Consider the following 57,046-nt stretch of genomic DNA (forward strand, 5'->3'; position numbering starts at 1 on the left):
AGGCCGGATGTGGAAGCAAGGACTGAAGACTTGTGGAGCTGACCGGTACTAACTGCCGATAACTTCAACACCCTCACAACAAACGATTGTTTTGTGTTTCTGCGTGTTCGCGTCCACTGTGCGGTTCCCGAGTCACGGGCACCACCCCACCGTCGTTGTTCGACGGAGTTTGGGGGTTGCCTGGTTCTCGATAGTGTTTCGGTGGTCATAGCATGGGGGAAACGCCCGGTCCCATTCCGAACCCGGAAGCTTAGCCTCATAGCGCCGATGGTACTGCCCTGGAGACGGGGTGGGAGAGTAGGACGCCGCCGGACAACCATTCCGTCAGGGGATGGACCCACGCACCCACAACGGGTGCACAGGGTCCATCCCCTGACGCTTTTCCGTACCCGGAAGCAGGGCCGGCTTTCACGTCATGGAAGACTGGTTCCGCCGTACGACAGCACGGCGGGACGAGCGGGACGTGGGAGGTCGGCATGGCAGAAGCCGGTGTGCAGTCGGTCGAGCGGGCGCTCGACCTGCTGGAGATCCTGGCGGAGCTCGGCGACGATGCCGGGCTGAGTGAGCTCTCGGAGCGTTCGGGGCTGCCGCTGCCGACGATCCATCGCCTCCTGCGCACGCTCGTCGCCCGCGGTTACGCCCGCCGGCTCCCGTCGCGCCGGTACGCCCTCGGTGCGCGCACCATGGGACTCGGCGAGGCGGCCGGGCGACAGCTCGGCGCCGGCGCGCGGCGGCACCTGGCCCGGCTCGCGCGCGAGCTGGGGGAGACAGCGAACCTGGCCATGCTCGACGGCGAGATGGCGGTGTACGTGGCCCAGGCGGCGTCGTCGCACTCGATGCGGATGTTCACCGAGGTGGGCCGACGCGTGCACCTGCACAGCACCGGCGTGGGCAAGGCGCTCCTGGGGGAGCTGCCCGACGGTGCGGTGCGGGACGTCGTGGGGCGGGCCGGGCTCCCGCCCGCGACCGACCGGACCATCACCGACGTCGACGCGCTCCTGGCGGCGACCGCCGAGGCGCGCGAGCGCGGGTACGCCGTCGACGACGGCGAGCAGGAGGTGGGCGTGCGGTGCTTCGCTGTGGTCGTGCCCGGAGTGCCCGTGCCGACGGCGCTGTCCGTCTCCGGGCCCGCGGCGCGCGTGACCTTCGAACTCGGCGAGCGTGCGGTGCCGCTGCTGCACGAGGTGGCTCGCGACGTCGCGCGCGAGCTGTCGGGGAGCTGACGGCCGCGGAGGCGTTGACCCGGTTCAGCTGACAACCTAGGGTTTCCACTAGGAAGTATTTGGTTTCCGCATCGTGGAAGATGCGACCATCCGCTCGACCGAGGGAGCGACAGTGGACACACCGGACGGCCTCACCATCACCGGCGACATCGCCCCGCGCGCGGAGGAGGTGCTCACGCCGCAGGCGCTGGGTCTGGTCGTCGCGCTGCACCGCGCCCTCGACGACCGGCGGCTCGAGCTGCTGGAGGCGCGGGCGCGCCGGGTCGCGGACCTCGCGGCCGGCGGCACGCTGGACTTCCTGCCCGAGACCCGGCACATCCGGGAGGACCCGACGTGGCGGGTGGCGCCGCCGGCACCCGGGCTCGAGGACCGGCGCTGCGAGATCACCGGCCCCACGGACCGCAAGATGACCGTCAACGCCCTGAACTCGGGGGCGAAGGCGTGGCTCGCGGACCACGAGGACGCCAACACCCCGCAGTGGAGCGCCGTCGTCGGCGGGCAGCTCAACCTGCTCGACGCGATCAACCGCACCATCGACTTCACGGGTGACAACGGCAAACGGTACGAGCTGCGGCCGGACGAGGAGCTGGCCACCATCATCGTGCGGCCGCGGGGCTGGCACCTGCCCGAGAAGCACGTGCTGGTGGACGGCCGGCCGACGTCGGGCAGCCTGGTGGACTTCGCGCTGTACCTGGCCACCGCGGGCCTGCGCCAGATCGAGAAGGGCCAGGGGCCCTACTTCTACCTGCCCAAGATGGAGTCGCACCTGGAGGCGCGGCTCTGGAACGACGCGTTCGTGCTGGCGCAGGACTTCCTCGGCATCCCCCGGGGCACCATCCGGGCCACCGTGCTCATCGAGACCTACCCGGCGGCGTTCGAGATGGAGGAGATCCTCTACGAGCTGCGGGAGCACAGCGCGGGCCTGAACGCCGGACGCTGGGACTTCATGTTCTCCGTGATCAAGTCGTTCCGGACGCGCGGCACCGAGTTCATGCTGCCCGACCGCAACGCCGTGACGATGACCGTACCGTTCATGCGCGCCTACACCGAGCTGCTGGTCAAGACGTGCCACACCCGCGGGGCGCACGCCATCGGCGGCATGGCCGCGTTCATCCCGAGCCGCGACGAGGCGGCCAACGAGGCCGCCTTCGCCAAGGTGCGCGACGACAAGACCCGCGAGGCGAACGACGGCTTCGACGGGTCGTGGGTGGCCCACCCGGGCATGGTGGACCTCTGCACGGAGGTGTTCACGTCGGTGCTGGGCGACCGGCCGAACCAGATCGACCGCACCCGCGAGGAGGTGCGGGTGACCGCCGCACAGCTGCTCGACGTCGCCTCCACGCCGGGGGAGGTGACCGAGGCGGGCCTGCGGAACAACATCTCGGTGGGCATCCAGTACCTCCGGGCCTGGCTGGGCGGGCTCGGTGCCGTGGCGATCTTCAACCTCATGGAGGACGCCGCGACGGCGGAGATCTCCCGCTCCCAGGTGTGGCAGTGGCTGCACAACGACGTCACGCTCGCCGACACGGGCCACCGGGTCACGCGCGAGCTGATCGACCGGCTGGTCGAGGAGGAGGTCGCGAAGCTCCCGGGAGACCCTGCGGACTACGAGGAGGCGCGGCAGACGTTCCTGGAGGTGGCGGTCGCCGACGACTACGCCGACTTCCTGACCCTCCCGGCCTACGCGCGCATGCCCTGACCAGCGTCGAGTGCTGAGTGCTGCGGGCGACGAGGAGGTTGTCATGGGCGAGAGCGGGGTCGGGCGGCTCGGGCGGGTCATCGGCGAGCTGATGGGGACGCTGGGCACGGGGCAGGTGATCACCGACCGGCAGCGACGCCGGACCTACGAGTGCGACGGCCTGTCCGCGTACCGGGTGGTCCCGGGGGTCGTGGTGCTCGCCCGGACGGCGGCCGACGTCGTCACCACGGTGCGGGCCTGCGCGCGGCACGGCGTGCCGTTCGTCGCGCGCGGGTCGGGCACCGGCCTGTCGGGTGGTGCGCTGCCACACGCGGAGGGTGTGCTCGTGGTCCTGTCGCAGCTGCGGGCCGTCCGCGAGGCGGACGTCGACAACCAGCGCGCCGTGGTCGAGCCCGGGGTGATCAACCTGCAGCTCACGGCCGCGACCAGCCCCGACGGGTACTACTTCGCGCCGGATCCCTCCAGCCAGTCGGTGTGCTCGATCGGCGGCAACGTCGCCGAGAACTCGGGCGGGGCGCACTGCCTCAAGTACGGGTTCACCACCAACCACGTGACGGGCCTCGACCTGGTCACGCCCGGCGGGGAGCAGGTGGAGATCGGCGGCAAGGCGCCCGACCCGCCGGGGTACGACCTGCTCGGCGCGCTCGTCGGCAGCGAGGGCACGCTCGGCGTCGTCACCGCGGCCACGGTGCGGCTCACCCGGCTGCCGCAGGAGGTGCGCACGCTGCTCGCGGCGTTCCGCACCATGGACGACGCCGGGGCCGCCACCTCCGCGATCATCGCCGCGGGCGTGATCCCCGCGGCGATCGAGATGATGGACGCGCTCGCGATCGAGGCCGCGGAGGCGGCCGTGCACTGCGGCTACCCGGCGGGCGCCGGCGCGGTGCTCGTGATCGAGCTGGACGGTCCGGCGCCGGACGTCGCGGGGGAGTTCGACGACGTCGTGCGGCTGTGCGAGACCGCCGGGGCGTTCGAGGTGCGCGTCGCGGCCGACGACGCCGAGCGCGCCCTCATCTGGAAGGGCCGCAAGTCCGCGTTCGCCGCGGTCGGCCGGATCAGCCCCGACTACATCGTGCAGGACGGCGTGATCCCGCGGACCGCGCTGCCGCAGGTGCTGCGGCAGATCGCCGAGCTCGGCGAGCGCGCGGGCGTGCGGGTCGCCAACGTCTTCCACGCCGGCGACGGCAACCTGCACCCGCTGGTGCTGTTCGACGGCGGGGTACCGGGCGCCGTCGACCGGGCGGAGGAGGTGGCCGGCGGGATCCTCGACCTGTGCCTCGAGCACGGCGGGTCCATCACGGGCGAGCACGGCGTGGGCGCCGACAAGGCCAAGCACATGCCGCGCATGTTCACGCCCGACGACCTCGACACCATGCAGGCGGTCCGCTGCGCGTTCGACCCCGAGGGCATCGCGAACCCCGGCAAGGTGTTCCCGACGCCGCGGCTGTGCGGGGAACGGCCCGGCCGGCACCGCGGCGCCCACCCGCTGGCGGAGTCCGGTGTGGCGGAGGTCTTCTGATGACCGACGCGGACCGGCTCGCGGACGCGCTGCGGCCACACGGCGGCGAGGTCCGCACGGCGGGCCCGGCGGACGCCGTCGACGGGGTGCCCGCCACGGTGGTGGCGCGGCCGGTGACCACCGACGGCGTGGCCGCCGTGCTGCGGGAGGCCACCGCCCAGGGCCTGGTCACCGTGGCGCGCGGCGGCGCGACCGCCCTGGACTGGGGCGCGCCGCCGGAACGGGTGGACCTGCTGCTCGACACGACCGGGCTCGACCGGCTCGTGGAGCACGGTGCGGGTGACCTGGTGGTCGTGGCCGAGGCCGGCCTGCCGGTCGCGGAGCTGCTCGGGCACGTCGCCGGGGCGGCGCAGGAGCTGGTCGTCGACCTGCCGCCGGACCGGCTCGCGGGCGGCTCCACGGTGGGCGGCGCCCTGTCGACAGGGGCGTCCGGCCCGCGGCGCCTGCAGCGCGGCGCCCTGCGGGACCTCGTGCTCGGCGCCACCGTGGTGCTCGCCGACGGCACGGTCGCCACCGCCGGGGGCACGGTGGTCAAGAACGTCGCGGGGTACGACCTGGCGAAGCTGCTGACCGGCGCGTACGGCACGCTCGGCGTGGTCGTGCGGGCCGCGTTCCGGCTGCACCCCGTGCGGCCCGACCGCGCGTTCGGCGTCGCGGCGGGCCCGGCTGCGGACGTCGCCGCCCGGGCCCGCTCCGTCGTCGCCTCGCAGCTCGCACCCGCCGCGGTCGAGATCGACCGGCCCGCGGGGAGCGACGTCGCCGAGGTGGCGGTGCTGCTGGAGGGGGCGGGGGCCGCCGTCGGGCGGCGGGCCGCGGAGGCGGCCGGGCTGCTGGACGGCCGGGTCCAGGACGAGCCGCCCGCGTGGTGGGGTGCGCTGCCGGGCGGACCGGGCACCCTGGCCAAGGCGACCGCCACGCTCACCGGGGTGGCGGACCTGCTCGCGGCCGCCCGCGCCGCCGAGCAGCGCCACGGCGCGGGAGTGGCGCTGCGCGGCACGGCGGCCGGGGTGCTGCACGCCCTGGTGACGGGGACGCCCGGGGCGACCGCGGGCGCCGTCGGGCGGCTGCGGGGTGCCGCGCCCAGCCCACGGGAGGGCACGGTGACCGTGCTGCGGGCGTCGCGCGAGGTGCGCGCCGCCCTGGACGTGTGGGGTCCCGTGGGCGGGCTCGACCTGATGCGGGCGGTCAAGCGGCAGCTCGACCCGGGGCGGAACCTGGCACCCGGCCGATTCGTGGGAGGCATCTGATGACCGACGAGAAGCCGGACCTGCTGGGCTCGTTGAACGGGGGCTCCTCCGACGGACAGGGCGCGTTCGACGCGCACCACCCGCCCGCGCGCGAGCTCGTGGACGACTGCGTGCACTGCGGGTTCTGCCTCCCGGCCTGCCCGACGTACTCGCTGTGGGGCGAGGAGATGGACTCGCCGCGCGGGCGGATCTACCTCATGAAGGAGGGGCTCGAGGGCGAGCCGATGACGCCGTCCCTGGTGCAGCACGTGGACGCGTGCCTCGGCTGCATGGCGTGCGTGACGGCGTGCCCGTCGGGCGTGCGGTACGACCGGCTGGTCGAGGCGACCCGGCAGCAGGTGGAGCGGCGCGGGGCGGAGCACCGGACGTGGGGGCAGCGGGTGCTCCGGTCGGCGGTCTTCGCGCTGTTCCCGCGGCCCGAGCGGCTGCGGCGCGTGCTGCCGCTCCTGGCGCTGTACCAGCGCTCGGGCCTGTCCCGGCTGGTGCGTCCCGTGCTGGAGCGGGTCTCGCCGACGCTCGCGACGATGGAGGCGATAGCCCCGCCGGTGGCCCGCCGGGAGACCGTGCCCGCGCTCGTCCCGGCGGTCGGTGAGCGGCGCGCGACGGTCGGCCTGCTGCTGGGCTGCGTGCAGCGCGAGCTCTTCCCCGGCGTCAACGCCGCGACCGCGCGGGTGCTCGCGGCAGAGGGGTGCGACGTCGTCGTGCCGCCGGAGCAGGGCTGCTGCGGGGCGCTGTCGGTGCACGCCGGGCGCGAGGCCGAGGGTCTCGAGTACGCGCGGGCGCTGATCGACGCGTTCTCGGACGCGGGGGTCGAGCGGATCGTCGCCAACTCCGCCGGGTGCGGCTCGACGATGAAGGAGTACGCGGACCTGCTGGCCGACGACCCCGCGTACGCGGGGCGGGCCGCGCGGTTCGCGGAGCGCACACGGGACGTGTCGGAGGTGCTGGCGGAGCTCGGGCCGGTCGCGACGCGGCACGCGCTGCCGCTGACGGTGGCGTACCACGACGCCTGTCACCTGCGGCACGCGCAAGGCGTGCGGGCGCAGCCGCGCGCGGTGCTCACGACCATCCCGGGGCTCGTGGTGAAGGAGATCGCGGACGGCGACATGTGCTGCGGCTCGGCGGGCGTCTACAACCTCACGAACCCGGGCCCGGCGCGCGAGCTGGGGGACCGCAAGGCGGCGAACGTGGCGGCGACGGACGCGGAGCTGCTGGTCACGTCCAACCCGGGTTGCCTGATGCAGATCACCGACGCGCTGCGCCGGCAGGGACGCGAGATCCCGACGGCACACATGGTGCTCGTCCTGGACGCGTCCCTGCGCGGGGCGGGGGCGGAGTCGCTCACCGGGTGAACCGGGGGCTCCCGCGGGCCCGGGTGAACTGCTACGTTTGTCGGTACGTGGAGTGATAGTTCCGACATGCGAAATATCCAGCGCACCCTACCCGGCAGCGTGGCCGGTCTGGAGTCACCATGGACAACCTCGGCGTCCTCGCCCTGCTCGCTCTCCTCCCCATCCTCGTGGTCGGCACCCTGCTGCTCGGCCTCCGCTGGCCCGCCCGGACGGCGATGCCCGTCGGGCTGGCGGTCGTGGTCGGCGTCGCCCTGCTCACCTGGCGGATGTCGCCGGTCGCCGTGGGCGCGTCCGTGGTGCAGGGCCTGCTCATCGCGCTCGGCCTGCTCTGGATCATCTTCGGCGCGCTGCTCCTGCTGGAGACCCTGACCAAGAGCGGCGCGCTGCAGACCATCCGCGCCGGCTTCACCACCATCAGCCCCGACCGGCGCGTCCAGGTGATCATCGTCGCCTGGCTGTTCGGCTCCTTCATCGAGGGGGCTGCCGGGTTCGGCACGCCGGCCGCCGTCGTCGCGCCGCTGCTGCTCGCGCTCGGGTTCCCCGCGGCGGCCGCGGTGATGGCCGGGCTCATCATCCAGTCCACGCCGGTGAGCTTCGGCGCCGTCGGCACCCCGATGCTGACCGGCCTCGGGACCGGGCTCGCCGACACCTCCGGGGCGCTGGCGCCCGAGGTCCAGGCGCGGGCCGACGCGCTGGGCCTGGACCACCTGGGCTTCGTCGCGCACACGGCGACCCAGGTGGCGACGATCCACGCGATCGTCGGCATCCTCGTGCCGCTCATCCTGGTCACCCTGATGTGCGGGTTCTACGGCGAAAAGCGGTCGTTCCGCGCGGGCCTGGCCGTGGCGCCGTTCGCCGTCTACGGGGCGCTCGCGATGATCGTGCCGTACGTGACCGTCGCCTACCTGCTGGGGCCGGAGTTCCCGTCGCTGCTCGGCGGGTTCCTCGGGCTGCTGCTGGTGATGTACACGTCGTCGAAGGGCTTCCTCATGCCCTCGGACGTGTGGGACTTCCCGCCGCGCGAGCGGTGGAGCGACCGCTGGACGGGCACCGTGGACCCGACGCGGGAGGCGGCCACGCTGACCCGCAGCATGTCGATGGCGCGGGCCTGGTCGCCGTACGTGATCGTGGCGGCGCTGCTGCTCCTGACCCGGAACGTGCCGGCGATCAAGGAGTTCCTCACCGGGCCGGCCGTGATCCAGGTGCCGGACATCTTCGGCACCGGGATCAGCCAGAACCTGGACCTGCTGTACTCGCCCGGCGCGATCTTCCTGCTCGTCTGCCTGGCCACGTACGTGCTGCACGGGATGAGCCGGTCGCAGATCGCGGCCTCGTGGCGGGTGGCCGGCGGGCAGCTCGGCGGCGCGGCCTTCGCGCTGCTGTGCGCGGTGCCGCTGGTGCGGATCTTCATCAACTCCGGGCCCGACTTCAACGCGGCCGGTCTTGACTCGATGCCCATCACGCTCGCGCGGGCCGCGGCCGACCTCGCCGGTCAGGGCTGGCCCGTCGTGTCACCGTTCATCGGTGCTCTCGGCGCGTTCGTGGCGGGGTCCAACACGGTGTCCAACATGATGTTCGCGCTGTTCCAGTTCAACACCGGCCTGGGCATCGGCGCGGCGTCGCCCGAGACCGTGGCCGCGCTGCAGGCCGTGGGCGGGGCGGCCGGCAACATGGTGGCCGTGCACAACGTGGTCGCCGCGGCCGCGACCGTGGGGCTGCTGGGTCGCGAGGGAGACCTCATCCGCAAGACCATCCTGCCGATGACGTACTACTGCCTCGCGGCCGGCGGCATCGGGTACCTGTGGATCTTCGGGTTCGCGCTCAACGCGGGTCTCGTGGTGCTGCTGGTCGTGGTCCTCGCGCTGGTGGTCACGGGCGTGCGCATGGTGCGCACGCCGGACGCCTGGAACCCGGAGGTGGTCCGGGTGTGAGGTACGGGTGCGTTGCGGTGGCGTGCGCGGACCGGGGTGCCCGGCCGCGCACGTCACAGCCGCCCGACCCCCGGTGACACCCGCGCGCGTGGGAGAATGTGCGGGCATCTGTCATCGAAGGGAACACTGTGAACGAAACGCCCCGCGACCAGGGGAACGACCGCGAGCGAGACCGCCGCGGCGAACGCAGGAGCGGCAGCCGCGACCAGGGCCGTGGCCAGGGCCAGGGTCGCGAGGAGCGTGGCGGACGCCGGTACGACGGCCCCCGGCGGTACGACGACGACCGCCCCCGCCGGACGTTCGACCGCGACGACCGCCCGCGTCGTGACGACCGCGGAGGCGACCGGCCGTACCGGCGCGACGACCGGGACGACCGCCGGGGCGGCGACGCACAGGACCGCCCGCGCCGGCCGTACGGCGAGCGGCGCGACGGCGGCGGCTACCGCGGCGGTCGCGACGAGCGTGCGGGAGACCGCCCGGCCCGTCGGTACGACGACCGGCCGCACCGCTCTGGTCAGGACGACCGGGGTGCCGGGCGTCCCGCACGGCGCGACGACGACCGTCCGCGCCGCCCGTACGGGGAGCGGGACGACCGTCCGCAGCGATTCTCCGGGAACCGTGACGACAGGCCGCGCCGGTCGTTCGAGGACCGTGGGGACCGCCCGCGCCGGGACGACCGTGGTGGTGACCGCCCGTTCCGTCGCGACGACCGCCCGCAGCGTTCCTACGGCGACCGGGACGACCGGTCGCAGCGGTTCGGTAACCGCGACGACCGTCCGCAGCGGTCGTTCGACGACCGTGACGACCGTCCGCGCCGACCGTACGGCGACCGGGACGACCGTCCGCGGCGTTCGTTCGGCGACCGCGACGAGCGCCCGCGCCGGTCGTTCGACGACCGCGGGGACCGTCCGCGCCGGGACGACCGTGGTGGTGACCGCCCGTTCCGTCGGGACGAGCGGCCGCAGCGGTCGTTCGACGACCGTGGCAGCCGGCCGCAGCGCTCCGGCGACCGGGACGACCGTCCGCAGCGTCCGTACGGGAACCGGGACGACCGTCCGCAGCGTCCCTACGGGAGCCGCGACGACCGTCCGCAGCGGTCGTTCGGCAACCGGGACGACCGCGGAGGCGACCGACCGTTCCGCCGCGACGACCGTCCCCGCCGGGACGTCGAGGACCGCGGCGACCGGCCGCGCCGCGGCTTCGACCGCGACGACCGTCCGCAGCGTTCTTCCGGGTACCGGGACGAGCGGCCGCGCCGTGACGACCGCCGTGACGATCAGCGCACCGACCACCGTGGTGACCGCCGCGGCGACGACCGCCGTTTCGACCGCGGTGGCGACCGCCCGGCGCGCGACCGCGACGAGCGCGCGCCCCAGGTGCCGGAGCCGGAGATCGCCGAGGACGCGTCGTTCGGTCAGCTCGACCGAGAGGCGCGCTCGCGCCTGCGCGGCCTGAGCAAGGACCACGCCGAGCGGGTCGGCCTGCACCTCGTGATGGCCGGCCGGCTGCTCGACGTCGACCCGGAGCTCGCCTACGAGCACGCCCAGGCGGCGGTGCGGCACGCGGGCCGGATCGACATCGTCCGCGAGGCCGCAGGACTGGCCGCCTACCGCACGAACCGGTTCGCGGAGGCGCTGCGCGAGCTGCGTACCGTCCGCCGGCTCAACGGCTCCTCGGAGCACCTGCCGATCATGGCCGACGCCGAGCGCGGCCTCGGCCGGCCCGAGCGCGCACTGGCGCTCGCCGCCTCGGAGGAGGCCGCGTCGCTCGACGCGACCGGACGCGTCGAGCTCGCGATCGTGGCGAGCGGTGCCCGCTCCGACCTGGGCGAGCACGACGCCGCGCTGGCAGTGCTCGACAAGGTCGCGCCCGCGGACGCCCCCGGCGATCTCGGGCTCCGCGTGCTCCAGGCGCGCGCCGTGGCGCTCGAGGCGGCCGGCCGGGACGACGAGGCCGCCGCCCTGCTCGCGACGGTCGACCCCGAGGCGCTGGAACGTGCCATCGGTGCGACCCCGCCCGATGAGGACATCACGGTCTTCGACGTCGAGGAGGACGCGGCGCTCGCCGAGGAGGAGTACGCCGCGGACCACCCGGAGGAGCTCGCGTCGGCCGACGACGAGCTGGACGAGGACGACGAGTCCGAGCTGGACGAGGACGGCGCGGAGGGCGCCGTCGCCCCGGACGAGGCCTCCGCGGGTTCGGCCGGCTCGGGGGACTCCGCCGATTCTGCTGACTCCGCCGACTCTGCCGATTCGGCCGACTCCGGCGATTCGGCCGACTCCGGCGACTCGGCGGACTCCGCCGGTTCGCCGGACGAGGACGACGACCTCGACGAGGACGTGGCGCCCGACGAGGACGCCGCCCGCTCCGGCGAGACCGAGGCCGTGCCCGAGGAGGACGTCGCCTCCGACGAGGACGCTGCCGGCACCGCCGTGGCCGACGACCTGGACGAACCACAGGCGGACGCCGTCGACGAGCCGAGCGACCCGGAGTCGGACGAGGACGTTGCCGAGGGAGCGACCGAGGACGCCGGGAGCGCCGCGGGCGACCGGTCCGGCGTCGGGCAGGAGCGGGCGTGACGGGAGCGGCAGGGCTGCTGGCGAGCGACGTCCCGCTCGCCACGGCCTACGACCTGGCGCTCGTCGACCTGGACGGGGTGGCCTACAAGGGGCACCTGCCGATCGAGCACGCGTCGGCCAGCCTGACGGCGGCGCGCTCGGGCGGGATGCGGCTCGTGTTCGTCACGAACAACGCGTCGCGCGAGCCCGAGGACGTCGCGGGGCAGCTCACGGGCCTGGACATCCCGACGGACCCGGCGGAGGTGATGACCGCGGCGCAGGCGTGCGCCGCGCTGCTCACCACCCGCCTGGACCCGGGGGCGAAGGTGCTGGTCGTGGGCGGCAAGGGGCTGGTCACGGCGGTGCGGGCCGCGGGCTTCACGGTGGTGACGTCGGCCGACGACGAGCCGGACGCCGTCGCGCAGGGCTATGCGCCCGAGGTGGGCTGGACCCAGCTCGCCGAGGCCGCCTACGCCGTGAACCGCGGGGCGTGGCACGTGGCGAGCAACCTGGACCTGTCGCTGCCGACGGCGCGGGGGTTCGCCCCGGGCAACGGTGCGCTGGTCGGTGCGGTGCGCTCGGCGACGGGTGTCGTGCCCGACAGTGCGGGCAAGCCGTCGCCGACCATGTACCGGCTCGCGGTCGAGCGGGCCGAGGCCGGCCGGCCGCTGGTGATCGGCGACCGGCTCGACACGGACCTGGCAGGTGCCCGGGGCGGCGGCTACCCGGGGCTGCACGTGCTCACGGGCGTCTCGACGGCCCGCGACGCGGTGCTCGCCGTGCCGGGGGAGCGTCCTTCGTACCTGGGCGCGGACCTGCGGGCGCTGCTCGAGCCGCACGCGGCGCCCGCTCTCGCGGACGGCTGGTACGTCTGCGGGACGGCGGCCGCCCGCGTGAGCGACGGTGAGCTGCGGCTCGACGGCGCCGGGATCGACCTGGTCCGGGCCGCGTGCGCCGCCGCCTGGGCCGCGGTCGACGCGGACGAGACCCTGGACCCGACGACGGTCCCGGAGCTCACCGCCTGAGCCGGGCCGGGCCCCGGCGCCAGTTCGGTCGGTTGCCTCGAGATCGGTCGTTCGAGCGACCGATCTCGAGGCAACCGACCGAAACCAGCGGGATCGACCGCAGGACTGGCGGACTTCTCCCCGGTTCTGTCGGAGGGGGCGGGTACGGTGTCAACCAGCGGCCGGCAGCACAAGGTCAGCAGCAGGAGCACGACGAGCACAGTGGAGCGTTGACGCACTATGGACGAGTTCTACGCGACCGAGGAGACGCCGGCCCCGGCCGACTCCGCGGAAGGGGTCCGTCGTGCCCTCGACGGGCTGGACGGGCTCGACGACCTGCCGCCGGCCGAGCACGTGGCCCGGTTCGAGGCGGTGCACGACGCCTTGCGGGCGCACCTGAGCGGTGACGCCTGACGGTGGTGACCACGACAGCGGGCGCGCGGGTGGACGCGGAGCTGGTGCGTCGCGGCCTGGCCCGGTCGCGCCGGCATGCCGCCGAGCTCGTCGCGTCGGGCCGGGTCATGGTCGCGGGCCGGGTGGTGACCAAGCCCTCGGCCGGTGTGGCCGACGGCGCCGACGTGTCGGTCTCGCCCGGACCGGACCCGGAGCACGAGTTCGCGTCCCGCGCCGCCCTGAAGCTGGCCGGCGCGCTCGACGCGCTGGCCCGGGTGCCGGGCGGGCCGCGGGTGGAGGGCTCGTTCTGCGCCGACCTCGGCGCGTCCACCGGCGGGTTCACCGACGTGCTGCTGCGCCGCGGCGCCGACCACGTCGTCGCGATCGACGTGGGGCACGACCAGCTCGTGCCCGCGCTGCGCGCGGACGACCGGGTGACGGTGGTCGAGGGCTTCAACGTGCGCGACCTGACGCCCGCCGACCTCGTCCGGCCCCCGGACCTCGTGGTCGCCGACCTCTCGTTCATCTCCCTGACGGTGGTGCTGCCGGCGGTCGCGACCGTCGTGCGCCCTGGCGCGCAGGCGCTGCTCATGGTCAAGCCGCAGTTCGAGGTGGGGCGCGAGCGGCTCGGCAGCGGCGGCGTGGTGCGTGACCCGGCGCTCCAGGCCGCGGCGGTGCGCACCGTGGCCGAGGCCGCGGGGCGTGCGGGTCTGCGGACGCGCGCGGTGGTGCCGAGCCCGCTGCCCGGGCCCAGCGGCAACCGCGAGTTCTTCCTCTGGCTGGTGGCGGGCGAGGCTGGGACCAGCCAGGAGGCCGGGAACGGGGAGCAGGCAGTGGCCGGCGCCGTAGCGGCGGCGGTGGCGTGGGACCCGTCCGGCGGCGAGCCCGCCGCCCGGCCCGGGCACCCGCCCGAGCCGCCGGCCGTCGTCGTCGGTGCAGGTGCAGGTGCAGGTGCAGGAGCGGGACGTGACGCCCTGGGGGCGTCCGAGCGAGAGGAGCGGGAGCCGTGACGAGGCGTGTGCTGATCGTGACCCATGGCGGCCGCCCGCAGGCGGTCGCGGCGCTGGCCGAGGCCCTGCGCGAGCTGAAGACGGCGGGGTTCGAGTACACGCTGCACGACGACGCGCTGGCCGAGGAGTTCGGCGACCACATGGCGGCCAAGCGGGTCGCCGAGGGCGTGCACAACGCCGAGGTCGTGATGGTGCTGGGCGGTGACGGCACCATCCTGCGCGCCGCGGAGCTGACGCGTGGCACGGACGTGCCGCTGCTCGGCGTGAACCTCGGGCACGTGGGCTTCCTGGCGGAGTCGGAGCGCGAGGACCTGCGCGCCGCCGTGCAGCGCCTCGCGGCCCGGGACTACGAGGTCGAGGAGCGCGCGACGGTCGACGTGACCGTGCACCTGCCCGGCACGGCCGAGCCCGTGGTGGGCTGGGCGCTGAACGAGGCCACCGTGGAGAAGGCGTCGCGCGACCGCATGCTGGAGGTGGCGATCGGCGTCGACGGCCGGCCGCTGCTGTCCTTCGGGTGCGACGGCGTGGTGATGTCGACGGCCACGGGGTCCACGGCGCACGCCTTCTCGGGCGGCGGTCCGGTGATCTGGCCCGACGTCGACGCCGTGCTCATGGTGCCGCTGTCGGCGCACGCGCTGTTCGCCCGGCCGCTCGTGATCGGTCCGCGTTCGCGGTACACGGTGGACGTGCTGCCGCAGTCGACGGTCGAGGGCGTGCTCACGTGCGACGGCCGTCGCGAGATCCGGCTGCCCCGCGGTTCTCGCGTGGTGGTGCGCCAGGGCGGTACGGTGCGGCTCGCACGGTTGTCGACCGCGCCGTTCGCCGACCGTCTCGTGTCGAAGTTCAACCTGCCCGTCTCGGGCTGGCGCGATCGTGTCGGTTCGGCGCACGCCGAGGCGCAGGATGTACGGTCTGACCCGACATCGGATTCGAACACGGGATCGAACACGGGACCGGACAACCCCGCAGAGACCTAAGCAGACCTAAGGAGTCAGGTGCTCGAGGAGATCGCTATCGAGAACCTGGGCGTCATCCGCTCGGCCCGGGTACCCCTGTCGGACGGCCTGACCGTCATCACGGGTGAGACGGGCGCGGGCAAGACGATGGTGCTCACGGGGCTCAACCTGCTCATGGGCGCCAAGGCGGACCCGCAGTCGGTGCGCCCGGGTGCGGCGTCGGCCGCCGTCGAGGGCCGCGTACGGGTCTCCGGCCGTGACGCGGTGCTGGAGCGGGTCGACGAGGCGGGCGGCGAGGTGGAGGACGACGGCACCGTCGTCATCCTGCGCACCATCGCCGACGGCCGCTCGCGCGCGCACCTGGGCGGCCGCGCCGTGCCGCAGGGCGTGCTCGCCGAGATCGCCGAGGACCTCTTCACGGTGCACGGCCAGGCGGACCAGCTCCGGCTGCGCACGGCGGCCAAGCAGCGGGACGCGCTGGACACGTTCGTGGGCCCGGCCCACCAGCGGGTGCTGGCGTCCTACCGCGCGGCGTGGACCGAGCGTGGCGGCCTGCTGGCCGAGATCGCCGACCTGGAGGCGCGCGGCGCCGAACGGGCGCGCGAGGTCGAGCTGCTCCGCATCGGCCTGGAGGAGATCGAGCGCGTGGACCCGCAGTCCGGCGAGGACGCCGAGCTGCAGGCGCTGATCGAGCGGCTGTCGAACGCCGAGGGCCTGCGCACGGCGGCCACCGAGGCGCACGAGGCCGTGGCGGGCGAGGACGCGGACGGGGCGCGGGAGAACGCGATCGCCCTCGTGGAGCGGGCGCGGCGCGCCCTGGAGTCCGCCGCGCACTCCGACGCGGCGCTCGGCGCCCTGGCCACCCGGTTCGCCGAGGTGGGCTACCTGCTGTCCGACGTGGCGACCGACGTGGCCGCCTACGTCGACGACCTGCAGGCCGACCCCGCGGGGCTGGAGACGGCCCACAACCGCATGGCGGAGCTGAACGCCCTGACCCGCTCCTACGGCGAGACCATCGACGAGGTGCTGCAGTGGGCCAGCGACGCCGGCCTGCGCCTGCTCGACCTGGACGACGGCGGCGACCGCCTCACCTCGATGCGCGCCCGCGTGGCGGAGCTGGACGGCGAGCTGGCCCGGCTGGCGGAGATCCTGACCGCCGAGCGCACGCGCGGGGCGACCGAGCTGGCCGAGGCCGTCACCCACGAGCTGCACGGCCTCGCGATGGGCGGCGCCCACCTGGTGGTCTCGGTGCAGCCGCTGGAGGAGCCCGGCCCGTTCGGCGCCGACCAGGTGACGTTCCTGCTCGTGCCGCACCCGGGCGCACCCGAGCGGCCGCTCGGCAAGGGCGCGTCCGGCGGTGAGCTCTCGCGCGTGATGCTCGCGCTGGAGGTGGCGCTGGCGACGTCGGGCGGCGCCGCCGCGGAGCGGACCGCGGACACCCCGCGCAGCACCTTCGTGTTCGACGAGGTGGACGCGGGCGTCGGCGGCCGGGCGGCCGTCGAGGTGGGTCGCCGGCTGGCGCAGCTCGGCCGGAGCACGCAGGTGGTCGTGGTGACGCACCTGGCGCAGGTCGCCGCGTTCGCGGACGCGCACCTGGTGGTCACCAAGAGCTCCGACGGCGACGGCGGCGACGCCGCAGATGACGGAATGATCACGGTTACGGGCGTGCGGGAGGTCACCGCCGACGCCCGCGTGCGGGAGCTGGCGCGCATGCTGTCCGGCCAGGACGACTCGGAGACGGCGCGTACCCATGCGCTGGAGCTCCTCGAGTCCTCGGTCGTGGGACGATAGTCCGGATGAAGCTGATCTCCCGACCCGACAAGCGCGCCGACAAGGGCGCCTCCAAGAGCGGCGACGACCCCGGCACGGCCTCGTCCGAGGCGGCCGTGCACGGACCTGCCCGGATCGGAGCCCGCACGAAGGAGCTCACGTCCCGGCTCAACGCGGGCGACGTCGCGGTGATCGACCACGTGGACATCGACCGTGTCGCCGCCGACGCGCTCGTGGCCGCGGCGCCCGTCGCCGTCCTGAACGCCGCCCCCTCGATCTCGGGCCGGTACCCCAACACGGGCCCCGGCATCCTGGTCGAGGCCGGGATCGTGCTGGTGGACGACCTCGGTCCGTCGGTCATGGCCATCGAGGAGCACGCGGACATCGAGATCCGGGGCGGCGACGTCGTCGTCGGCGGCGAGGTCGTGGCCTGCGGCACGTACCAGACGGAACGGACCGTGGCCGCGAGCATGACGGCCGCCCGCGAGGGGCTGTCGGCCGAGATCGAGCGGTTCGCCGAGAACACCATGACCTACCTGCGCCGGGAGCGGGACCTCCTGCTCGACGGCGTGGGCGTGCCCGACATCCGCACGCCCATCGAGGGCCGGCACGTGCTGATCGTGGTGCGCGGGTACCACTACCGGGAGGACCTCGCGCTGCTGCGGTCCTACATCCGGGAGAACCGGCCCGTCCTGATCGGGGTGGACGGCGGCGCCGACGCGATCCTCGACGCGGGCTGGCAGCCCGACATGATCGTGGGCGACATGGACTCCGTGTCCGACCGCGCCCTGGCCTGCGGCGCCGAGATCGTGGTGCACGCCTACCGCGACGGCAAGGCGCCGGGCCTGGAGCGCGTGCGCTCGCTCGGCGTGGACCCCGTGGTCTTCCCGGCGACGGGCACCAGCGAGGACATCACGATGCTCCTGGCGGACGACAAGGGTGCCGAGCTCATCGTCGCCGTCGGCACGCACGCCACGCTCGTCGAGTTCCTCGACAAGGGCCGCGCGGGCATGGCCTCGACGTTCCTCACCCGGCTGCGCGTCGGGGGCAAGCTCGTGGATGCCAAGGGCGTCTCGCGCCTGTACCGTACGCGGATCTCCAACATCCAGCTCACGCTGCTGTCGGGGGCAGGGGTCGCGGCGGTGCTCGCGGCGCTCGCCTCGACGTCGGCGGGCCAGACCTCCTTCGGCCTGATCGGCGCACGTTTCGACGATCTCGTGTCCTGGATCAGCCACCTCTTCGGCGGCTGAGGCGGACCGGAGCTCGCTCCTGACCGCCTGCCGCCCCGACCTCTGCCGGGCGCCGACTGCCCGGAACATGCCTAAGGACCTCTCCGTACCGTGATCGACTTCCGATACCACCTCGTCTCGCTCATCTCCGTCTTCCTGGCCCTGGCGGTCGGCATCATCCTCGGTGCCGGACCCCTGCAGGGGGCGATCGGGGAGACCCTGACCGAGCAGGTGGACGCGCTGCGCGCCGAGCGCACCGACCTGCGCACCGAGCTGGACGCCACGCAGACCGCCCTGGACGGCGACGAGCGCTTCATCGAGGCGGTGAGCACGCAGCTCGTGCCCGGTTCGCTCGAGGGCGACCGGATCGCGGTCGTGGAGCTCGGCGACGTCTCCGACGACGTGCGCGACGGCGTGCGGGCACAGCTCGACGCCGCCGGCGCCGCCGTGGTGTCCACCTCGACGCTCACCGAGGCGTGGACGGACCCGGACGAGGAGTCGTCCCGCGAGACCGTGGCCGACGGCCTGCGCGCCAACCTCGGTGACAACGCCCCCGAGGAGGAGGACGCGGGCGCCACGCTCGGCACGGCCCTGGCGCTCGCGCTCACCGGCAGCGAGGGTGGCGAGGGCGACGCCGGCGGCACGCAGCGCAGCGCCCAGGCGGTCGACCTCGAGGCACAGCTCGAGCGCTTCGGGTTCGTCGAGGCGGGCGAGGAGCAGACCGAGGCCGCGCAGGCGGTGCTGCTGCTGGTGGGCCCGGCCGGACAGCCGCAGCAGACGGCCGACGGGTCCACCGAGGAGGCCGAGCCCGCCCCGGACACCTGGACCGCCGTGACGCGCGCGGTGCAGCAGGTCTCGGGCGCCGCGGTGCTCGCCGGACCGACCGAGGACCCGGGCGACGCGGTGCAGGCCGTGCGCGACGACGAGGCCATCGCGGCCGAGGTCAGCACCGTGAGCGGCCTCAGCCGGCTCACGGGCCGCATCACCGTGCCGCTCGCGATCGCCGCGCGGCTGGACGGCGTGGTGGGCCAGTACGGGCTCGAGGACGACGCGACGGCGGTGCTCCCGCCCGCCGCTCCCTAGCACCACCGCAGTCACCGCGGCCGGCGGGCCGCGACCGTCAGACAACCGAAACCGACCGAGGGGTAGTCATGGGGGCAGGCAGGTTCATCGTGGCCGGCGTCGTCGCCGCAGCCGCGACGGTGCTCACGCGCCGCACGCTCGACGAGAAGGTGGCCGCCGGAGGTCTCGGCGGGGCCTCGACCTGGACACGCACCAACCATCGCGGCGAGCCGATCAGCCTGCTGGAGGGGCCTGCCGTCACGGCCGGGCTCGTCGCAGGCGCCGCCGTGAGCGGCGGGACCGCTCCGGGGGCGAAGGCGTTCGCCACGGCGGCCGCGGGGGCCTTCGGCCTGGTCGACGACCTCACCGAGGACACGTCCGAGCGCACCAAGGGCTTCCGCGGTCACCTCGGCGCGCTCCGGCAGGGCCGCCTGACGACCGGCGGGCTGAAGATCCTCGGCATCTCCGGGTCGGCGCTCCTGGCCTCGGCCGCGGGCACGCCCCGGACGGCGCGCACGGCCTTCGGGCACCTGGTCGACATCGGCCTGAACGGTGCGCTGATCGGCGGCACCGCCAACCTCGTCAACCTGTTCGACCTGCGCCCCGGTCGCGCCCTCAAGGCCGGCGTGGTCGCGAGCCTGCCCGCCGTCGCGGGCGGGGCGGGCGCCACGGGCGCCGTGCTCGGGGCCGCGGCCGGCGCCGCGCCCGGCGACCTGGGGGAGCGGGACATGCTCGGCGACGGCGGCGCCAACGCGCTGGGCGCCCTCGTGGGCAGCCGGGTCGCGTTCGGCGCGCCCCGCGCCGTCCGGTGGGCGGCCCTGGCCGGCATCGTCGGCCTCATGGCGGCCTCGGAGAAGGTGAGCTTCTCCAAGGTCATCGCGGGCAACGAGTGGCTCAACCGGGTCGACATGCTGGGCCGGCGGCCTGCGGACGCACCGGCCACCGCGGCCCCCGCCTCCGACGCCGGCACCGGCGTCCGCTCGACCGCCGCCTCCGACCCCCTGGCCTCCCCGGGCGCGTGAGCAGGTTCTCCACGCTGGCGAGCGCCGCGCTGCTCGTCACGGTCGTCACGCTCGCCAGCCGCATCGTCGGCTTCGGCCGCTGGCTCGCACAGGGCGCATGGCTCGGGTCCGACGGCGTCGGGACGGTCTTCAACTCCGCGAACCAGCTGCCGAACCTGCTGTTCGAGGTCGCGGCGGGCGGTGCCCTCGCGGGCGCCGTCGTGCCGCTGCTGGCCGGCCCGCTGGGCCGCGCCCTGGTGGCCTCGGGCGCGGAGGGGACGCAGGACGCCGCGGCCGCGCGGGAGCAGGCCTCCCGGAGCGCGTCGGCGCTGCTGGGCTGGACGCTCGTCGTGCTCGTACCGCTGGCGGGCCTCATGGCGCTGCTGGCCCGCCCGGTCATCGGGCTGACGGGGCTCGACGACCCCGTGCACGTGGACGTCGCGACGAGCTTCCTGCGCGTCTTCGCGGTGCAGGTTCCGCTGTACGGGCTGGCCGTGGTGCTGGGCGGCATCCTGCAGGCGCACAAGCGGTTCTTCTGGCCCACGTTCGCGCCGCTGGTCTCCAGCCTCGTGGTCATCGTGGTCTACGCGGTGTTCGGCGGCCTGGCGCACGGCGACCAGCGGGAGGTGGCCGCGCTCTCGGGGCAGGCGCTCACCTGGCTGGCGTGGGGCACCACCGTGGGCGTGCTGTTCCTGGCGCTGCCGCTGGTGGTGCCGGTGTGGCGCACGGGGCTGCGCCTGCGGCCCACGCTGCGCTTCCCGGCCGGCGAGGGGTCCCGGGCCGCGCGCCTGGCGTTCGCGGGGGTGGGCGCTCTGGTGGCGCAGCAGCTTTCGGTCTTCCTCACGCTGCGCGCGGCCAACGCCGCGGGCGGCGACGGCACGCTGTCGGTGTACCTCTACGCGCAGCAGGTGTACCTGCTGCCGTACGCGGTGCTCGCGTTCCCCATCGCGACGAGCGCCTTCCCGCACTTCGCGGAGCACGCCTCGGCCGGGCGCCTGGACGAGCTGCGCGCCCTGGTGGCCCGCACGACCCGCACGCTGCTGCTCGTGACGTCGCTGGGCGTGGCCGCGCTGGTCGCGGCCGCGCCGTTCGTGGAGCGCGTCTTCGACCTCATCGTGCTCGGCGACGCGCCGGGGATGGCGGCCGGCCTGGTCGCGCTCGCCCCCGGTCTGGTCGGGTTCGCGCTCATCCTGCACCTGTCCCGCGCCCTGTACGCCGTGGACCACGGGCGGGCCGCCGTCGTCGCGACGGCGAGCGGGTGGGGCGTCGCGGCGCTCGGGGCCGCGCTGACGCCGCTGCTGTTCGCGGGCCGGTCGCAGGGCGGTGGCTGCAACGCGCTGCTGTGCGCGCCCGACCTGCTGCGCACCGAGGTCATGGCCGTGCTGGGCGCCGTGGGCACGGCGGGCATGGTCGTGGCGGGGTTGGGGCTCCTGCTGGCCGTGCGCAGGCACCTGGGGCCCGACGCGCTGAGCGGCGTGTGGCGCGCGCTGGGCGCGCTGGTGGTCGCAACGTCCGTGGGGTCGGCCGCCGGTCTGTACCTCACGTCCCTCGGGTCCGCCGGGCGCGGCTGGTTCTCGGCCGATGCGTCCACCGGTCGCCCCGAGGTCGAGCTCGACGGTGTCGCGTTCGCCACGAATCTCGGCCTCGGCCTCGGTGTCGGGCTGCTCGCCGCGCTGGTCGCGCTGGCGGTGGCGGTGCTGCTGGACCGCGACCTGCGGGGCTCCGCCCGGGCGGCGGCCAGGAAGTTCTCCCGCAGGGGCTGACTTAGCGAGCGTTCGGGCACGGACAGGAGCACACTCGACGGGACCGAACCGACGACGCCCACCTGGTGGGCACGTGTGCCGACGGTTACACCACCGGCACGCCATACCTCGGATAGGATGGAGTTCCGTGGTCGAACACCGAAGCAGTCTCCAGTCCCGTCATCGGTCCGGCGCCTCGACGCCGACCAAGCACATCTTCGTCACCGGTGGTGTGGCGTCCTCTCTCGGCAAGGGGCTGACGGCGTCGTCACTCGGCCGCCTTCTCCGCTCGCGTGGCCTCAGCGTCACCATGCAGAAGCTGGATCCCTACCTCAACGTGGATCCCGGCACCATGAACCCGTTCCAGCACGGTGAGGTCTTCGTCACCGAGGACGGCGCGGAGACCGACCTGGACATCGGCCACTACGAGCGGTTCCTGGACGTCGAGCTGCCCGCGTCGTCCAACGTGACGACCGGCCAGGTGTACTCCCGCGTCATCGCCAAGGAGCGGCGCGGCGAGTACCTGGGCGACACCGTGCAGGTGATCCCGCACATCACCGACGAGATCAAGTTCCGCATGCGCGAGCAGGCCTCGGACGACGTCGACGTCATCATCACCGAGATCGGTGGCACCGTCGGCGACATCGAGTCGCAGCCGTTCCTGGAGTCCGCCCGCCAGGTGCGCCACGAGCTCGGCCGCGACAACGTGTTCTTCCTGCACGTCTCCCTCGTGCCGTACATCGGTCCGTCGGGTGAGCTGAAGACGAAGCCGACGCAGCACTCCGTGGCCGCGCTGCGCTCCATCGGCATCCAGCCGGACGCCATCGTGCTGCGCTCCGACCGCGTGGTGCCCGAGGGCATCAAGCGCAAGATCGCGCTCATGTGCGACGTCGACAACGAGGCGGTCATCAACTGCGCCGACGCGCCGTCGATCTACGACATCCCGCGCGTCATCCACGCCGAGGGCCTGGACGCCTACGTGGTGCGCCGCCTCGGCATGCCGTTCCACGACGTCGACTGGGACGGCTGGAGCCGCCTGCTGGAGCGCGTGCACGAGCCCGAGCACAACGTCGAGGTCGCGCTGGTCGGCAAGTACATCGATCTGCCCGACGCCTACCTGTCCGTGACCGAGGCGCTGCGCGCGGGTGGCTTCGCCAACGACGCGAAGGTGGCGATCCGCTGGGTCGCGGCCGACGACTGCCAGACGCCCGAGGGGGCCCAGGCCTCGCTGGAGGGTGTCGACGCCGTGCTGGTCCCCGGTGGCTTCGGCGTGCGCGGCATCGACGGCAAGGTCGGCGCACTGCGCTGGTCGCGCGAGAACCTCGTGCCCACGCTCGGCATCTGCCTGGGTCTGCAGTCCATGGTGATCGAGTACGCGCGCAACGTGCTGGGCTGGGCGGACGCGTCGTCCACCGAGTTCCACCCGGACAGCAGCCACCCCGTCGTCGCCACCATGGCCGAGCAGAAGTCGATCGTCGAGGGTGAGGGCGACCTGGGCGGCACGATGCGCCTGGGCGCCTACGAGGCGTCGCTGACGGCCGGCTCCGTGGTCGCCAAGGCGTACGGCAGCGAGAAGGTCACCGAGCGGCACCGCCACCGGTACGAGGTCAACAACGCCTTCCGTGGCGAGCTGGAGGAGGCGGGCCTGCTGATCTCCGGCACGTCGCCCGACTCGTCGCTCGTCGAGTTCGTGGAGCTGCCTGCCGAGACGCACCCGTACTTCGTCTCGACGCAGGCGCACCCCGAGTTCAAGTCGCGGCCGACGCGCGCGCACCCGCTGTTCGCGGGCCTGATCGCCGCGGCGCTCGAGAAGCAGTCCGCATGAGCACCGACACCGGCCCCGACGTCGGCTCGGAGCTCAGCGCGGACGAGGTCGCCGACGTCATCGACCCCCGCCCCGCGCGGCGGCTCGACGTGCCGTTCCAGGGCTTCGTGGTCGACATGGTCTCCGACGAGGTCGACCTCGGCGAGGCGGGCGGCATCGTCCGCCGCGAGTACGTGGACCACCCCGGCGCGGTGGTCGTGGTGGCGCTCACCGACGACGGCGACGTGCTGCTCCTGCGCCAGTACCGGCACCCCGTCGGCGCCTTCCTCTGGGAGGCGCCGGCCGGCCTGCTCGACCTGGACGGCGAGGACCCGCACGTGGCCGCCGCCCGGGAGCTGGCCGAGGAGGCGGACATGAACGCCGCCACCTGGGACGTGCTCCTGGACCTGCTGCCCACGCCGGGCGGCAGCAACGAGGCGGTGCGCGTCTACCTGGCCCGCGGCCTCACCCCTGTGCCCGACGACGAGCGCCACGTGCGCGAGGCCGAGGAGGCCGACATGGTCGTGGTGCCGGTGCCGCTGGAGGAGGCCGCGGCGCTCGCGCTCTCGGGCCGCCTGCACAACGCGGCGACGATCGCGGGCGTGCTGGCGGCGGCGATCGGTCGCGCGTCGGACTGGGAGACCCTGCGCCCGGTGGACTCCCCGTGGGAGTACCGCAAGAACTGAGCCCTGGTGACGCCCCGCCGCCGGGCGGGCGAGTGTCAGTGGGTCGCTGTAGCGTTTCCCGTTAGCGAGATATGTCCGGTATCTCCGAAGGGGGCGCTCCGATGACCGACACCGAGGCAGACACCCGCGCCGCGCACGAGACCGCGCCGGACGGTGCAGCCCCGCGCCGGCGGATGCCGGGCCCGCTCGCGGGCGTCATCGGGTTCGTCCTGGGCCTCGCGCTGGCCGCCGGCCTGGTGCTGGGCGTGCTGTCGGCGCTCCGCGAGGAGTTCCGGGACGCGTTCTGGCGGGTGGTCGTCGAGGGGCTGAACCCGTTCACGACCAGCCAGGTGGACCGTTCGGAGACACCCGTGCTGCTGAGCATCAGGGACCTGGCCCGGTTCGTGGCCGCCGAGGCGCAGTACGAGGTGCTCGTCGACCTGGAGCGCGACGTCCGGTACGTGCCGGGCTGGCTGGCGGGGGAGCGGATGGTGCTCGTCGTGAACGGCTCGGTCGACGCGTACGTCGACTTCACGGACCTCGACGAGGATGCGATCGAGATCTCGGACGACGGCACGACCGTCACGGTGACGCTGCCCGAGCCCGAGCTCGCCGAGCCCCGCATCGACCTCGACGCCAGCCGCGCCCTCACCGAGGACCGCGGGCTCGTGGACCGCGTGGGTGATCTCTTCGAGTCCGACACCGACGCCCGCCAGGAGGCGCTCGCCGTGGCGCAGGACCAGATCTCGGACGCCGCGGCGGGCTCCGACCTGGCCGGTCGTGCCCGCGCGAACACCACGTCGACCCTCGAGGCGATGTTGTCCGCGTCGGGGTTCGACAAGGTCGTGGTCGAGTTCGGGTAAGGACCCCGGATCGCTCACCGGGCGTGTCATAACGCCGTCACCGGGCTGCGCTATTCTCCCCGCGTGACCAGCGAACCCGACATGCTTCCCAACGTTTCGTCCCTCCCGGCCTGGCTCGTTCCGTCCGTCTACCTCAACTGGTCCGAGGACTGGCTGGGCGAGGCGGTCGCGATCGCGAGCCGGAGCCACGAGCACCGCCTGCCGGGCGGCGCCGACGGCCCGCAGCGCGGTGACGTCGTCGTCACCGTCGTGGGCTCCGAGCCGGGCATCGTCGCCGCGGTCGAGCTCATGGGCGCGAGCCAGGGCGAGGACTGGGTCAGCGACGAGGTCTTCGGCCCGGACAAGCCCGTGGTCTGGGACGACCTCTTCAACGGCGCCGCCGCCTACGCCCGCTCGTCCGGCTGGCTGCCGCAGGAGCACGCGCGCCTCGTGCTCGACGGCATCGCGCACCAGTACAAGCACGGCGCCACGGGCACGCTCGACGCCGGCAACTGCGAGACCGACGAGCTCTCGCCCAACCTGCACGTGCTGCGCCTGCTGGGGCACAAGCAGGTGGCGGGCGTCGACCTGCGCCGCGAGGAGCGCTGCGCCTCGTGCGAGCGGTTCGTCGACGTCATGCAGCTGCGTCCGCACGACGACGGCGCCCACACCGGCCAGACCGGCGAGCGCCCCCTGGCGGAGCTCATCGAGCAGACGTTCCTCGTGTGCGCGCCGTGCCACGCGCTGCTGCACCCGCACCCCGTGCTGTCGCAGCGGGCGCAGATGCGTCCGGCGTGCCCGTCGTGCGGTCAGCGTGGCGCCACGAAGCGGATCGTGTGGGGCCAGTCCGCGGACGCGGCGCGGCTCGAGCCGGACGTCGTGTACGGCGGCTTCGACACCCCGGTGCCGACGCCGGACTGGTACTGCCCGGAGTGCTACGCCAACTTCTCCTCGGGTGCCGTGGCGCAGCGTGCGCTGGGCGAGCTGCCCGAGCCGGTCCCCGCGGGCGTCGGCGCCGTCGGCACGCCCCCGAACGGCGAGGACCTCTGGACCCCGGAGGTCTGACCCACCCCCGACGACGTGGCGGACCCTCAGGTCACTCCGGTGGCCTGAGGGTCTGACACGTCCGGGGGTCTGCGGCACCATGTGGAGGACTACGGTCGTCGTAGGTCGGACGCGTCATCGAGGAGAGCCATGAGCGGGAGCGCGGTCGTCGTCGGAGCCGGGATCGCGGGACTGACCGCGGCGAACGCGCTCCTGCGGTGCGGATGGGACGTGCGGGTGCTGGAACGCTCGCCCGAACCGCGGACCACGGGTGCAGGGATCGTGCTGCTGGCCAACGCGCTGCGCGGGCTCGACGCCGCGGGCGTGGGGGACGCGGTGCGCGCCATCGGGGAGCGCGCCTACCCCGGGTCGCTGCGGGACGGCGCGGGCCGCGCCCTCGTGCACGTGTCGCCCGAGCAGATCGCGGCCCGGCTCGGCACCGTCGCCATCGCCTTCCACCGCCCGCGGCTCCAGGAGGCGTTGCTGGGCGGCCTCGGCGACACCGCGGTCACCTACGGCGCCGCGGCGGTCTCCGTCGACCCGGGTGCCGCCGACCGCCCCGCCGTCGTCACGCTCGAGGACGGTTCCACGGTCAGCGCCGACCTCGTGGTCGCGGCGGACGGCGTCCGGTCGCTCCTGCGGGCCGCGGTCGCCCCGGACGCCGCGGAGCCGGTCTACGTCGGGTCCACGACCTGGCTGGCCGTGCTCGACAACCCCGGGATCACCGAGATGTCGCAGACCTGGGGTCCGGGCGGCGAGGTGGGTCTGATCCCGCTCGGCGACGGGCGCCTGTACTGGTACGCGACGCAGGTCGGGCCGGCGGGCCGGCCCACGGGGGACCCCGTGGCGGACCTGGCGGCCGCGCGCTCGGCGTTCGCCGGCTGGCACGCACCCGTACCGCAGGTGCTGGCCGCGACCGCGCCGGAGCAGGCGCAGCAGCTCGACCTGTACGGGTTCGCCCGCCCGGTCCCGCGGATGGCTCGTGGCCGGGTGGCGCTGGCCGGTGACGCCGCGCACGCCATGCCGCCGAACGTGGGCCAGGGTGGCTGCCAGGGCATCGAGGACGCCGTGGTGCTGGCGGCGTCGGTCTCGGGTACGGGCGACGTGATCGACGGGCTCGCCGCCTACGACCGCGTGCGCGGCCCCCGGACGTCCGGCGTGCTGCGCGCGGCCTGGGCGAGCGCCCGGGTGGGCGAGCAGCTGCGCAACCCGCTGCTGGTGGGCCTGCGCAACGCGGCGCTGCGCGCGCTGCCTGCGCGGGTCATGCTCGACGGCATGTCCCGGTTCGCGAGCTGGACCCCGCCGGCGCTGCCGGTGCGGTGACTCAGGCGCGCTCGCGCGTCGTGAGCCACACCCGCGTGGTACCTGCGATGAGCGCGGCGGCCCCGACCATGTGCAGCCCCACCAGGAGCTCCGGTAGGTCGGTGAAGTACTGCACGTAGCCGATCAGGCCCTGGGCCAGGGTGATGACGAGCAGGAGCAGCGTGGCGCGGCGCACCGGGGCGGGGGCGCGGCGCGTGGTCACCAGGAAGGTGACGAGCGCGGCGAGGAACGCCCACACGGCGGCGGCGTGCCACTTCGTCAGGAGCGCCGGGTCGACGGCGAAGCGGTAGCCCACCTCGGAGTCGCCGCTGTGCGGGCCCGCGCCCGTGGTGAGCACGCCGAGCACGACGACGACGGCGGTCAGGCCCGCCAGCAACCAGGCCAGGGTGCGGGTCCGCGGGCCGACGACGCGGACGGGGGCGCCGTCGCCCTCGTCGTGCCGGTGCAGGATGTACAGCGACGCCGCCACCAGCGCGGCGGAGACGCCGAAGTGCAGGGAGACCCAGCCCGGGTGCAGGTCGAGCAGCACCACGACGCCGCCGATGACCGCCTGCGCCAGGACGGCGACGATCGGCACGAAGCCGAGCACGCGGTACGAGAGGGATCGCTGCAGGTCGGTCCACACGAGCACCGCCAGCAGCACGCCGATCAGCCCGAGCACACCGGTCAGCGTGCGGTTCCCGAACTCGATGTAGGGGTGCAGCGTCGTGGCCGCGTGGAACTGCGGCGTGAAGCTGCCGGGCTCGCACTGGGGCCATGTGGAGCAGCCCAGGCCGGAGTCGGTGAGACGCACGGCGCCGCCGGTGCCGATGATGCCGATCTGGCCGATCAGGTTCGCGACCAGGACCGCGCGGGTCCAGGAGCGGAACCGGTCGACGCGCCCGGCGAGCGCGGTGGACCAGGAGGCAGGGGCGGCGGTTGCGGTCACGGCACCACGGTAGTGCCCGACGGCGGTGCCCCGCCCCGCGCGGGGTGTGATCTGCGCCCGCGCGGGCCGGGCGGCGCCGTCAGGGTGCGAACGAGGCGACCTGCTCGTCCAGCCAGGGGTAGAGCACCTCGGCCGGCTGGCCCATGCGCGACCTCAGGTCGCGGGACGGCTCGTCGGCGAGCACCTCGGGCAGGCCCTCCGCGATCCCGTCGTAGGCCTGCGTGACGACGCTCTCCGGGCTGACCTTCGGCACGTCCCAGCGTGCGCCCATCGGGGTGTCGACCATGCCGACGAGCAGGCCCATGACGTGGGTGCCCTGCGGCCGCAGCAGGTTACGCAGCCCGTTGGTCGCCGACCACATCGCCGCCTTCGAGGCCCCGTAGGCGGTCGGGACGGGGGTCCAGGCCGCGGCGGACAGGATGTTGAGGATGGTGCCGCCCCCGTTGGCCGCGAGCACCGGGGCGAACGCCTTCGCGAGCCGCAGCGTGCCGAAGAAGTTGGTCTCGAAGGTCTGGCGCAGCTCCTCCTCGGGTCCGGTGAGGTACTCGCCGGGCAGCGCGATCCCCGCGTTGTTGACCAGCAGGTCCACGTCGGGTGCGGCGGCCGCCGCACGATCGGCGTCGTCGGGCACCGTGAGGTCGAGGGCCAGCGGCCGGATCCGCGCGTCGTCCCACTCCCGCGGCGTGCGGGTGGTGGCGTACACCGCACGGGCCCCGCGCTCGAGCGCCTGTCGCACGAACTGCTGCCCGAGGCCTCCGTTCGCCCCCGTGACGAGGACGGTCCGGCCGTCGAGTGACTGGTTCATCTATACTCCTCGATCATGTGGGGAATGTCCCCGGATCAGTATGTGGGGACTGTCCCCACTTTTGTCAAGGAGGCTTCGCCATGCCCGCTGCCCGAGGTGCCGGCCCGGCGTCGCGACCCCTGCGGGCCGACGCGCAGCGCAACCGCGACGCGATCCTGAGCGCCGCGCGCGAGACGTTCGAGACCGAGGGCGTGCTCGCGTCCCTCGACGGCATCGCCCTGCGGGCCGGGGTGGGCAACGCGACGCTCTACCGCAACTTCCCCACCCGCGACGACCTGCTCGCGGCCGTGATGGAGGGCACCATCGCCCAGGCGCTCGCCGACGGCGACGAGCTGGCGCACGCCCGCCCGCCCCGGGAGGCGCTCGTGGAGTGGCTGGTGCGCCTGACGTGGCAGCTGCGCATCTGGCACGACCTGCCGTACTGCGTGGCGACGGCTTACGACGACCCGGAGTCGCCGCTGTACTCCGCGTGCAACCCCGTGCTGGTGCAGACGGGCGTGCTGCTGGACGCCGCGAAGGCGTCGGGCGACGCGGTCGACGGGGTCACCCGTGACGAGGTGTTCGAGCTGGCCACCACGCTGTCGTGGGGCGTGGACCGGTTCGGGGACGATCAGGAGGCCGCGCGCAGGCGCGTCGAGCGGGCGACGGCGGGCTTCTTCGTCTGAGCGCCGCGCCCCGGGACCCGCGGACGGCGGAGGGACCCCGGCAGGCTGCCGGGGTCCCTCCGTGTGCGGTTCTGTCGAGCGGGTCGGTCAGAGGCCGCTGACGTTCAGCAGCAGGTTCGGCGAGCCCGTGCCCGGGTCGGACACGACGCCCTCGAGCGCCGCACCGGTCAGCGCGTCGCCGACCTCGGCCGGGGTCGCGGCCGGGTTGCCGCTCAGCACGAGCGCCGCGGCGCCCGCCACGTGCGGCGTGGCCATCGAGGTGCCGCTGATGGTGTTGGTGTCGCTGTCACCGGTGTGCCAGGCCGACGTGATGCCGCTGCCGGGGGCGAAGATGTCCACGCAGCTGCCGATGTTGGAGTACGGCGCGCGGGCGTCGTCCTCCTCCGTGGCGCCGACCGTGAGCGCCTCCGGGGTGGAGCCCGGCGAGCCGCCGCACGCGTCGGCCGCGTAGTCGTTGCCCGCCGCGAGGGCGAACGTGACGCCGTCCGCGACGGCCGCGGACACGGCGTCGTTCACGGCCTGCGAGAAGCCGCCGCCGAGCGACATGTTGGCCACGGCCGGCTCGCCGGCCTCGTGGTCGGCGGTCACCCAGTCGATGCCGGCGATGACGCCGTCGTAGGTGCCGGAGCCGTTGCAGTCGAGCACGCGGACCGCGACGAGCGAGACGTCCTTGGCGACACCGTACGCCGAGCCGCCGACGGTGCCCGCGACGTGGGTGCCGTGCCCGGCGCAGTCGGTCGCGTCGTCGTCGCCGTCCACCGTGTCGGTGCCGCTGACGGCGCGGCCGCCGAAGTCCTCGTGCGTGGTCAGGATGCCCGTGTCGACGATGTACGCCGTCACGCCGCTGCCTGAGGCCCCGTACGTGTACGAGTCGTCGAGCGGCAGGCTCTCCTGGTCGATGCGGTCCAGACCCCAGGAGGGCACCGGCGCCTGCGTGTCCGTCGCCGTCACGACACGGTTCTGCTCGACGTACGCGACCGACGGGTCCTGCGCGAGGCGCTCGGCCTGCTTCTCGGACATGGACGCCGAGAAGCCGCGCACCGCGTTGGTGTACGAGTGGCGCACCTCGCCGCCGTACTCCTGGACCAGGCTGCTCGCCGTGCTGCGGACCTGGGCCTTGCCGACGTCGCCGTCCTTGAGGACCACGATGTACGAGTCCTCGACCAGAGCGCCCGCGGCGGGTGCGGGTGCCTCGTCCGGCGCCGCCGTGGCCATGGCCGCGGCGCCGGGCGCCGCGGCGAGGGCGATCGCGATGCCGGCACCGACGATCAGCCGACGGCGGTTGCTGTGAGTGGAAGTCACGCTGCCTCCCTGGGGAATGTAGGTGAAGTGAACCCTAAATGGGTAAATTTCACCCGACTACCTCACGAAAAGGTCATACCACCCGGGTATGCGCGGAACCCCCTGGGGACCCGTAGTCAGGCGTCAGTGCCAGCGGAACAGGCGCGCGGCGCCCGCGCCCAGGGCCGCCGTCCAGGCCAGCAGCACGACCACCGAGAACGGCGGCACGGCGCCGTGCAGCAGCGCCCCGCGCATCGCCTCGCCCAGCGCACCCGACGGCAGCAGCACCGCCACGTGCGCGAGCGGGCCGGCCAGCTGCTGCGCGGGCAGCAGCACGCCGCCGCCCACCGTGAGCAGCACCAGCACGAGGTTGGCCACCGCGAGCACACCCTCGGCGCGCAGCGTCCCGGCGAGCAGCAGCGCCAGCGCGGTGAACGCCGCGGTACCCAGCAGCACCGTGCCGACGACGGCGGGCAGCGCCCCCAGCTCCGGCCGCCAGCCCAGCGCCACCGCCACGCCGCAGATGACGGCCACCTGCACCACCTCGACCGTCAGCACGCCGAGCACCTTGCCCGCCAGCAGCCCGGACCGGCCCAGGGGCGTGGTGGCCATCAGGCGCAGCACGCCGTTGCGGCGGTCGAACGCGGTGGCGATCGCCTGCGACGTGAACGCCGTCGACATGACCGCCAGCGCGAGCACGCCCGGGGTCACGAGGTCGACGCGCGAGAAGCCGTTCGTGCCCAGGTCGACGAACGACGTGCGGACCAGCGCGAACAGCACCAGCACGGGCAGCACGATCGTCACCAGGAGCTGCTCGCCGTTGCGCAGGATGGCACGCGTCTCGAACGAGGCCTGGGCGGCGACCCGCCGGACCACGGGCGCGGCGGCCGGTGCGGCGCTCATCGCAGGTTCCTCCCCGTGAGGTCGAGGAACACGTCCTCGAGCGTGCGGCTGCCCGTGGTGACCGACCGTGCCAGCACGCCCCGCTCCGCCAGCCAGCCGGTCACGGCGGCCACCGCCGCGGGGCTCACCGGACCGGTCACCGTGTAGACACCGGGCTCCGGCTCGGCCGCGGTCCAGTCCGCGCCGGGCTCGGCCAGCGCCTCGACCAGCGTCGTCACGTCCAGGCCCGGCGCCGCCTCGACGCGGACCGAGCCCGGGCCCGCGCCGTCCGCGGAGGTCAGCTCGCGGACGCTGCCGGACGCGATCACGCGCCCGTGGTCCACGACGTGCACGTGGTCGGCCAGGTCGGCCGCCTCGTCCATGAGATGGGTCGTGAGCACGATCGCCACGCCGTCGGCCCGCAGCTCGCGCACCAGGTCCCAGACCGCGCGGCGGCTCTGCGGGTCCATGCCCGCGCTCGGCTCGTCCAGGAACACGACCTCCGGCCGCCCTACGACCGCCGCGGCGAGCGCCACCCGCTGCCGCTGCCCGCCCGACAGGCGCCGCACCGTGGTGCGCGCGAACCCGTGCAGGCCGAGGCGCTCGGCGAGCTCGTCCACCGGGCGGGGGGCGGCGTACATGGCGGCGACGTGGCGCAGCAGCTCCAGGGCGCGCACGCCGGTGGGCAGGCCGCCGTCCTGCAGCATGACGCCGACACGGGGGCGCAGCCGGCGGGCGTCGGCGACGGGGTCCAGGCCCAGCACGCGCACCGTGCCGCCGTCGGGGGAGCGCAGGCCCTCGCAGCACTCGATCGTGGTGGTCTTGCCCGCCCCGTTGGGGCCCAGGACGGCGGTGACGGCGCCCTGCGCGGCGGTCAGGTCCAGCCCGTCGACGACGGCGCGGCCGTCGTAGCGCTTGACCAGACCGCGCACCCGGACGGCGGCGTCGTCCGCGTCGGGGGCTGCGTCGTCGGGGGCGGCGCTCGCGGTGCGGGGGCGCGCGGGCGCGTCGGACAGGGGCACCGCACAATCGTAGGCGGCGGTGCGGCCAGGACGTGTGCCAGGCGTGTGAGATGTGTCGCGATCGGGCCCTGGTGAGGGTCGCCTTCCTTGCGCATCTCGAATTAGGGAACAAGGATGTTCTCAAAAGCACGAGTGCTCGCGAGGGCGCGTCCGCGGGGTGAGGTCTGCCCCGGATCCGGCGGGGGAGGTGACAGGCATGAGCGCCGACGTATCGGCTCAGGTACCGGCTCAGGTAGAGGTCCAGGTACCGGTGAGCCACGAGACCGACGGCACCACGCGTCGCCGCGTGCTCGAGCTCGTCGCCTCGCGCGGCCCCGTCACGGCCGGCGCGCTGGCCGCGGAGCTGCACCTGACGGCGCCCGCGGTGCGCAGGCACCTGACGCTCCTGGAGGAGGACGGGAAGATCGCCGTCCACGAGGCCTCGCCGACCGGTGCGCCCCGTCGCGGCCGTCCGGCCCGCCGGTACGTCGTCACGAGCGGCGGCCAGTCGGAGCTCGCGGGCGGCTACCAGGAGATCGCGCGCCAGGTGCTGCGCTTCCTGCGGGAGACCGGCGGCAGCGAGGCCGTGGCCGGCTTCGCCCGGCAGCGGTTCGACGCCGTCGCCCGCAGCTACGCGCCGCACCTCACGGCCGACACGGCGCAGGGCCGGGCCGCGCAGCTCGTCCAGCTCCTGTCGGCGGACGGTTTCGCCGCCTCGGTGCGGCCCGTCCCGGCACCCGTCACCGGCCCGGGGGCCGGCGTCGTGGCGCCCGCCGTCCAGCTCTGCCAGGGGCACTGCCCGGTCCAGCACGTGGCCGAGGAGTTCCCCGAGCTGTGCGAGCAGGAGGCCCTCGCGTTCTCGCAGCTGCTGGGCTCGCACGTGCAGCGGCTCGCGACCATCGCGGGCGGCGCGCACGCCTGCACCACGAACATCCCCGTCCCCGTGCACCTGACCACGAACCCCGCCACGACCCCCACCGAAGGAATGTGATGAGCGCAGAAACGCAAGCGCCAGAGCAGCGCTCCGACGACGAGATCATCGCCAGCATCGGAGCCTACGAGTACGGCTGGCACGACTCCGACGAAGCCGGTGCCATCGCGCAGCGTGGCCTCAACGAGGACGTGGTCCGCAACATCTCGGCGCTCAAGAAGGAGCCCGAGTGGATGCTGAACCAGCGCCTCAAGGCCCTGCGCCTGTTCGGCAAGAAGCCGATGCCGAACTGGGGCTCGGACCTGTCGGGCATCGACTTCGACAAGATCAAGTACTTCGTGCGCTCCACGGAGAAGCAGGCCACCTCCTGGGACGAGCTGCCCGAGGACATCAAGGCCACGTACGACAAGCTCGGCATCCCCGAGGCGGAGAAGCAGCGCCTCGTGGCCGGTGTCGCGGCGCAGTACGAGTCCGAGGTCGTCTACCACCAGATCCGTGAGGACCTGGAGGAGCAGGGCGTCATCTTCGTCGACACCGACACGGGCCTGCGCGACTACCCGGAGCTCTTCCAGGAGTACTTCGGCACGGTCATCCCGTCGGGCGACAACAAGTTCGCCGCGCTGAACTCGGCCGTCTGGTCGGGCGGCTCGTTCGTCTACGTGCCGCCGGGCGTGCACGTGGAGATCCCGCTGCAGGCCTACTTCCGGATCAACACCGAGAACATGGGCCAGTTCGAGCGCACGCTGATCATCGCGGACGAGGGCTCGTACGTGCACTACGTCGAGGGCTGCACCGCGCCGATCTACTCGTCCGACTCGCTGCACTCCGCGGTCGTCGAGATCGTCGTCAAGAAGAACGCCCGCGTGCGCTACACGACCATCCAGAACTGGTCGAACAACGTGTACAACCTCGTGACCAAGCGGGCCACGGCCGCCGAGGGCGCCACCATGGAGTGGGTCGACGGCAACATCGGCTCGAAGGTCACCATGAAGTACCCGGCGATCTACCTGCTGGGCGAGCACGCCCGCGGCGAGACCCTGTCCATCGCCTTCGCGGGCGAGGGCCAGCACCAGGACGCCGGCGCGAAGATGGTCCACGCGGCGCCCAACACGTCGTCGTCGATCGTCAGCAAGTCCGTGGCGCGCGGCGGCGGCCGCACGTCCTACCGCGGGCTGGTGCAGGTGCTCGAGGGCGCCTCCCACTCCGCGTCCAACGTCCTCTGCGACGCGCTGCTGGTGGACCAGATCTCCCGCAGCGACACCTACCCGTACGTCGACGTCCGCGAGGACGACGTGTCCATGGGTCACGAGGCCACGGTCTCGCGGGTGAGCGAGGACCAGCTGTTCTACCTCATGTCCCGAGGCCTGGAGGAGACCGAGGCCATGGCCATGATCGTGCGCGGGTTCGTCGAGCCCATCGCGCGCGAGCTGCCCATGGAGTACGCACTCGAGCTCAACCGCCTCATCGAGCTGCAGATGGAAGGGTCCGTCGGCTGACATGACTCTCACGACCGATCACTCGCGCGCTGTTGCCGACGGCGCCCACTCCCACGGCGCCGTCAAGCCGGAAGGCTCGCGCGCGGAGCGCCGCACGTCGTTCTCGCTGGACGACATCCCCGTCCCCCACGGCCGCGAGGAGGAGTGGCGCTTCTCCCCGGCCGACCGCCTCCAGCCGCTGTTCCAGGCCGGCCTGGGCGCCTCCGGCATCACGGTCCAGGTGACCCCGGCCCCCGAGGTCACGGTCGAGACCGTCGGGCGCGACGACGCCCGCCTCGGCACCGCCGGCAAGCCCGGCGACCGCACCGCCGTCACCGCATGGAACGCCTTCGAGCAGGCCACCGTCGTGACCGTGCCCGCGGAGGCCGTCGCCACCGGCGTCACCTCGGTGCGCATCGACGGCGTCGCCGAGGACGCGTCCGCCGCGCACGTGCTGGTCCGCGCCGAGCGCCACTCCCAGGCCGTCGTAGTCCTCGACCACGCGGGCGACGCCACCCTGACCGAGACGGTCGAGATCGTCGTCGAGGACGGCGCGCACCTCACCGTCGTCAGCGTCCAGGACTGGGCCGACGGCGCCGTGCACGCCTCGTCCCACCGGGCCCGTCTGGGCCGCGACGCCAAGCTCAAGCACGTCGTGGTCACCTTCGGCGGTGACGTCGTGCGCATCACGCCCGACGCGGAGTTCACCGCAACGGGCGGCGAGGTCGAGATGGTCGGCCTGTACTTCGCCGACACCGACCAGCACCAGGAGCACCGCCTCTTCGTGGACCACGCGGTCCCCGACTGCAGGTCCCGCGTGACGTACAAGGGCGCCCTGCAGGGCTCCGGCGCGCACACGGTGTGGGTGGGTGACGTGCTGATCCGTGCCAACGCGGAGAACACCGACACCTACGAGCTCAACCGCAACCTCGTGCTCACGGACGGCGCCCGCGCCGACTCCGTGCCGAACCTCGAGATCGAGACCGGCGAGATCGCCGGCGCCGGCCACGCCAGCGCCACCGGCCGGTTCGACGACGAGCAGCTCTTCTACCTGCAGGCCCGCGGCATCCCCGAGATCGAGGCCCGCCGCCTCGTCGTGCGCGGCTTCTTCGCCGAGCTCATCCACGAGATCGGCGTCCCCGAGGTCGAGGAGCGCCTGCTCGCCTCCATCGAGGCCGAGCTGGAGAAGTCGATGAGCGTCATCACCGGCGCCCCGGCCGAGGCACCCACGGCATGACCGCGCAGCTGGCCTGCATGACCGACGACCTGGGACCGGAGGAGGCGATGCTCGTGGAGCTCGACGGCGCCGACGGCGCCCCGGTCCCGGTCGCGGTCGCCCGCGACGCCGACGGCACCTTCCACGCCGTCTCCGACATCTGCTCGCACGGCGCCGTCTCGCTGTCCGACGGCGAGGTCGAGGGCTGCCTCGTCGAGTGCTGGCTGCACGGCTCGCAGTTCGACCTGCGCACCGGCATGCCCGTCCAGCTCCCCGCGGTGCGTCCCGTGCCCGTGTACCCGGTGACCATCGACGGCGACAAGGTGCTCGTCGACATCGACGTCACCGTCCCCGTCTCCTGACCCCCTGACTTTCCCGCAACCCTGGAGTAAACCGATATGCCCACCCTCGAGATCCGCGACCTGCACGTCAGCGTCGAGACCAAGGAAGGCCCCAAGCCCATCCTGCGCGGTGTCGACCTGACCATCGCCAGCGGCGAGACCCACGCCATCATGGGCCCCAACGGCTCCGGCAAGTCCACGCTCGCCTCGGCGCTCGCGGGCCACCCCAAGTACACCGTCACCTCGGGCACCGTCACGCTCGACGGCGAGGACCTGCTGGCCATGACCGTGGACGAGCGCGCCCGTGCCGGCCTCTTCCTCGCGATGCAGTACCCGGTCGAGGTCTCCGGCGTATCGGTGGCGAACTTCCTGCGCACCGCCAAGACCGCCATCGACGGCCAGGCTCCCGCCCTGCGCACCTGGGGCAAGGAGGTCCGCGGCGCGATGGAGAACCTGCGCATGGACCCGGCCTTCGCCGAGCGCTCCGTGAACGAGGGCTTCTCCGGCGGTGAGAAGAAGCGCCACGAGATCCTGCAGATGGAGCTCTTCAAGCCGCGCTTCGCCATCCTCGACGAGACCGACTCCGGCCTCGACGTCGACGCGCTGCGCATCGTGTCGGAGGGCGTGAACCGGGCCAAGGAGAACACCGAGGTCGGCGTGCTGCTCATCACGCACTACACGCGCATCCTGCGCTACATCAAGCCCGACTTCGTGCACGTCTTCGTCGACGGCAAGATCGCCGAGGAGGGCGGCCCCGAGCTGGCCGACCGGCTCGAGGAAGAGGGCTACGACAAGTACGTCGGCGCGGGCGCCGTCTCGGCCTGAGCCACCGCCACGTACCGCGAGGGGACACCATGACCACCACCGCCACCGTGCGACCGGACGAGTCCGGTTCGCTCACCACCTCCGAGCTCGCCGCCGTCCGCGCGGACTTCCCGCTGCTGGAGCGCACGGTGCGGGGTGGTCAACCCCTCGTGTACCTGGACTCCGCCGCCACCTCGCAGAAACCCCAGGTGGTGCTCGACACCGAGGTGGACTTCTACGAGCAGCGCAACGCCGCGGTCCACCGCGGCGCGCACTTCCTCGCGGAGGAGGCCACCGAGACGTTCGAGCAGGCGCGCGCAGCCGTGGCCGCGTTCGTCGGCGCGGACGAGGGCGAGATCGTCTGGCAGCCGGGCGCGACCGCCGCGATCAACGTCGTGGCGTACGCCTTCTCCAACGCCACCCTCGGGCGCGGGGGAGAGGCCGCGGCGCCGTTCCGGCTCGCGCCGGGCGACGAGATCGTCGTCACCGAGGCCGAGCACCACGCCAACCTCGTGCCGTGGCAGGAGCTGTGCGCCCGCACCGGCGCCGTCCTGCGCTGGATCCCCGTCGGCGACGACGGCCGGCTCGACCTGACCGACCTGGACACGATCGTCACGGAACGCACCAGGGTCCTCGCCTTCGGCCACGTCTCCAACGTGACCGGCGCCGTGGCGCCCGTGGACACGCTCGTCGCCGCCGCGCGCCGCGTGGGGGCGCTCACCGTGCTCGACGCGTGCCAGTCGGTGCCGAACCTGCCGGTGGACCTCCACGAGCTCGGCGTCGACTTCGCCGCGTTCAGCGGGCACAAGATGCTCGGGCCCACCGGTGTCGGCGCCCTGTACGGGCGGCGCGAGCTGCTCGAGGCCATGCCGCCCACGCTGACCGGCGGGTCCATGGTCGAGGTCGTGACCATGGAGTCCACCACCTACGCGCCCCCGCCCCAGCGGTTCGAGGCGGGCACCCAGATGGTCGCCCAGGCCGTCGGCATGGGCTGCGCGGCGCAGTACCTCGGTGAGCTCGGCATGGAGGGCGTGCTCCGGCACGAGCAGGAGCTCGCCGCCGAGATGCTGAAGATCGCCGACATCCCGGGCGTGCGCGTCATCGGCCCGCTCGACACCGCGAACCGCCTCGCCGTCGTCTCCTTCGTGGTGGACGGTGTGCACGCGCACGACGTCGGGCAGGTGCTCGACGACAAGGGCATCGCCGTCCGGGTTGGCCACCACTGCGCCCAGCCGCTGCACCGCCGGTTCGGCGTCGCGGCGACGGCCCGCGCGTCGGCGTCGGTCTACACCACCGTCGAAGAAGTTGCCGCGTTCCGGGAAGCGTTGGCGGGGGTCCGCGCGTTCTTCGGAGCAGAGTGATTTCCACGGGATCGAGAAAGGCTGCGGAGTGAGCACGCTCGAGCAGATGTACCAGCAGGTGATCCTGGACCACGCGAAGCACCCGGTGGGCCGCGGGCTCGTGGACGCGGCGCCGGGCCAGGGCCACCTCGCGGGCGAGTCGCACCAGGTCAACCCGACGTGCGGGGACGAGGTGACCCTCCGGGTCGACGTCACCCCGGACGGGGCGGTGGCCGGTGTGTCGTGGGACGGGCAGGGATGCTCGATCTCGCAGGCGTCGGTGTCCGTCATGGCGACGCTCGTCGAGGGCGCGTCCCTCGACGAGGTGGCCCGGCTGGACGGCCTGTTCCACGACCTCATGTCGTCCCGCGGCAAGGGCCTGGACGACGACGACGCGGAGGACGCCCTCGGCGACGCGACCGTCTTCACGGGCGTGTCGCAGTACCCCGCGCGGATCAAGTGCGCGCTGCTCGGCTGGGCAGCGCTCAAGGACTCGCTGGCGCGCAGCGGCGCGCTGGCCACGAGCTGAGGAGAGACCGATGACCGAGTCGAGCACCGACGTCGGACAGGATGCGACGGCCGCTCCTTCGCCGACCACCGTCGTGGACGTCGAAGAGGCGCTGCGCGACGTGATCGACCCCGAGCTGGGCATCAACGTCGTGGACCTGGGCCTGGTGTACGGGATCCAGGTGGACCAGACCAACCACGCCACCATCGACATGACGCTCACGTCGGCGGCCTGCCCGCTGACGGACGTGATCGAGGACCAGAGCGCCCAGGCGCTCGAGGGGATCGTGGACGGGTTCCGTGTGAACTGGGTCTGGATGCCGCCGTGGGGTCCGGAGAAGATCACGGACGACGGCAAGGAGCAGCTGCGGATGCTGGGGTTCAACGTCTGAGGATCGAGCAGGTCAGGCGGCAGCTCCCTCGACCGGGAGCTGCCGCCTGATCTGGTCCCGAGGGGCTGCCCGAAGTCCAGCGGAAGTAGGACGGACGCGCCGCTCGCACAGGAGGCGCGAGCGCAGAAGTGATTCTGTCGAGCAGGAGTTGCTCGATACTTCGCCGGCGAAGGTCAAGGGTGCCCTTCGAGACAAGGCGGCGCATGCCGGCGTGCCGCCATCTACTCGCAGTGGTGGAGCCGGCGAGGCGCTCAGGACGAGAGCGGGCGCTCGGCTGCTCGACCCGTCCACGCCCGTTCGAGCGCTTCGGTGAATGTGGCGGTCAGTTGTGCGCCGGAGATGCCGTACCGCCGGTCGATCACGAAGAACGGCACGCCAGTGATGCCCAGCCGACTCGCTTCGCTCTCGTCCGCGCGGACCTTGTCGGCGTAGGTGCTCGGGTCCGCAAGGACGGTGCGGATCTCGGCCTCGTCGAGCCCGGCTCGGACGGCGAGCTCCACCTGGTGCTCCGGGTCGTAGATGCTGCGTTCGGCAGAGAAGTTGCCCTCGTAGAACAGATCGAGCAGCGTGTTGCCGAGGCCCCGGGAGGCCGCCAGGTGCAGCAGCCGGTGCAGGTCGAAGGTGTTGCCGTGGTCGCGGAAGTCGACGAGGTAGTCGAGCCCCTCGGCTCGGGCCAGCCGGGCGAGGTCTTCCTCGGCCGCGCGAGCTTGTTGCGGTGTCATGCCGTACTTCTGCGCGTGCTCCGGGCCGGTCGTCGACCGTGTCCGGGCCAGACGGGGGTCGAGCTCGAAGGAGCGGTGGACGACCTCGACCTCATCGCGGTGCGGGAAGGCGACCAGGGCTTTCGTGAAGCGTGCCTTGCCGATGTAGCACCACGGGCAGGACACGTCCGACCAGATCTCAATGCGCATCGCGCGTGCTCCTCAGGTTGTGTGGAAGTGCCCACCTCGGCCGTGTCCGGCGGGCGGCGCGCTCGTTTCCGGACAGTGCTCGTCCGCTTCCACCGGAGTATAAACGGACGATGCCCGTCCGTATGACCTCCTGACCATGTCGCCTTGCTCACGCAGGTCCGGGAATTCGGACGACGCTCGTCCGGTTATGCTGAATGCAAGCGGACGGGGTTCGTCCGCATGGTTGGCGCTCCATACGGCGCCGGAACCCCCGAGGAGACATGGACATGAGTGACCTGGCTGAGCTGACCCGGCGCCTGGACGCGCTGGAGGCGGTCGAGGAGATCAAGAAGCTGAAGGCGCGGTACTTCCGGTTCGTGGACGAGAAGAAGCACGACGAGCTGGCGGCGCTGTTCACACCGGACGCCACGCTGGTGACCGACGGCATCACCTGGGGCTCGCCGCGCGAGTTCGCGGACACGATCCGCGACCTGACGGGCGACGCCCCGTCGGTGCACCACGGGCACATGCCGGAGATCGAGATCCAGGGCGAGGACTCGGCGTCCGGCATCTGGGCGATGGAGGACCTGCTGACGTTCCCCGTCGGGCCCGAGGCCCCCGAGGGGCACAACGGTTACGGGCAGTACCGTGAGACCTATCGCAAGGTCGACGGCCGATGGCTGATCGACTCGGTACTGCTGACTCGTCTGCGGATGGACGCACTGGAGAACTGGGACCCGGATGCCTGACCTGGACGTCACCACGGATGTCCGCGCCGACGCGCGGCGCAACCGGCGCCAGCTGATCGTCGCGGCCCGGGAGGCCATCGCCTCCCGCGGCCTCGACGTCTCCGCGCTGGACATCGCCACGGCCGCCGGCGTCGGGGTGGGCACGCTCTACCGCCGGTTCGGCACCAAGGACTCGCTCCTGGACGCCGTGGTGGTCGGCCTCTACGACGAGATGCTCGACAGTGCGCAGGAGTGCCTGCGGGTCGAGGATCCATGGGAGGGCCTGACGCGGTTCGTGACGGAGCTGGCCGGTGCGCACCGCGACAGCCGCGGCGTGGCCGAGGTGACCGCCGCGTGCGACACCGTGCCCACACCCGAGATCGCCGAGCGGACCACGGCCCTGCAGGACGCCGTCATCCGGCTCACCGACCGGGCCCACGCGGCGGGCGCGCTGCGCGCGGACGTGACCTGGCAGGACGTCATGATCGGCTCACGCGCGGGTCTGGACACCGACCACTGCCTCGGCGTGGACGCCGGGCCCGACGGCTGGCGCCGCGTCATCACGCTCCTGCTCGACGGGATGCGCGCCCCCGGGTACACGCCGCTGAGCGGCGCCGCACCCCACCTGCACGACAACTCCTAGCACCGGGCCGACCACGCCACGACCCGTCCGGAGCGTGGCTAGGTTCCCGTGCGCCCAGAACTGAGCGAGGAAGAACTGGCATGAGAGCCATCGGTATGACGAGGTTCGGCGGACCGGGCGTCCTGCGCGAGCTCGACCACCCCGAACCCGCGGTGGGCGACCACGAGGTACGGATCCATGTGGCGGCCGCGACCGTCAACAACGGAGACCTGATGATGCGCCGCGGTGAGGTGCACCAGCTGCGCCACGACGCCCCGTGGGTCCCGGGAATGGAAGCCGCGGGGGTGGTCGACGCCGTCGGAGCGCGGGCCGCGAACCGGTTCCGCGTCGGCGAGGCGGTCACGGCGCACGTGTGGCCGATCGACCCACGCGGCGGCGCCTACGGGGAGCTCACCGTCGCCGACATGAACCGGGTGCTACGCATACCCCACGGTGCCTCGGTCGCGCAGGCGGCCACCCTGCCGATGAACGGGCTGACCGCCTACCAGGCCGTCGAGGCGATGGGGCTCGAGCGGCCGGGCACCGTGGCCGTGATCGGCGCCGCGGGCGCGGTCGGCGGCTACATCGTGCAGCTCGCCGTCGCCGCCGGGCACCGCGTGGTCGCGGACGCCGCCGACACCGACCGGGCACTGGTCGAGAGTCTCGGCGCGCACGTCGTCGTCCCGCGTGGGGATGGCGTGGTCGACGCGATCCGCGCGGCGGTCGGCGAGGTGGACGCCGTCGCCCTGGCCGCCATGCCGACACTGGACGCCGCGGAGATCGTCCGACCCGGTGGCGCCGTGGCGTCCGTCTTCGGCTTCAGTGACCCCGGCCAGGCCATGACCGCGCGCCGCCGCCACGTCCGGCTCGCGCCCGTGCTGGTGGACGCGATTCCCGACCCGGCGCCGATGCTCCGACACCTCGGTGAGCTCACCGAGAGCGGCGAGCTCACGCTGCGGGTCGCGGACGAGCTCCCGGCCGAGGACGCGCCGGAAGCACACCGCCGCCTGGAGTCTGGCGGCGTCCGCGGAAGGATCGTCCTTCGATTCTGAAGCGATGCCGCGATCCAGTGATGGGTCCGGGTCGGTGTCAGGTCGGCCCACTGCTGCGTTCATCCACATCATCGACTCGATGTTCGACCAGCACCCCAAGCGGCTCAAGGTGACCGGCCACGAGCGCTGGCACGTGCTCGGGTACAAGGAGGAGGGCACGACGACGACGCCGTTCGACATGGTCATGCTCAACGACCTCGACCGGTACCACCTGGTGATCGACGTCATCGACCGGGTGCCCTCGCTCGGCAGCACCCAGGCCGGGCTCCCCGACCCTGTTCGGGGAGCCCGCGTCGTCGCTGTGAAAAGTCCTCGTGCCGTTGGTCCCTGGCGTGCGCGGGCCCCACGCGAAATGCTGGGAGCACGCTCGCCCTCCCACGACGGGCGGTGGACTGACCGACAGGAGGCTCTTCCATGACATGCACCACGACATCGCGCAGATCGAGCACCGACCAGTCCGGCTGCACCCGTGAGCTCCGGTAGCCCGTCCCGGGCCGATCGCCTGCCGTCCACCTCGTCGACAGACTCGGGTCCGACCGACCCGTCCCTGCGGGAGGTGGCCGACGTCGCTCGCGAGCTCGGTGTCGATCCCGCGGTCGGGCTCGACGACACCGAGGCCGCGCGCCGGCTGGCCGCCGACGGGCCGAATGAGCTGCGGTCCAAGCCGCCCGTGCCGCTCTGGCGCAAGGTCCTGGACCAGTTCCGCGATCCGTTGGTGGCCCTGTTGCTGGTGGCCATGGGCATCTCGGTCACCGTCTGGTGGGTCGAGGGTGCCGACGGCGTACCCGTGGACGCCCTGGTGATCGTCGCCGTGGTCGTGCTCAACGCGGCGCTCGGTCTGGTGCAGGAGAGCAAGGCGGAGAACGCCGTCGCCGCGCTGCGGTCGATGACCGAGGCGACGTCGACGGTGCTCCGGGAGGGCCGTCGGGTCACCGTGCGGTCGGCCGAGCTGGTTCGCGGGGACGTGCTCGTGCTGGCCGAGGGCGACGCGGTCGGCGCCGACGCACGCCTCGTGAGCGCGACCGCCCTGCGGGTCCAGGAAGCGTCGTTGACCGGTGAGTCCGAGGCGGTCCTCAAGGACGCGAGGGTCCTGCCGGCCGCCGCTCCGCTGGGCGACCGGTTCGACATGGTCTACAAGGGCACCGCCGTCGCCCAGGGCGTCGGCCGGGCCGTCGTGGTGGCCACCGGTATGGCCACGCAGATGGGCGCGATCGCGCGGCTCCTCGACGCCACCGAGGAGGAGGCCACCCCGCTGCAACGGGAGATCTCCCGGGTGAGCAAGGTGCTCGGCCTCACGGTGATCGGCATCGCCGTCGTCGTGATGGTCCTCGCCGCGATCGTCAACGACGTCAGTTCGGCGGCCGACCTCGTCACCGTCCTGCTGCTGGGCGTCTCGCTCGCCGTGGCCGCCGTCCCCGAGGGGCTGCCCGCCATCCTGTCGGTCGTGCTGGCGGTCGGGGTACAGGCCATGGCGCGCCGCAAGGCCGTCGTGAAGAAGCTCCATTCCGCGGAGACGCTGGGTTCGGCGTCGGTCATCGCGTCGGACAAGACCGGCACCCTGACCAAGAACGAGATGACCATCCAGCGGGTCGCCACGGCTTCCGGTGAGGTCGCACTCACCGGCGTGGGCTACCGGCCCGACGGCGAGGTCCGCGCCGGCCCGGACATCGACCGTGGAGGACCGCTCGAGGACGAGCGGCTGCTCCGGGAGGTGGTCATGGTGCTGGGCGGCGGCTCGCTCGCCAACGACGCCCAGCTCGTCGAGGCCGACGGGGAGTGGACGGTGCAGGGCGACCCCACCGAGGCTGCGTTTCTCGTCGCCGCGCACAAGCTCGCAGGCACGGTGGACCGCGTGGCTGAGTTCGAGCGCCGGGGAGAAGTCCCGTTCACCTCCGAGCGGAAGCTGATGTCCGCACTCGTCGACCCGCCGGGGGAGGGCGCCTGGGCGCTGGTCACCAAGGGTGCTCCGGACGTGCTGCTCGCGCGCTGTAGTGCCGTGCAGGTGGGCGAGGAGATCGTTCCGCTGGACGACGAGCGGCGCGCAACGGCGCTCGACGCGGTCGAGCGGCTGTCGGACAGGGCGTACCGCACACTCGGCGTCGCCTACCGGCGCGTCGCGGAGGGCTTCGGGACGGATCGGCTGGAGGAGCACGAGTCCGACCTGGTCCACCTCGGCGTGGTGGGCATCATCGACCCGCCCCGGCCCGAGGTCACGGCGGCGGTGGCCGAGGCCCGCCGGGCCGGCATCCGCGTCGTGATGATCACGGGTGACCACCCGGTCACCGCCACCCGGATCGCGACCGACCTGGGCATCGTCGAGCGTGGGGCACGCGCCGTCACCGGCACGGAGCTGGACCGCCTGGACGGGCCGGGTCTGCGCGCGGCCGCGCGCACCGTGTCGGTCTACGCCCGTGTGGCTCCGCAGAACAAGCTGCAGATCGTCGACGCGCTCCAGGCCGACGGGCACGTGGTCGCGATGACCGGTGACGGCGTCAACGACGCGCCCGCCCTGAAGACCGCCGACATCGGTGTCGCCATGGGCGTCACGGGCACGGAGGTGACCAAGGAGTCGGCCACGATGATCCTTGGCGACGACAACTTCGCGACGATCGTCGCGGCAGTGCGCCAGGGTCGCGTCATCTTCGACAACATCAAGAAGTTCCTGCGCTACCTGCTCTCCTCGAACATGGGCGAGGTCTGCACCGTGCTGTTCGGCGTACTCTTCGCCGGGGTGGTCGGCCTGGAAGGCGCGTCCGGCGGCGGGGCCGTCGTCGTGCCGCTGCTGGCCACGCAGATCCTGTGGATCAACCTCGTCACCGACTCCGGCCCTGCTCTGGCGATGGGCGTCGACCCCGAGACGGACGACGTCATGGCCCGGCCGCCGCGAGGCATGCACGAGCGGATCATCGACGCGCGCATGTGGACCGGCGTCCTGAGCATCGGCCTCGTCATGGGCATCGCCACCCTGCTGACCATCGACATCTTCCTGCCCGGCGGCCTCGTCGAGGGCAGCGACTCGCTCGCCGTGGCTCGCACGGCCGGGTTCACCACGCTCGTGCTAGCACAGTTGTTCAACGTCTTCAACTCCCGGTCGGAGACGACGAGCGCGTTCCACCGGATGTTCGTGAACCGGTGGCTGTGGGGCGCGGTCGGCCTGGGCCTGCTGCTCCAGGTCGCCGTCGTCCAGGTGCCGTTCCTCCAGGTCGCCTTCGGGACCGCGAGCCTCGACCTCGCACACTGGGGCGTTGCAGTCGCCATGGCGTCCTCGGTGCTCTGGTTCGACGAGATCCGCAAGCTCCTCTGGCGGGCGCGGCACCGGGGCGAGGTGGCCTGAGGCGCCGGGCGACCTGGGCTTCTCCAGGTCATCGGGATCCGCGGGCGTGCGTCAGCCGCCGAGCGCGGCGAACGCCTCATACACCATGAACGCGGGCCAGACGATGCCCTGTACGACGGCCCAGACGAACTCCCAGAAACCGTCGGCCTGCTGCCAGAAATAGACCCAGGCACCGAAGATGCCGAGCCCATAGATCGCGCCACCGCCCGCGGCCGCACCTGTGTTCCGGTCTCCCATCACGCCACCTCCCTCTGCCGGGTGGCGCCCGCAAGATGCGGTCGCGGTCCGGTCGTGCCCGTAGTTCTGCACATTGTCTCTCGCCATACACCGAACCGGGCTCGGTCAGCCGGCCGGATGGCGGTGGGAGTGCACGACCAGGACCGGGCACGCAGCGCCACGTGTGTCGCCGGGAGAAGCTGCCGTCGGACGTCACGTCTTCAGAAACCTTCCGTCCCGTTCGAGGACCAGGGGAGCAGACGGCGCTCGACCGGTGAGCGGGACGATCTCGACGGGGGCTGCGCATGTTGCCATGACCGCGCGTGGCACCGGTCCGAGGCGGACCAGGTGCTGCAGGTCGCGGTGGTGCCTGGCCACGACGACGACGTCCGCGTCCTCGCCTGCGCGGTGCAACGTGTCGACAGCGTCGTCCGTGACGACGGAGAGGTCTACAGAAACTGCCGGGTATGCGGAGGACCAGTCGTCGACCTCGGCCCTGAGCGCACGGGCCTCGCGCTCATACCTGACACCCTGTGATGAGGGTTGCGCATGCACGACGTGCAGGGCCGAGCCGAGCGTGTCGGCGGTGTCGAACGTGTGGGCGAGAAGCTCGTTGGTACTTCCCACGGACTTGATACCGACGGCGACCCGGCCGCGGTGGGTCGGTACCCAGCCCTCGTCGACGACGACGACCGGAGCCGCGGTGCGGTTCGGGACGGCGGTCATGGCCAGTTCCCGGCGTGAAGCGGGGCGATGGTGAGGTTTGCCGGGCGGCGCGCCCCCGGCGAGGGCGGTGGTGTGGCGCTCTCGGGTGCCGTGCCGGTGTCGGATGCGGTCTGCCGTGCCGCGTGGGTGTGGACCACCAGCACGGGGCAGGGTGCCGAACGCAGCAGGGCGCCGGAGACGCTGCGCAGCAGGCGGCCGGTCAGCGTCCAGTGGCTGTTGCCGCCGACCACCACCAGGTCGTCCGGGGTCAGGCCGTCCAGCAGCGCCGCGACGGCGTCGCCCGGTGGGTTGGTCGTGGTGCAGGTGACGCCCGGGTAGCGTGCCGACCAGCGGGCCGCTCTGCCGGCGACCGCGGTGGCGACGACGCCCTGCCAGGAGTCCGCGGACGGATCCCGCCGAAGCGCGGCGTCCGTGATCGGGTCGCTGCCGGTCGCGTGCAGCACCTCGAGGGGGCATCCGCGAGCGACGGCTTCGGTGAAGGCAGTGGTCCACAGCTCGGGTTCCTCGCTCCGCCCGGCGCCCATCCGGATCCTGGCGGGGGCGCCGCCGGAGGCGCCCTCGGGAACTACGGCGACCGCGCCGGTGGTGTGTGCCGCGAGCACGGACGAGGTCGAGCCCAGCAGGGCCCGGTCGAACGCACCGAGGCGGCGCCGCGCCACCACGACGAGGTCCGACGACCGGGAGAGCTGTGCCAGGACGTGGGCTGCCGTCCCAGGCAGAGCGACGGTCTGGACGGTGCGGTTGCCCGGGCGTCGTCCGTCGAGCCGGTCCATCGCGACGCGCAGCGCGTCGTGGGCCTGCGTGCGAGCGTCCTCCACGAGGCGGCTGGTGCCCGGTCCGGGTTCAGGCGGGGTGGCGTACGTGGACACGACGGTCAGCCGGGTGTCGTGGGCGTCGGCGGTGCGGGCGGCCCAGTCGAGCGCGACCAGGCTCTCCTCGGAGCCGTCGACCCCGACGGTGACGCTTCTGTACCAGGTGGTGTTCATGATCATTCTCCGGTGCGTTCGTGTCAGAGGCCGAACGGCTCCGATCGGTGAGCGGTGCATCGTGCACTGTTGCTCCTAGGACACGCCTAGCCGGCGGGCCCGGGCAGGGGCGAACGTCCCGCCTCGGTTCGGCGAAGGTCCCCGCCGCCCCTGGTTCAGTGCGGGGGCGACGGGACGACCGCCACCGGGCACGCCGCGTGGTAGATCATCGCCTGGCTGGTCGACCCGAGGAGCAGGCCGCGGAACCCGCCGCGCCCTCGTGATCCGACCACGAGCAGCTGGGCGGCACCGGCCCGGGCCAGCAGCACCTGGGCAGGCCCGCCGTGGGCGATCACCGGCTCCACCGTGACGTCGGGGTGCTCGGCGTGTGCCGCCGACAGCCACGTCGTCAGCTCCTCCGCGGCGTGCTGCTGGACCAGGTCCGTCGCCGTCGTGAGCTCCCAGGAGGTGGTCAGCGGGAGGTCGCTCCACGCGTGCACGGCGACCAGCGGGACGGAGCGGGCGGCCGCCGCGGCGAACGCGAACCGGACGGCGTCCCGGTTGGCGGGTGACCCGTCCACACCCACGACCACCGGGCCGTCCTGCCGCACGATCTCGTCGTCGTCGCCGCGGACCACCACCACCGGGCAGTGCCCGTGAGTGGCGACGGCGACGGCGACGGAGCCGACGACCAGCCCCGTGAACCCGCCCAGTCCACGCGAGCCCAGCACGATCAGCTGGGCGGCGGCCGACCTGCCGATCAGCCGGGCAGCGGCCGACCCTTCGACCAGCGAGGAGCCGGTCGGTACGTCGGGTGCGGCCTCGCGCGCGACGCTCTCGGCGTCGGCCAGCCACTGACGCGCCTGCGCGACGAGCGCGTCCTCGTAGGCCCCCAGTGCGGCCGCGTGCGGTACGGAGGCCGGGACGGGCGTCCAGACGTGCAGCAGGCTCAGCCTGGTGTTGCGGCGGGCCGCCTCGAGGGCGGCCCATCGCACCGCCCGGGTCGACGACGGCGATCCGTCGATGCCCACGACCACCGGGTCGGGTGTCGTCGTCGATGTGCTCACGGGTTCCTCCTGGCTGCTCATGGCCCGACCGGTCGGCGGGGCGTGTGCTGGGGCAGCGCCTGGTAGCCGAGCCGCATGACCATCTGCGGTGCGCCCTGGAGCCGCAGCGCCCGACGCAAATCGTGCCTCGTCGTCGGATTCTCCAGCACGGTGGTCGCGAACGACGCGTGGACGAGGTAGGTGGTCGCGACCAGGAGCACGTGCTCGAGCGCCTGCCCGGCGGTGATCCACGCGGCGGCGTCGTCGCCTGGCGTGACGAGGACGCCCATCGTGCTGCGGCGCTCGAACCGTGCCGCCCCGGCAGCCGCGGCGAACCGCCGTACCGGTGCCCCTGCATCCGTCGGCACCGGCCCGAGCAGGCTGCGTGGGATGCCGTCGTCACGGCTCGGGTCGACGGCGGTCCAGGCCGCCTCCTCGGCCGTCGCCGCGGGGTCCTCCGCCGCGAGGGCCTCGGCGTGACGCACCAGGTCGATGACGACCTCGCGCGCCGGGTCGGAGTGCTGGACGAGTCGCAGTGTGGCGCCCTCCGACTCGGCTGCGGCGTGGAGGGCGATCACCGCGTCGGTGAACAGGGGCTGGTCCTCGAACGGGAGCCGGGACGTGGTGCGGCGCCCGATCGCCGTGGCCAGGTCGAGCTCGTACGGGGTGGGAGCGGGTCCGGGCTCGAACGTCAGCTCGGCGACGAGGAGCTCGTCGTCCGGGTCCGGGAGTATTCGCACGGTCGCGACCAGACGCTCCTGGCGTGCGGCTACGCGGGCGTTGAGCAGGAACGCTCCGCAGCTGATCAGCATTTCCCGGCCGCGCGGATCGGTGTGCTGCAGCTGGCGTGCCGGGTCTGCGCGGAGGGTGACCGTGTCCCGTGCACGGGTCGCCTGCCAGGGCTGGGTGTTCGCGATGCTCGGCGCGGCGGCAGCTGCGCGCAGGACGCGGCCGATCTGCGGGTCGAGCGTCCTCATGGCGAGTCGTCCTCAGCCTCGTTCCCACCCAGCGGCACCGAGGCGGGGCGGCGGTGGGCGTGCGCCACGAGGACCGCGCACGGCGCACCCCGCAGCACCGCGTCGGGGACGCTACGGAGCATCCGGCCCAGCAGCGGCTGGTGTCTCCGCCCGCCGACGACGACGAGGTCGTCGGGCGTGAGGCCGCGTAGCAGCACTGTTGCCGGGTCTCCGCGACCGACCACGATCGTGCAGCTCACCTCGGGGTACTTCTCCGACCAGCGGGCGACGCGGTCGGCCAGGTCTGCCTTGGCGGCCTCGCGCCACGACGCGGCGATGGGGTCCATCTCGGGGAACGACGACGACAGGGCGTCGGCGTCCGTCACGTGCACCACCTCCAGCGGGCGGCCGCGTGCCGCCGCTTCGGCGAACGCCGCACCCAGGACGTCCGGTTCGTCGTGCAGGCCCACGCCCACCCGGATCCGCCGCGGGTCACCGGTCGAGGCCCCGGCCGGCACCACGGCAACGGCTCCCGGTGCGGTGGCTGCCAGCGTGGCGGACGTGGAGCCGAGCACCACGCGATCGATCCGCCCAAGGCCTCGGCGGCCGACCACGACCAGGCCACATGTCCGGGACCGGCGGCCCAGCTCGTAGGCGGCGTTGCCCTGCACCACGTCGATCTTCGCGTGCTGTCCGTGCACCCGGCCGCCGGCCCGGTGCTCGGCGAGCCACTCGTGTGCGGTGTCGGCGGCCCCTCGTGCCTGAGCGCGTATCTCCCCGATCAGGCCGCCGATCCCGGGGTCGGGGGTGATGGGCACCCCGTAGGCCGCGACGACCGTGAGGCTCGCCTCGTGCAGGTCGGCGGCGCGTGCCGCCCACTCGAGGGCGGCGAGGCTCTCCGCCGACCCGTCGACCCCGACGACGATGCCGTCGTACCAGTTGATGCTCATGGTCGTCCTCCTTCGTGACCCCCAGGACACCACCGCACCGGTGGGCCCAGGCAGAGACAGGAGGCCCGAGCATGCGGGACCAAGGTCCCTCGCAGGCCATCACGCGCTACCGTGACCGCGGGAGGCACCATGGACCGAAGAGACGCCCCGCGCGACCGCACCGAGCTGCTCCTGGAGGCGGTCGTCACGGTCAGCCGTGGCCTGGACCTGGAGACGGTGCTCCACCACATCGTCGAGACGGCCGTCACGCTGGTCGATGCTCGGTACGGCGCCCTCGGGGTGCTCGGTGACGACGGCCGTATCGCCCGGTTCCTGACCGTCGGGCTCAGCGACACGCAGATCCACGCGATCGGTCCCTACCCGACCGGTCACGGCGTGCTCGGCGAGCTCATCCGGCACCCGGTGCCGCTGCGCCTGCACGACCTGTGCGAGCACCCGGTCTCCGTGGGCTTCCCCGCCCACCACCCGCCGATGCACACCTTCGTGGGCATGCCGCTCCAGATGCACGGCGCACCGTTCGGCAACCTCTACCTCACGGACAAGCGCGGCGGTGGCGACTTCACCGCCGACGACGAGCGGGTGCTGGAGGCGCTCGCGTCGGCCGCGAGCGTCGCGATGGAGAACGCGCGCCTCTACGACGACGCCCAGCTGCGGGAGCGCTGGGCGCGGGCCAACGACCGGATCTCACGTCATGTGCTGGCCGGCTACTCGCCCGACGACGTGCTGAGCCTGATCGGCAGCGAGGCGCGGGAGGTCGCCGACGCCGACCTGACGGCGGTGTCGCTGCCGGACCCGGAGACCGGTCGTCTGGTCCTGCGTGCGGCGGCCGGGTTGGGGGCCGAGGACCAGGTGGGCGCCGTGCTGCCCGCGGACGGGACGTTCGCCACGATCGCGTTCCGCGAGGGGGCACCGATGGTCACCCACGACGCGTCGACGGACGAACGCGCCGGGTTCTCGCTGCCGCTCCCGGTCGAGCTCGGCCCGCTGGCGGCGTGGCCGCTCGGCGAGTCCGGGAGCGTCCGCGGCGTCCTCGTGGCGGCCCGCAGCCGGGGGCGGCAAGCCTTCTCCCCGCTCGTGGTCGAGGCGCTCGGCGCGTTCGCTGCCCAGGCTGCTGTGGCCCTCGAGCTGGCTGAGGGCCGAGCGGACGCCGAACGCCTGGTCCTGCTGCGCGACCGCGAACGCATCGCGCGCGACCTGCACGACCTCGCGATCCAGCGTCTCTACGCGACCGGCCTCTCGCTGCAGCGGGTGGCACGGACGGCACCGCCGGAGGTGGCCGAGCAGGTAGCCGCAGCGGTCGACGAGGTGGACGAGACCATCGCCCTGGTCCGGACCACGATCTATCGGCTGCAGCCGGGTGAGCAGGCAGGAGGTCCCGCCGGCCGGCGCGTGGGCCTGCGCTCCCGCGTGATCACGGAGGTCGACGCCGCGGGTGTCTCGCTCGGGTTCCGTGTCCGGCTGCGGTTCGAGGGTGCGGTGGACACCCTTGTACCGCCGGACGCGGCCGACCACGTGGTCGCCGTGGTACGCGAAGGGCTCTCGAACGTTGCCCGGCACGCGTCGGCGACCCAGGCGGAGGTCCGCCTGTCGGCAGCCGACGACCTGGTGCTCTCGGTGACGGACGACGGCACGGGCATCTCGTCGGACGCGCCGCGCAGCGGGCTGCACAACCTGAGGCGGCGTGCGGAAGAGCTCGGTGGTTCGTTCGTGACCGAGGCAGCGTCCCCGGGTGCCGACCGGGTGGGCACGCGGCTGGTGTGGCGTGTGCCGCTGTCCGCGGATGGTCAGAGGCCGGTGTGAGCGTCCGCAGGGCGCGTCACGCGGGTCGGTGCCGGTCCTGGTCGAGGCGCGCGGCGAGCACCGCCGCCTGGGCACGGCGTTCGAGGCCGAGCTTGGCGAAGATGCTGGAGACGTAGTTCTTGACCGTCTTCTCGGCGAGGAACATCTCGTCGCCGATCTGCCGGTTGGTCAGTCCGTGCCCGATGAGGGCGAGGATACGGCGTTCCTGGTCGGTCAGGGTGGCCAGCGGATCGGGCTCGCGGTGGGCGTCGGCGCGGATGCGCTCCATGACGCGGGCCGCCGCGCGGGGGTCGAGCGTCGAGCCACCGGCGGCGACGGTGAGCACCGCCTGGACGAGGTCGGTACCGCGCACCTGCTTGAGCACGTAGCCCGCCGCGCCCGCCAGGATCGCGTCGTAGAGCGCCTCGTCGTCGGAGAACGAGGTGAGCATGAGGCAGGGCAGGTCCGGCATGCGGGAGCGCAGCTCGCGGCACACGCTCACGCCGTCGCCGTCGGGCAGGCGCACGTCGAGCACCACGACGTCGGGGGACAAGGCGGGCACACGGGCGAGCGCCTCGCGGGCCGTGCCCGCCTCGCCGACCACGCGTACGCCGGGTTCCGACTCGAGCAGGTCGGCGACGCCGCGGCGCACCACTTCGTGATCGTCCACGAGGAACACCCGTACGTCCATGGCTCCTACCGTAGCTGTGGTGCCTGTCCCGGTCACGACCGGGACAGGCACCACGGGACCGGTGCTCATCGCAGGAACGGGAACCGCTGGACCAGCGGCAGGCGTGCCCACCAGCGGCCGAGGCCGAGCGTGTCGCCGGCGAGGACCGCGGCGAGGCCGACGAGCAGGACGGCGTCGACGAGGTGGTAGTCCACGAACGGGTTGTTCTCCAGCGGCAGCGACGCGAGCCACATGAGCAGCATGAGCAGCGCGCCGGTCGCGGCGGCCAGCCGCATGCCGATGCCCAGGGCCAGCGCGAGGCCGATGCCGAGCAGGCCGAGCATGAACAGCCAGTCGATGACGGCGCTGCCGGCCAGCGAGCCGAAGAACTCGCCGAACGGGCCCTGGACGTTGCTGAGGTAGCCCACGGTGGGCGACCCGCCGTTGATCCACGCCCGCTCGGGCGGGGTGGCGAGGTTCCAGCCGAACAGCTTGTCGCCGAACGCCCAGAGGAACTCGACGGCGAGCAGCAGCCGGACGCCCGCGAAGCTGTACCGGGCGACGGCGCTGCGGGTGACGGCGTCGACCGCCGTGGTGCTCGTGCCGGTGGCGCGGGCGCCGGCGGCGGGTCCGTGCGCCAGGGGTGCGGAGTGGTGGCTGACGGAGCTCATGATGATCCTCCCGGAGATGCGCCGGAACGGTTCCGGCTGCCTGTGACAACGTTCCCGTGAGTGGCACCCCCCGGCGCAGGGCCACCTGGCTCCTGTCGGCGGGACCTTGGTCCTGTGCCCGGGCGGGACAATGGCCCGGGCGGGCCGTCCTACCAGGTGGAGTCGCCGCGGATGATCGCGTCGGCGCCGCCGTCGACGAAGACGACCTGCCCGCACAGGTGGGTGTTCTTCTCGCCGACGAGCCAGCTGATGAGATGTGCGGGTACCTCTGGCCGCATGAAGCCGTTCAGCGGCATCGGCACCGCGGCGGCCATCGCTGCGCGCTGGATCTCGGTGCCGATCATGCCCGCCACCATCGGGGTCTCCACGACCCCGGGCGCGACGGCGTTGAGCGGGATGCCCGCGCCTGCCCACTGCGCGCCGGGCGCGGTCCTGCGCAGCCACCGGCACAGTGCCGCCTTGCTGCTGGAGTAGATCAGCCCGTGCTCCTGCGCCTGGACGAGCTTGACCGCCCGGTCCAGGGCGCCCGGCTCGTCTCCGGCGAGACACCGGTCGACCAGTTCCGCGTCCGTGGGCAGGAGGCTCGCCATCGAGGAGGTGGCCGCGGCACGGGGCGTCCGCGAGCGCGTGAGCAGCGGCAGCAGCCCCTCGAGCGTGGCGACCGTGCCGAAGAAGTTGACCGCGACGTCGTCGGGGGACCGGTGGGCCACGCCGGCGTTGGCGACCACGCCGTCGATGGTGCTGCGGCGGGACCGCACCTGGTCGATCATCGTGGCTCGGCCGTCCGGCGTGCGCAGGTCGGTCTCGATCTCGGCGTCGTGGGTGTCCACACCGATGACCCGGTCGCCACGCTGTTCCAGCAGGCGCAGGGTCGCCCTGCCGATTCCTGAGGCCGAGCCGGTGACGACGATGGTGCGCATGAGAATCCCTCCGAGTGGTAGGCCCTGCCCGCCGGGTGCTCACCGGGGTGATTCTCACGCTAGGCAGCCGGCCCGAGCGTGCAACCGTGCCGACCGTCCCGGGGTGCCCGGGCCGTTGGTCCCTGGTGGTTGCCTCGGGTGCGCGACACCGTGGGACCACTCGCACTCCCACGACGGGAAGCGCGGTCGGACCGAAAGGAGAAGGACGATGACACACACCTGGAACGTCGCCATCCGCTTGTTCGACGCGGACGACGTCGAACGCGACGGCACGCTCACCGCTGCGCACGCCGTGCTGACGACGTCGAGCGGGACGTCGCTCGAGGGGCACGGGCGCGCCCTGCGCAACCCGCAGGACCCGCAGGTCCGGGAGATCGGTGAGGAGCTGGCTGCCGCCCGTGCTCTGCGTGACCTGGCCGACAGGCTGTTGCGCGCGACGTCGGACGACATCGCGCAGATCGAGCACCGCCCCGTTCGCCTGCGGTAGCCACCAGAACGAGCAACAGGAGGTGAGGGCGATGCGTGCCCTCGTGGTCTACGAGTCCATGTACGGCAACACGAAGCTGGTCGCGCAGGCGATCGGCGAGGGTATCGAGGAGTCGATGCATGCCGACGTGGTCGAGGTGACGGTGGCACCCACCACCGTGACGGCCGATGTGACGCTGCTGGTCGTGGGAGGACCGACGCATGCCTTCAGCATGTCCTGGCCCTCGACCCGGCGCGACGCCGCGCAGCAGGCGGCGTCGATCATCTCCCGTGGCCGGGGTATCCGGGAGTGGCTGGGTGCCTTGCCGGGTACGAGGAGGGAGACGGAGGCCGCGACCTTCGACACCCGCACGACGTCGAGGATCACGGGGTCGGCCGCTCGTGCGGCGAGCCGCCGGCTCGACCGGCTCGGGTTCCCGTTGGTCGCCACGCCCGTGAGCTTCCGGGTGGCGGACGCCCTGGGCCCGCTGGTCGCCGGGGAGCTGGACCGGGCCCGGTCGTGGGGGAGGGAGCTGGGTGCCGAGGTCGCCGCACGCCGGCCGAGCCGGCCGGTCTCCTGATCGGCGTCGATGGCTCTGCCCCCCGATGACCAGCAGGGCACCACGGTCCAGACCCTGGAGCAGGAGATCGACCGGGTCCCGGCAGTGTGCCACCGCCGTCCGGGCACGTGAGGGCGCCGTTCGCGCGGGCCGTGTGCAGGGACCAGGGTCATCGAGCTCTCAGGACCTTCCCTGCAGCACGGGGGACCTTCGTCCCTGCCACGTGCAGGCCGTGCCGAGAGACCGTGGAACTGCCGCCACCGGGCGGTTGCCATTTCAGAATCACCGTCCGAACGGAGCCGTCATGAGAGCCGCAGTCGTCACCGACTTCACCGCCCCCCTGGAGGTCCGGGAGATTCCCGTCCCGGAGCCCGGACCCGGCGAGGTGCTCGTCCGGATCGAGGCCAGCGGGCTGTGTCACACGGACATCCACGCCGCCCACGGCGACTGGCCGGTCAAGCCGACCCCGCCGTTCGTCCCTGGGCACGAGGGCGTCGGCCGCATCGAGAAGCTCGGCCCCGGCGTGACGAGCCGCTCCGTCGGTGAGCGCGTGG

The 57,046-nt window shown here is 73.2% G+C and carries 54 protein-coding genes, 1 rRNA gene and 1 pseudogene (1 of these 56 cut by a window edge); 40 read left to right on the forward strand and 16 right to left on the reverse strand.

The window, feature by feature from the left end:
* Positions 1-197: 197 nt before the first annotated feature.
* The 7 genes from rrf (at position 198) to APR03_RS22680 (ending at position 8,971) form a co-directional block, all read left to right on the forward strand.
* A 5S ribosomal RNA gene (gene rrf / locus APR03_RS22650) occupies positions 198-314 on the forward strand.
* Between the two features lie 162 nt (positions 315-476).
* Positions 477-1,223, forward strand: coding sequence for an IclR family transcriptional regulator (locus APR03_RS22655; protein ID WP_253839481.1), 747 nt, complete (start codon positions 477-479; stop codon positions 1,221-1,223).
* A 112-nt stretch (positions 1,224-1,335) separates the two neighbouring features.
* Entirely contained in the window at positions 1,336-2,922 is a 1,587-nt protein-coding gene (aceB, locus tag APR03_RS22660) for a malate synthase A (RefSeq protein WP_253839482.1), read from the forward strand.
* Between the two features lie 43 nt (positions 2,923-2,965).
* Entirely contained in the window at positions 2,966-4,441 is a 1,476-nt protein-coding gene (locus tag APR03_RS22665) for an FAD-linked oxidase C-terminal domain-containing protein (protein ID WP_253839483.1), read from the forward strand.
* On the forward strand, positions 4,441-5,688 hold the full coding sequence (locus tag APR03_RS22670; protein ID WP_253839484.1) for an FAD-binding oxidoreductase: 1,248 nt from the start codon (positions 4,441-4,443) through the stop codon (positions 5,686-5,688). Before APR03_RS22665 ends, APR03_RS22670 begins: the two co-directional genes overlap by 1 nt.
* Complete coding sequence (gene glcF / locus APR03_RS22675; protein WP_253839485.1) at positions 5,688-7,040, forward strand: glycolate oxidase subunit GlcF; 1,353 nt, start codon at positions 5,688-5,690, stop codon at positions 7,038-7,040. Before APR03_RS22670 ends, glcF begins: the two co-directional genes overlap by 1 nt.
* Before the next feature lie 119 nt (positions 7,041-7,159).
* A complete protein-coding gene (locus APR03_RS22680; protein WP_253839486.1) occupies positions 7,160-8,971 on the forward strand; it encodes an L-lactate permease in 1,812 nt (603 codons plus the stop codon).
* 53 nt (positions 8,972-9,024) lie between these two features.
* Here the strand turns inward: APR03_RS22680 and APR03_RS22685 are convergent, their stop codons facing one another.
* The gene (locus APR03_RS22685; RefSeq protein ID WP_253839487.1) at positions 9,025-10,437 is read right to left on the reverse strand and encodes a hypothetical protein; all 1,413 of its coding nucleotides are present in this window, start codon (positions 10,435-10,437) and stop codon (positions 9,025-9,027) included.
* Here APR03_RS22685 and APR03_RS22690 point away from each other — a divergent pair.
* The 15 genes from APR03_RS22690 (at position 10,348) to APR03_RS22760 (ending at position 27,374) form a co-directional block, all read left to right on the forward strand.
* Entirely contained in the window at positions 10,348-11,550 is a 1,203-nt protein-coding gene (locus APR03_RS22690) for a tetratricopeptide repeat protein (RefSeq protein WP_253839488.1), read from the forward strand. The two genes, APR03_RS22685 and APR03_RS22690, sit on opposite strands and share 90 nt — an antisense overlap.
* A complete protein-coding gene (locus APR03_RS22695) occupies positions 11,547-12,554 on the forward strand; it encodes an HAD-IIA family hydrolase (protein ID WP_253839489.1) in 1,008 nt (335 codons plus the stop codon). Before APR03_RS22690 ends, APR03_RS22695 begins: the two co-directional genes overlap by 4 nt.
* A gap of 219 nt (positions 12,555-12,773) precedes the next feature.
* Positions 12,774-12,947: a hypothetical protein gene (locus APR03_RS22700; RefSeq protein WP_253839490.1), complete on the forward strand. Its 174-nt coding sequence runs from the start codon at positions 12,774-12,776 to the stop codon at positions 12,945-12,947.
* Between the two features lie 5 nt (positions 12,948-12,952).
* Positions 12,953-13,936 carry a TlyA family RNA methyltransferase gene (locus APR03_RS22705; RefSeq protein WP_308216534.1) on the forward strand — a complete coding sequence of 328 codons (984 nt, stop codon included), beginning with the start codon at positions 12,953-12,955 and terminating at the stop codon, positions 13,934-13,936.
* The gene (locus APR03_RS22710) at positions 13,933-14,913 is read left to right on the forward strand and encodes an NAD kinase (RefSeq protein WP_253839492.1); all 981 of its coding nucleotides are present in this window, start codon (positions 13,933-13,935) and stop codon (positions 14,911-14,913) included. Before APR03_RS22705 ends, APR03_RS22710 begins: the two co-directional genes overlap by 4 nt.
* An 18-nt stretch (positions 14,914-14,931) precedes the next feature.
* Positions 14,932-16,683: a DNA repair protein RecN gene (recN, locus tag APR03_RS22715; protein WP_253839494.1), complete on the forward strand. Its 1,752-nt coding sequence runs from the start codon at positions 14,932-14,934 to the stop codon at positions 16,681-16,683.
* 5 nt (positions 16,684-16,688) lie between these two features.
* On the forward strand, positions 16,689-17,912 hold the full coding sequence (gene steA, locus APR03_RS22720) for a putative cytokinetic ring protein SteA (RefSeq protein WP_253839495.1): 1,224 nt from the start codon (positions 16,689-16,691) through the stop codon (positions 17,910-17,912).
* Between the two features lie 90 nt (positions 17,913-18,002).
* Complete coding sequence (locus tag APR03_RS22725; RefSeq protein ID WP_253839496.1) at positions 18,003-18,974, forward strand: copper transporter; 972 nt, start codon at positions 18,003-18,005, stop codon at positions 18,972-18,974.
* A gap of 68 nt (positions 18,975-19,042) precedes the next feature.
* Entirely contained in the window at positions 19,043-19,975 is a 933-nt protein-coding gene (locus APR03_RS22730; protein WP_253839497.1) for a hypothetical protein, read from the forward strand.
* Entirely contained in the window at positions 19,972-21,717 is a 1,746-nt protein-coding gene (gene murJ, locus APR03_RS22735; RefSeq protein WP_253839498.1) for a murein biosynthesis integral membrane protein MurJ, read from the forward strand. The genes APR03_RS22730 and murJ overlap by 4 nt, the downstream gene beginning before the upstream one ends.
* Positions 21,718-21,844: 127 nt before the next feature.
* Entirely contained in the window at positions 21,845-23,521 is a 1,677-nt protein-coding gene (gene pyrG / locus APR03_RS22740; RefSeq protein WP_253839500.1) for a CTP synthase, read from the forward strand.
* Entirely contained in the window at positions 23,518-24,186 is a 669-nt protein-coding gene (locus APR03_RS22745) for an NUDIX domain-containing protein (RefSeq protein WP_253839502.1), read from the forward strand. Before pyrG ends, APR03_RS22745 begins: the two co-directional genes overlap by 4 nt.
* A 101-nt stretch (positions 24,187-24,287) precedes the next feature.
* On the forward strand, positions 24,288-25,028 hold the full coding sequence (locus APR03_RS22750; protein ID WP_253839504.1) for a DUF4230 domain-containing protein: 741 nt from the start codon (positions 24,288-24,290) through the stop codon (positions 25,026-25,028).
* A 63-nt stretch (positions 25,029-25,091) separates the two neighbouring features.
* Complete coding sequence (locus APR03_RS22755; RefSeq protein WP_253839506.1) at positions 25,092-26,072, forward strand: hypothetical protein; 981 nt, start codon at positions 25,092-25,094, stop codon at positions 26,070-26,072.
* 129 nt (positions 26,073-26,201) lie between these two features.
* Positions 26,202-27,374 (forward strand): FAD-dependent monooxygenase, encoded by a 1,173-nt coding sequence (locus APR03_RS22760; RefSeq protein ID WP_253839507.1) that lies wholly within the window; start codon positions 26,202-26,204, stop codon positions 27,372-27,374.
* Position 27,375: 1 nt separating this feature from the next.
* On the opposite strand, the gene APR03_RS22765 is transcribed toward APR03_RS22760, so the two are convergent.
* Together APR03_RS22765 and APR03_RS22770 are read right to left on the reverse strand one after the other, a co-directional pair.
* Entirely contained in the window at positions 27,376-28,302 is a 927-nt protein-coding gene (locus APR03_RS22765) for a COX15/CtaA family protein (RefSeq protein ID WP_253839508.1), read from the reverse strand.
* A 79-nt stretch (positions 28,303-28,381) separates the two neighbouring features.
* A complete protein-coding gene (locus tag APR03_RS22770; RefSeq protein ID WP_253839509.1) occupies positions 28,382-29,107 on the reverse strand; it encodes an SDR family oxidoreductase in 726 nt (241 codons plus the stop codon).
* A gap of 80 nt (positions 29,108-29,187) precedes the next feature.
* Here APR03_RS22770 and APR03_RS22775 point away from each other — a divergent pair, with 80 nt between their 5' ends.
* Positions 29,188-29,772 carry a TetR/AcrR family transcriptional regulator gene (locus APR03_RS22775; RefSeq protein WP_253839510.1) on the forward strand — a complete coding sequence of 195 codons (585 nt, stop codon included), beginning with the start codon at positions 29,188-29,190 and terminating at the stop codon, positions 29,770-29,772.
* 87 nt (positions 29,773-29,859) lie between these two features.
* Here the strand turns inward: APR03_RS22775 and APR03_RS22780 are convergent, their stop codons facing one another.
* The 3 genes from APR03_RS22780 to APR03_RS22790 form a co-directional block, all read right to left on the reverse strand.
* Positions 29,860-31,074 carry a S8 family peptidase gene (locus APR03_RS22780; protein ID WP_308216535.1) on the reverse strand — a complete coding sequence of 405 codons (1,215 nt, stop codon included), beginning with the start codon at positions 31,072-31,074 and terminating at the stop codon, positions 29,860-29,862.
* Between the two features lie 123 nt (positions 31,075-31,197).
* On the reverse strand, positions 31,198-31,956 hold the full coding sequence (locus tag APR03_RS22785) for an ABC transporter permease (protein WP_253839511.1): 759 nt from the start codon (positions 31,954-31,956) through the stop codon (positions 31,198-31,200).
* Entirely contained in the window at positions 31,953-32,957 is a 1,005-nt protein-coding gene (locus tag APR03_RS22790) for an ABC transporter ATP-binding protein (RefSeq protein WP_253839512.1), read from the reverse strand. Before APR03_RS22790 ends, APR03_RS22785 begins: the two co-directional genes overlap by 4 nt.
* A gap of 196 nt (positions 32,958-33,153) precedes the next feature.
* Here APR03_RS22790 and APR03_RS22795 point away from each other — a divergent pair, with 196 nt between their 5' ends.
* From APR03_RS22795 to APR03_RS22830, 8 genes are read left to right on the forward strand one after another with little or no spacing between them, the layout of a single operon-like run.
* On the forward strand, positions 33,154-33,927 hold the full coding sequence (locus APR03_RS22795; protein ID WP_253839514.1) for a helix-turn-helix transcriptional regulator: 774 nt from the start codon (positions 33,154-33,156) through the stop codon (positions 33,925-33,927).
* A complete protein-coding gene (gene sufB / locus APR03_RS22800; RefSeq protein WP_253839516.1) occupies positions 33,927-35,363 on the forward strand; it encodes a Fe-S cluster assembly protein SufB in 1,437 nt (478 codons plus the stop codon). The genes APR03_RS22795 and sufB overlap by 1 nt, the downstream gene beginning before the upstream one ends.
* Before the next feature lies 1 nt (position 35,364).
* Positions 35,365-36,579 (forward strand): Fe-S cluster assembly protein SufD, encoded by a 1,215-nt coding sequence (sufD, locus tag APR03_RS22805; RefSeq protein WP_253839517.1) that lies wholly within the window; start codon positions 35,365-35,367, stop codon positions 36,577-36,579.
* Positions 36,576-36,920 (forward strand): non-heme iron oxygenase ferredoxin subunit, encoded by a 345-nt coding sequence (locus APR03_RS22810; RefSeq protein ID WP_253839518.1) that lies wholly within the window; start codon positions 36,576-36,578, stop codon positions 36,918-36,920. The genes sufD and APR03_RS22810 overlap by 4 nt, the downstream gene beginning before the upstream one ends.
* 36 nt (positions 36,921-36,956) lie before the next feature.
* Positions 36,957-37,724, forward strand: coding sequence for a Fe-S cluster assembly ATPase SufC (sufC, locus tag APR03_RS22815; protein WP_253839519.1), 768 nt, complete (start codon positions 36,957-36,959; stop codon positions 37,722-37,724).
* A gap of 29 nt (positions 37,725-37,753) precedes the next feature.
* Positions 37,754-39,064, forward strand: coding sequence for a cysteine desulfurase (locus tag APR03_RS22820; protein ID WP_253839520.1), 1,311 nt, complete (start codon positions 37,754-37,756; stop codon positions 39,062-39,064).
* A gap of 28 nt (positions 39,065-39,092) precedes the next feature.
* Positions 39,093-39,572, forward strand: coding sequence for a Fe-S cluster assembly sulfur transfer protein SufU (sufU, locus tag APR03_RS22825; protein WP_253839521.1), 480 nt, complete (start codon positions 39,093-39,095; stop codon positions 39,570-39,572).
* 10 nt (positions 39,573-39,582) lie between these two features.
* On the forward strand, positions 39,583-39,942 hold the full coding sequence (locus APR03_RS22830) for a metal-sulfur cluster assembly factor (protein ID WP_253839522.1): 360 nt from the start codon (positions 39,583-39,585) through the stop codon (positions 39,940-39,942).
* 251 nt (positions 39,943-40,193) lie between these two features.
* Here the strand turns inward: APR03_RS22830 and APR03_RS22835 are convergent, their stop codons facing one another.
* Positions 40,194-40,853 (reverse strand): DsbA family oxidoreductase, encoded by a 660-nt coding sequence (locus tag APR03_RS22835; protein ID WP_253839523.1) that lies wholly within the window; start codon positions 40,851-40,853, stop codon positions 40,194-40,196.
* A gap of 266 nt (positions 40,854-41,119) precedes the next feature.
* On the opposite strand from APR03_RS22835, the gene APR03_RS22840 reads away from it, so the two are divergent.
* The 5 genes and pseudogenes from APR03_RS22840 (at position 41,120) to APR03_RS22860 (ending at position 46,568) form a co-directional block, all read left to right on the forward strand.
* Entirely contained in the window at positions 41,120-41,581 is a 462-nt protein-coding gene (locus tag APR03_RS22840; protein ID WP_253839524.1) for a nuclear transport factor 2 family protein, read from the forward strand.
* Positions 41,574-42,203, forward strand: a complete 630-nt coding sequence (locus tag APR03_RS22845) for a TetR/AcrR family transcriptional regulator (RefSeq protein WP_253839525.1) — start codon at positions 41,574-41,576, stop codon at positions 42,201-42,203. The genes APR03_RS22840 and APR03_RS22845 overlap by 8 nt, the downstream gene beginning before the upstream one ends.
* An 80-nt stretch (positions 42,204-42,283) precedes the next feature.
* Entirely contained in the window at positions 42,284-43,234 is a 951-nt protein-coding gene (locus APR03_RS22850) for an NADP-dependent oxidoreductase (RefSeq protein ID WP_253839527.1), read from the forward strand.
* Positions 43,235-43,349: 115 nt separating this feature from the next.
* A pseudogene (locus APR03_RS25475) lies at positions 43,350-43,652 on the forward strand (phosphoketolase family protein); the annotation flags it as partial.
* Between the two features lie 138 nt (positions 43,653-43,790).
* Complete coding sequence (locus tag APR03_RS22860; protein ID WP_253839528.1) at positions 43,791-46,568, forward strand: cation-translocating P-type ATPase; 2,778 nt, start codon at positions 43,791-43,793, stop codon at positions 46,566-46,568.
* 51 nt (positions 46,569-46,619) lie between these two features.
* Here the strand turns inward: APR03_RS22860 and APR03_RS22865 are convergent, their stop codons facing one another.
* The 6 genes from APR03_RS22865 to APR03_RS22890 all read right to left on the reverse strand — a co-directional run bounded on the left by APR03_RS22865 (position 46,620) and on the right by APR03_RS22890 (position 51,427).
* Positions 46,620-46,805 carry a hypothetical protein gene (locus APR03_RS22865; protein WP_253839529.1) on the reverse strand — a complete coding sequence of 62 codons (186 nt, stop codon included), beginning with the start codon at positions 46,803-46,805 and terminating at the stop codon, positions 46,620-46,622.
* A 192-nt stretch (positions 46,806-46,997) separates the two neighbouring features.
* Positions 46,998-47,510, reverse strand: coding sequence for a universal stress protein (locus APR03_RS22870; RefSeq protein WP_253839530.1), 513 nt, complete (start codon positions 47,508-47,510; stop codon positions 46,998-47,000).
* Positions 47,507-48,496, reverse strand: coding sequence for a universal stress protein (locus APR03_RS22875; RefSeq protein WP_253839531.1), 990 nt, complete (start codon positions 48,494-48,496; stop codon positions 47,507-47,509). The genes APR03_RS22870 and APR03_RS22875 overlap by 4 nt, the downstream gene beginning before the upstream one ends.
* Before the next feature lie 155 nt (positions 48,497-48,651).
* The gene (locus APR03_RS22880) at positions 48,652-49,542 is read right to left on the reverse strand and encodes a universal stress protein (RefSeq protein WP_253839532.1); all 891 of its coding nucleotides are present in this window, start codon (positions 49,540-49,542) and stop codon (positions 48,652-48,654) included.
* Between the two features lie 17 nt (positions 49,543-49,559).
* The gene (locus APR03_RS22885; protein ID WP_253839533.1) at positions 49,560-50,498 is read right to left on the reverse strand and encodes an Acg family FMN-binding oxidoreductase; all 939 of its coding nucleotides are present in this window, start codon (positions 50,496-50,498) and stop codon (positions 49,560-49,562) included.
* Positions 50,495-51,427, reverse strand: coding sequence for a universal stress protein (locus APR03_RS22890; protein ID WP_253839534.1), 933 nt, complete (start codon positions 51,425-51,427; stop codon positions 50,495-50,497). Before APR03_RS22890 ends, APR03_RS22885 begins: the two co-directional genes overlap by 4 nt.
* Positions 51,428-51,556: 129 nt before the next feature.
* Here APR03_RS22890 and APR03_RS22895 point away from each other — a divergent pair, with 129 nt between their 5' ends.
* Positions 51,557-53,227, forward strand: a complete 1,671-nt coding sequence (locus tag APR03_RS22895) for a GAF domain-containing sensor histidine kinase (protein ID WP_253839535.1) — start codon at positions 51,557-51,559, stop codon at positions 53,225-53,227.
* 16 nt (positions 53,228-53,243) lie between these two features.
* Here APR03_RS22895 and APR03_RS22900 read toward each other — a convergent pair whose 3' ends face one another.
* The 3 genes from APR03_RS22900 to APR03_RS22910 all read right to left on the reverse strand — a co-directional run bounded on the left by APR03_RS22900 (position 53,244) and on the right by APR03_RS22910 (position 55,467).
* Positions 53,244-53,897, reverse strand: coding sequence for a response regulator transcription factor (locus APR03_RS22900; RefSeq protein ID WP_253839536.1), 654 nt, complete (start codon positions 53,895-53,897; stop codon positions 53,244-53,246).
* Positions 53,898-53,962: 65 nt separating this feature from the next.
* On the reverse strand, positions 53,963-54,547 hold the full coding sequence (locus tag APR03_RS22905; protein ID WP_253839538.1) for a hypothetical protein: 585 nt from the start codon (positions 54,545-54,547) through the stop codon (positions 53,963-53,965).
* A gap of 149 nt (positions 54,548-54,696) precedes the next feature.
* Positions 54,697-55,467 carry an SDR family oxidoreductase gene (locus tag APR03_RS22910; protein ID WP_253839539.1) on the reverse strand — a complete coding sequence of 257 codons (771 nt, stop codon included), beginning with the start codon at positions 55,465-55,467 and terminating at the stop codon, positions 54,697-54,699.
* A 208-nt stretch (positions 55,468-55,675) separates the two neighbouring features.
* Here APR03_RS22910 and APR03_RS22915 point away from each other — a divergent pair, with 208 nt between their 5' ends.
* The 3 genes from APR03_RS22915 to adhP all read left to right on the forward strand — a co-directional run.
* The gene (locus APR03_RS22915) at positions 55,676-55,954 is read left to right on the forward strand and encodes a dsRBD fold-containing protein (RefSeq protein ID WP_253839540.1); all 279 of its coding nucleotides are present in this window, start codon (positions 55,676-55,678) and stop codon (positions 55,952-55,954) included.
* Positions 55,955-55,985: 31 nt separating this feature from the next.
* Positions 55,986-56,513, forward strand: a complete 528-nt coding sequence (locus APR03_RS22920; RefSeq protein WP_253839541.1) for a flavodoxin family protein — start codon at positions 55,986-55,988, stop codon at positions 56,511-56,513.
* A gap of 283 nt (positions 56,514-56,796) precedes the next feature.
* A protein-coding gene (adhP, locus tag APR03_RS22925; protein ID WP_253839542.1) for an alcohol dehydrogenase AdhP crosses the window boundary here: on the forward strand, positions 56,797-57,046 show its 5' end (the start). The gene runs 761 nt beyond the window's last position; the window shows 250 of its 1,011 coding nt (coding positions 1-250); it begins with the start codon at positions 56,797-56,799; the stop codon falls past the right edge of the window.

This window comes from Promicromonospora thailandica (assembly GCF_024171955.1).
Lineage (GTDB): Bacteria > Actinomycetota > Actinomycetes > Actinomycetales > Cellulomonadaceae > Promicromonospora > Promicromonospora thailandica.

Coding starts and splice junctions, on each gene's coding strand:
- APR03_RS22730 (WP_253839497.1), top strand. CDS start 19,043: ATGGGGGCAGGCAGGTTCATCGTGGCCGGCGTCGTCGCCGCAGCCGCG.
- APR03_RS22785 (WP_253839511.1), bottom strand. CDS start 31,956: ATGAGCGCCGCACCGGCCGCCGCGCCCGTGGTCCGGCGGGTCGCCGCC.
- APR03_RS22680 (WP_253839486.1), top strand. CDS start 7,160: ATGGACAACCTCGGCGTCCTCGCCCTGCTCGCTCTCCTCCCCATCCTC.
- APR03_RS22900 (WP_253839536.1), bottom strand. CDS start 53,897: ATGGACGTACGGGTGTTCCTCGTGGACGATCACGAAGTGGTGCGCCGC.
- APR03_RS22700 (WP_253839490.1), top strand. CDS start 12,774: ATGGACGAGTTCTACGCGACCGAGGAGACGCCGGCCCCGGCCGACTCC.
- APR03_RS22655 (WP_253839481.1), top strand. CDS start 477: ATGGCAGAAGCCGGTGTGCAGTCGGTCGAGCGGGCGCTCGACCTGCTG.
- sufD (WP_253839517.1), top strand. CDS start 35,365: ATGACTCTCACGACCGATCACTCGCGCGCTGTTGCCGACGGCGCCCAC.
- glcF (WP_253839485.1), top strand. CDS start 5,688: ATGACCGACGAGAAGCCGGACCTGCTGGGCTCGTTGAACGGGGGCTCC.
- APR03_RS22770 (WP_253839509.1), bottom strand. CDS start 29,107: ATGAACCAGTCACTCGACGGCCGGACCGTCCTCGTCACGGGGGCGAAC.
- APR03_RS22830 (WP_253839522.1), top strand. CDS start 39,583: ATGACCGAGTCGAGCACCGACGTCGGACAGGATGCGACGGCCGCTCCT.
- APR03_RS22890 (WP_253839534.1), bottom strand. CDS start 51,427: ATGAGCATCAACTGGTACGACGGCATCGTCGTCGGGGTCGACGGGTCG.
- APR03_RS22865 (WP_253839529.1), bottom strand. CDS start 46,805: ATGGGAGACCGGAACACAGGTGCGGCCGCGGGCGGTGGCGCGATCTAT.
- APR03_RS22915 (WP_253839540.1), top strand. CDS start 55,676: ATGACACACACCTGGAACGTCGCCATCCGCTTGTTCGACGCGGACGAC.
- APR03_RS22875 (WP_253839531.1), bottom strand. CDS start 48,496: ATGAACACCACCTGGTACAGAAGCGTCACCGTCGGGGTCGACGGCTCC.
- APR03_RS22745 (WP_253839502.1), top strand. CDS start 23,518: ATGAGCACCGACACCGGCCCCGACGTCGGCTCGGAGCTCAGCGCGGAC.
- sufC (WP_253839519.1), top strand. CDS start 36,957: ATGCCCACCCTCGAGATCCGCGACCTGCACGTCAGCGTCGAGACCAAG.
- APR03_RS22750 (WP_253839504.1), top strand. CDS start 24,288: ATGACCGACACCGAGGCAGACACCCGCGCCGCGCACGAGACCGCGCCG.
- APR03_RS22850 (WP_253839527.1), top strand. CDS start 42,284: ATGAGAGCCATCGGTATGACGAGGTTCGGCGGACCGGGCGTCCTGCGC.
- APR03_RS22835 (WP_253839523.1), bottom strand. CDS start 40,853: ATGCGCATTGAGATCTGGTCGGACGTGTCCTGCCCGTGGTGCTACATC.
- APR03_RS22840 (WP_253839524.1), top strand. CDS start 41,120: ATGAGTGACCTGGCTGAGCTGACCCGGCGCCTGGACGCGCTGGAGGCG.
- APR03_RS22670 (WP_253839484.1), top strand. CDS start 4,441: ATGACCGACGCGGACCGGCTCGCGGACGCGCTGCGGCCACACGGCGGC.
- APR03_RS22905 (WP_253839538.1), bottom strand. CDS start 54,547: ATGAGCTCCGTCAGCCACCACTCCGCACCCCTGGCGCACGGACCCGCC.
- APR03_RS22910 (WP_253839539.1), bottom strand. CDS start 55,467: ATGCGCACCATCGTCGTCACCGGCTCGGCCTCAGGAATCGGCAGGGCG.
- APR03_RS22760 (WP_253839507.1), top strand. CDS start 26,202: ATGAGCGGGAGCGCGGTCGTCGTCGGAGCCGGGATCGCGGGACTGACC.
- APR03_RS22885 (WP_253839533.1), bottom strand. CDS start 50,498: ATGAGGACGCTCGACCCGCAGATCGGCCGCGTCCTGCGCGCAGCTGCC.
- APR03_RS22870 (WP_253839530.1), bottom strand. CDS start 47,510: ATGACCGCCGTCCCGAACCGCACCGCGGCTCCGGTCGTCGTCGTCGAC.
- APR03_RS22820 (WP_253839520.1), top strand. CDS start 37,754: ATGACCACCACCGCCACCGTGCGACCGGACGAGTCCGGTTCGCTCACC.
- APR03_RS22845 (WP_253839525.1), top strand. CDS start 41,574: ATGCCTGACCTGGACGTCACCACGGATGTCCGCGCCGACGCGCGGCGC.
- steA (WP_253839495.1), top strand. CDS start 16,689: ATGAAGCTGATCTCCCGACCCGACAAGCGCGCCGACAAGGGCGCCTCC.
- APR03_RS22775 (WP_253839510.1), top strand. CDS start 29,188: ATGCCCGCTGCCCGAGGTGCCGGCCCGGCGTCGCGACCCCTGCGGGCC.
- APR03_RS22895 (WP_253839535.1), top strand. CDS start 51,557: ATGGACCGAAGAGACGCCCCGCGCGACCGCACCGAGCTGCTCCTGGAG.
- APR03_RS22920 (WP_253839541.1), top strand. CDS start 55,986: ATGCGTGCCCTCGTGGTCTACGAGTCCATGTACGGCAACACGAAGCTG.
- APR03_RS22665 (WP_253839483.1), top strand. CDS start 2,966: ATGGGCGAGAGCGGGGTCGGGCGGCTCGGGCGGGTCATCGGCGAGCTG.
- APR03_RS22810 (WP_253839518.1), top strand. CDS start 36,576: ATGACCGCGCAGCTGGCCTGCATGACCGACGACCTGGGACCGGAGGAG.
- APR03_RS22795 (WP_253839514.1), top strand. CDS start 33,154: ATGAGCGCCGACGTATCGGCTCAGGTACCGGCTCAGGTAGAGGTCCAG.
- sufB (WP_253839516.1), top strand. CDS start 33,927: ATGAGCGCAGAAACGCAAGCGCCAGAGCAGCGCTCCGACGACGAGATC.